Origin of the sequence: Streptomyces sp. BE303 (genome assembly GCF_036290945.1) — a bacterium.
Lineage (GTDB): Bacteria > Actinomycetota > Actinomycetes > Streptomycetales > Streptomycetaceae > Kitasatospora.
Genome location: NZ_JAQYWZ010000478.1, coordinates 1 through 48558, shown reverse-complemented (window position 1 = coordinate 48558; position 48558 = coordinate 1). Strand labels below are relative to the sequence as shown.

At 72.4% G+C, this 48558-nt stretch carries 45 protein-coding genes, 1 tRNA gene and 1 pseudogene; 37 read left to right on the top strand and 10 right to left on the bottom strand.

What is annotated here, in order from left to right; all coding sequences use genetic code 11:
* Positions 1 to 85 precede the first annotated feature (85 nt).
* Positions 86 to 358 (top strand): hypothetical protein, encoded by a 273-nt coding sequence (locus PUR56_RS09640; protein WP_329883035.1) that lies wholly within the window; start codon positions 86 to 88, stop codon positions 356 to 358.
* A 48-nt stretch (positions 359 to 406) separates the two neighbouring features.
* Here PUR56_RS09640 and PUR56_RS09635 read toward each other — a convergent pair whose 3' ends face one another.
* Positions 407 to 2101, bottom strand: coding sequence for an FUSC family protein (locus tag PUR56_RS09635; protein ID WP_329948556.1), 1695 nt, complete (start codon positions 2099 to 2101; stop codon positions 407 to 409).
* Between the two features lie 89 nt (positions 2102 to 2190).
* On the opposite strand from PUR56_RS09635, the gene PUR56_RS09630 reads away from it, so the two are divergent.
* Positions 2191 to 2634 (top strand): MarR family winged helix-turn-helix transcriptional regulator, encoded by a 444-nt coding sequence (locus PUR56_RS09630; RefSeq protein WP_329948555.1) that lies wholly within the window; start codon positions 2191 to 2193, stop codon positions 2632 to 2634.
* 50 nt (positions 2635 to 2684) lie between these two features.
* On the opposite strand, the gene PUR56_RS09625 is transcribed toward PUR56_RS09630, so the two are convergent.
* Entirely contained in the window at positions 2685 to 2873 is a 189-nt protein-coding gene (locus PUR56_RS09625) for a hypothetical protein (RefSeq protein ID WP_329948554.1), read from the bottom strand.
* A 96-nt stretch (positions 2874 to 2969) separates the two neighbouring features.
* A tRNA-Arg gene (locus tag PUR56_RS09620) sits at positions 2970 to 3041 on the bottom strand.
* Between the two features lie 243 nt (positions 3042 to 3284).
* Here PUR56_RS09620 and PUR56_RS09615 point away from each other — a divergent pair.
* The 26 genes from PUR56_RS09615 (at position 3285) to PUR56_RS09490 (ending at position 31298) form a co-directional block, all read left to right on the top strand.
* On the top strand, positions 3285 to 3713 hold the full coding sequence (locus PUR56_RS09615) for a response regulator (protein ID WP_380358329.1): 429 nt from the start codon (positions 3285 to 3287) through the stop codon (positions 3711 to 3713).
* 73 nt (positions 3714 to 3786) lie between these two features.
* Complete coding sequence (gene argS / locus PUR56_RS09610; protein ID WP_329948553.1) at positions 3787 to 5448, top strand: arginine--tRNA ligase; 1662 nt, start codon at positions 3787 to 3789, stop codon at positions 5446 to 5448.
* 86 nt (positions 5449 to 5534) lie between these two features.
* Complete coding sequence (gene lysA / locus PUR56_RS09605) at positions 5535 to 6929, top strand: diaminopimelate decarboxylase (RefSeq protein ID WP_329883029.1); 1395 nt, start codon at positions 5535 to 5537, stop codon at positions 6927 to 6929.
* Between the two features lie 138 nt (positions 6930 to 7067).
* On the top strand, positions 7068 to 8360 hold the full coding sequence (locus PUR56_RS09600) for a homoserine dehydrogenase (RefSeq protein ID WP_329948552.1): 1293 nt from the start codon (positions 7068 to 7070) through the stop codon (positions 8358 to 8360).
* A gap of 9 nt (positions 8361 to 8369) precedes the next feature.
* Positions 8370 to 9467, top strand: coding sequence for a threonine synthase (gene thrC / locus PUR56_RS09595; RefSeq protein WP_329883207.1), 1098 nt, complete (start codon positions 8370 to 8372; stop codon positions 9465 to 9467).
* A gap of 340 nt (positions 9468 to 9807) precedes the next feature.
* Complete coding sequence (gene thrB, locus PUR56_RS09590; RefSeq protein WP_329883027.1) at positions 9808 to 10743, top strand: homoserine kinase; 936 nt, start codon at positions 9808 to 9810, stop codon at positions 10741 to 10743.
* A 632-nt stretch (positions 10744 to 11375) separates the two neighbouring features.
* Positions 11376 to 13502 carry a transcription termination factor Rho gene (gene rho, locus PUR56_RS09585; protein WP_329948551.1) on the top strand — a complete coding sequence of 709 codons (2127 nt, stop codon included), beginning with the start codon at positions 11376 to 11378 and terminating at the stop codon, positions 13500 to 13502.
* A 181-nt stretch (positions 13503 to 13683) separates the two neighbouring features.
* Positions 13684 to 14949: an LCP family protein gene (locus PUR56_RS09580; protein ID WP_329948550.1), complete on the top strand. Its 1266-nt coding sequence runs from the start codon at positions 13684 to 13686 to the stop codon at positions 14947 to 14949.
* Positions 14950 to 15097: 148 nt separating this feature from the next.
* Positions 15098 to 15319, top strand: coding sequence for a 50S ribosomal protein L31 (rpmE, locus tag PUR56_RS09575; RefSeq protein ID WP_030057539.1), 222 nt, complete (start codon positions 15098 to 15100; stop codon positions 15317 to 15319).
* 127 nt (positions 15320 to 15446) lie between these two features.
* The gene (gene prfA / locus PUR56_RS09570) at positions 15447 to 16523 is read left to right on the top strand and encodes a peptide chain release factor 1 (protein WP_329948549.1); all 1077 of its coding nucleotides are present in this window, start codon (positions 15447 to 15449) and stop codon (positions 16521 to 16523) included.
* Between the two features lie 58 nt (positions 16524 to 16581).
* Positions 16582 to 17448 (top strand): peptide chain release factor N(5)-glutamine methyltransferase, encoded by an 867-nt coding sequence (gene prmC / locus PUR56_RS09565; protein ID WP_329883023.1) that lies wholly within the window; start codon positions 16582 to 16584, stop codon positions 17446 to 17448.
* A 46-nt stretch (positions 17449 to 17494) separates the two neighbouring features.
* Positions 17495 to 18142, top strand: coding sequence for an L-threonylcarbamoyladenylate synthase (locus PUR56_RS09560; protein WP_329948548.1), 648 nt, complete (start codon positions 17495 to 17497; stop codon positions 18140 to 18142).
* 29 nt (positions 18143 to 18171) lie between these two features.
* The gene (locus tag PUR56_RS09555; protein WP_329883206.1) at positions 18172 to 18813 is read left to right on the top strand and encodes an arsenate reductase/protein-tyrosine-phosphatase family protein; all 642 of its coding nucleotides are present in this window, start codon (positions 18172 to 18174) and stop codon (positions 18811 to 18813) included.
* Positions 18814 to 18974: 161 nt separating this feature from the next.
* Entirely contained in the window at positions 18975 to 20267 is a 1293-nt protein-coding gene (glyA, locus tag PUR56_RS09550) for a serine hydroxymethyltransferase (protein WP_329948547.1), read from the top strand.
* A 160-nt stretch (positions 20268 to 20427) separates the two neighbouring features.
* Positions 20428 to 21789: an MraY family glycosyltransferase gene (locus tag PUR56_RS09545; protein WP_329883020.1), complete on the top strand. Its 1362-nt coding sequence runs from the start codon at positions 20428 to 20430 to the stop codon at positions 21787 to 21789.
* 291 nt (positions 21790 to 22080) lie between these two features.
* Positions 22081 to 22524: a hypothetical protein gene (locus PUR56_RS09540; protein WP_329883019.1), complete on the top strand. Its 444-nt coding sequence runs from the start codon at positions 22081 to 22083 to the stop codon at positions 22522 to 22524.
* A 285-nt stretch (positions 22525 to 22809) separates the two neighbouring features.
* Entirely contained in the window at positions 22810 to 23622 is an 813-nt protein-coding gene (atpB, locus tag PUR56_RS09535) for a F0F1 ATP synthase subunit A (protein ID WP_329883018.1), read from the top strand.
* A gap of 95 nt (positions 23623 to 23717) precedes the next feature.
* Entirely contained in the window at positions 23718 to 23954 is a 237-nt protein-coding gene (atpE, locus tag PUR56_RS09530) for an ATP synthase F0 subunit C (RefSeq protein ID WP_329883017.1), read from the top strand.
* Between the two features lie 34 nt (positions 23955 to 23988).
* Entirely contained in the window at positions 23989 to 24546 is a 558-nt protein-coding gene (locus PUR56_RS09525; protein ID WP_329883016.1) for a F0F1 ATP synthase subunit B, read from the top strand.
* Positions 24543 to 25358 carry a F0F1 ATP synthase subunit delta gene (locus PUR56_RS09520; RefSeq protein ID WP_329883015.1) on the top strand — a complete coding sequence of 272 codons (816 nt, stop codon included), beginning with the start codon at positions 24543 to 24545 and terminating at the stop codon, positions 25356 to 25358. Before PUR56_RS09525 ends, PUR56_RS09520 begins: the two co-directional genes overlap by 4 nt.
* A 156-nt stretch (positions 25359 to 25514) precedes the next feature.
* Positions 25515 to 27089, top strand: coding sequence for a F0F1 ATP synthase subunit alpha (gene atpA, locus PUR56_RS09515; RefSeq protein ID WP_329883014.1), 1575 nt, complete (start codon positions 25515 to 25517; stop codon positions 27087 to 27089).
* Between the two features lie 32 nt (positions 27090 to 27121).
* Positions 27122 to 28036, top strand: coding sequence for a F0F1 ATP synthase subunit gamma (locus PUR56_RS09510; RefSeq protein ID WP_329883013.1), 915 nt, complete (start codon positions 27122 to 27124; stop codon positions 28034 to 28036).
* A 2-nt stretch (positions 28037 to 28038) separates the two neighbouring features.
* Positions 28039 to 29484, top strand: a complete 1446-nt coding sequence (gene atpD, locus PUR56_RS09505; protein WP_329883012.1) for a F0F1 ATP synthase subunit beta — start codon at positions 28039 to 28041, stop codon at positions 29482 to 29484.
* 186 nt (positions 29485 to 29670) lie between these two features.
* The gene (locus PUR56_RS09500) at positions 29671 to 30054 is read left to right on the top strand and encodes a F0F1 ATP synthase subunit epsilon (RefSeq protein ID WP_329883011.1); all 384 of its coding nucleotides are present in this window, start codon (positions 29671 to 29673) and stop codon (positions 30052 to 30054) included.
* 148 nt (positions 30055 to 30202) lie between these two features.
* Complete coding sequence (locus tag PUR56_RS09495) at positions 30203 to 30703, top strand: DUF2550 domain-containing protein (RefSeq protein WP_030302766.1); 501 nt, start codon at positions 30203 to 30205, stop codon at positions 30701 to 30703.
* 22 nt (positions 30704 to 30725) lie between these two features.
* A complete protein-coding gene (locus PUR56_RS09490; RefSeq protein ID WP_329883010.1) occupies positions 30726 to 31298 on the top strand; it encodes a cob(I)yrinic acid a,c-diamide adenosyltransferase in 573 nt (190 codons plus the stop codon).
* A gap of 25 nt (positions 31299 to 31323) precedes the next feature.
* Here the strand turns inward: PUR56_RS09490 and PUR56_RS09485 are convergent, their stop codons facing one another.
* A complete protein-coding gene (locus PUR56_RS09485; protein WP_329883009.1) occupies positions 31324 to 31923 on the bottom strand; it encodes a hypothetical protein in 600 nt (199 codons plus the stop codon).
* A 158-nt stretch (positions 31924 to 32081) separates the two neighbouring features.
* Between PUR56_RS09485 and PUR56_RS09480 the strand changes: the two genes are divergently transcribed.
* The 5 genes from PUR56_RS09480 (at position 32082) to PUR56_RS09460 (ending at position 38344) form a co-directional block, all read left to right on the top strand.
* The gene (locus tag PUR56_RS09480) at positions 32082 to 33293 is read left to right on the top strand and encodes a sensor histidine kinase (protein ID WP_329948546.1); all 1212 of its coding nucleotides are present in this window, start codon (positions 32082 to 32084) and stop codon (positions 33291 to 33293) included.
* A complete protein-coding gene (locus PUR56_RS09475; RefSeq protein ID WP_329883007.1) occupies positions 33290 to 33940 on the top strand; it encodes a response regulator transcription factor in 651 nt (216 codons plus the stop codon). The genes PUR56_RS09480 and PUR56_RS09475 overlap by 4 nt, the downstream gene beginning before the upstream one ends.
* Before the next feature lie 181 nt (positions 33941 to 34121).
* Entirely contained in the window at positions 34122 to 34991 is an 870-nt protein-coding gene (locus tag PUR56_RS09470; protein WP_329883006.1) for a 3-hydroxyacyl-CoA dehydrogenase family protein, read from the top strand.
* A 416-nt stretch (positions 34992 to 35407) separates the two neighbouring features.
* Positions 35408 to 35740, top strand: coding sequence for an STAS domain-containing protein (locus PUR56_RS09465; protein ID WP_329883005.1), 333 nt, complete (start codon positions 35408 to 35410; stop codon positions 35738 to 35740).
* A 192-nt stretch (positions 35741 to 35932) separates the two neighbouring features.
* Entirely contained in the window at positions 35933 to 38344 is a 2412-nt protein-coding gene (locus tag PUR56_RS09460) for an ATP-binding protein (RefSeq protein WP_329948545.1), read from the top strand.
* A 51-nt stretch (positions 38345 to 38395) separates the two neighbouring features.
* Here PUR56_RS09460 and nucS read toward each other — a convergent pair whose 3' ends face one another.
* Complete coding sequence (gene nucS / locus PUR56_RS09455; RefSeq protein WP_329948544.1) at positions 38396 to 39055, bottom strand: endonuclease NucS; 660 nt, start codon at positions 39053 to 39055, stop codon at positions 38396 to 38398.
* 514 nt (positions 39056 to 39569) lie between these two features.
* Between nucS and PUR56_RS09450 the strand changes: the two genes are divergently transcribed.
* Positions 39570 to 39962 (top strand): SCO5389 family protein, encoded by a 393-nt coding sequence (locus tag PUR56_RS09450; protein WP_329883002.1) that lies wholly within the window; start codon positions 39570 to 39572, stop codon positions 39960 to 39962.
* A gap of 243 nt (positions 39963 to 40205) precedes the next feature.
* On the opposite strand, the gene PUR56_RS09445 is transcribed toward PUR56_RS09450, so the two are convergent.
* The gene (locus tag PUR56_RS09445; RefSeq protein WP_329948557.1) at positions 40206 to 41354 is read right to left on the bottom strand and encodes an LLM class flavin-dependent oxidoreductase; all 1149 of its coding nucleotides are present in this window, start codon (positions 41352 to 41354) and stop codon (positions 40206 to 40208) included.
* 387 nt (positions 41355 to 41741) lie between these two features.
* Here PUR56_RS09445 and PUR56_RS09440 point away from each other — a divergent pair, with 387 nt between their 5' ends.
* Positions 41742 to 42065: an ATP/GTP-binding protein gene (locus tag PUR56_RS09440; RefSeq protein ID WP_380361044.1), complete on the top strand. Its 324-nt coding sequence runs from the start codon at positions 41742 to 41744 to the stop codon at positions 42063 to 42065.
* 91 nt (positions 42066 to 42156) lie between these two features.
* Here PUR56_RS09440 and PUR56_RS09435 read toward each other — a convergent pair whose 3' ends face one another.
* Entirely contained in the window at positions 42157 to 42921 is a 765-nt protein-coding gene (locus PUR56_RS09435) for an ABC transporter permease subunit (RefSeq protein ID WP_329883001.1), read from the bottom strand.
* 1 nt (position 42922) lies between these two features.
* On the bottom strand, positions 42923 to 43927 hold the full coding sequence (locus PUR56_RS09430; protein WP_329948543.1) for an ABC transporter ATP-binding protein: 1005 nt from the start codon (positions 43925 to 43927) through the stop codon (positions 42923 to 42925).
* Positions 43928 to 44019: 92 nt separating this feature from the next.
* Between PUR56_RS09430 and PUR56_RS09425 the strand changes: the two genes are divergently transcribed.
* Entirely contained in the window at positions 44020 to 44817 is a 798-nt protein-coding gene (locus PUR56_RS09425) for an alpha/beta fold hydrolase (protein WP_329882999.1), read from the top strand.
* Positions 44814 to 45125 (top strand): hypothetical protein, encoded by a 312-nt coding sequence (locus PUR56_RS09420; RefSeq protein WP_329948542.1) that lies wholly within the window; start codon positions 44814 to 44816, stop codon positions 45123 to 45125. The genes PUR56_RS09425 and PUR56_RS09420 overlap by 4 nt, the downstream gene beginning before the upstream one ends.
* Before the next feature lie 194 nt (positions 45126 to 45319).
* Here PUR56_RS09420 and PUR56_RS09415 read toward each other — a convergent pair whose 3' ends face one another.
* Positions 45320 to 46249 (bottom strand): cellulose-binding protein, encoded by a 930-nt coding sequence (locus PUR56_RS09415; protein ID WP_327680760.1) that lies wholly within the window; start codon positions 46247 to 46249, stop codon positions 45320 to 45322.
* A gap of 107 nt (positions 46250 to 46356) precedes the next feature.
* Positions 46357 to 48558: pseudogene (locus PUR56_RS09410) on the bottom strand (hypothetical protein); the annotation flags it as partial.

The following is a 48558-nucleotide window of genomic DNA, read 5'->3' as shown; positions in this document are numbered from 1 at the left end:
CCGGCGACCACCTCGCCGTCCCCCTCACCCGCGCCCAGGCCCGCGACCTCCTCGAAAGCCTCGCCCACCACCTCGGATACCTCCGATGACCGACTACCTCGTCGCCACCGCCTTCGCCGTCCTCCTCGCCCTCGCCCTCGCGACCGTCGTCGTCGGCGTGGTCACGAGCCTGCGGATCGAGGACACCCCACCCCCACCCCCCATCACCCGCCACGGCCGCTGGGAACTGCGCCACCACCCCGACGGCACCACCGAATACGCCTGGATCGCCCGCCAGGCCGGCCACTTCAGCCCCGAGAGCAATCCGATCCCCGACCAGCGACAGAACCCCCGGGGCCGCCACCGCATACCCCGCTGACCGAACCGCCCTCCTCGCCCCGTCGGAGTCCTCCGGCGGGGTGGAGCGTCAGGAGGCCCCCGGCTCGCCGCCGCCCCCGTCCTCGGGCGGAGCCGGAGGCGGGTCGCCGAACACGCCGGCCATGGTGCCGAGCGCGTCGTCGACGGTGAGCAGCGCCGCCAGCATCCGCAGCTGCTCGGGAGTGCCCGTCGGCGCCGCCCCGGCCTGCCGGGGGATCCGTGCGCGGACCGCCTGGTAGCCCGGTCCGGGACGGCGTCCGATCGACCGCCGGACCGCCGCGGTGTTCGCCGCCACCGCCCGGTTGAGCCGGGCCACCCGGGGATCCGACCAGAGCGCCGGGTCGGCTACCGCCCCGTCCACCAGCACGCGCAGCGGGGCCTCGCAGGCGCTGACGGCGTCCACCACGTCCGCCCGGTAGGGCCGGTCGGCCGGCGACCCGCCCCCACGCCCGCCCCCACGCCCGGTCAGCCGCCGTGTCAGCCGGCCTGCGCTCCGCTCGGCCCGCAGCGGGCGGGCCATCAGCCCGAGTTGCTCGACGCCGTACGCGAACCGCGCCCGGCCGCGCAGCAGGGCGGGCCGGTCGGTACCGGCGACACCCAGCAGGTCGGTCAGCGCGGCCAGCGCGTCGGCGGTGCGCCGCCGCAGCACGTCCCGGGTCCGGAGCGGGAGGATCAGCCAGGCCGCCGCGATGCCGACGGCCGCGCCGAGGCCGATCGCCGCCAGCCGGGTGCGCAGCAGGTCGTCCGAGCCCTGGCCGAACCACCCGTACAGCAGCGAGAGCACGGCGGTGACGCACCCGGCCCAGTAGGCGTAGCTGAGTTCGCGCAGCCAGGTGGCGAGCGCCAGGACCGCGAAGATGAGCACGACGGCGGCGTCCTCGTGCGGGCCGAAGGAGCCCGCGACGGCCGTGGCGACGACCGTGCCCGCAGCCGCGCCGACCGCCCGCAGCAGTCCCTTGAAGAGGACGTCGGCCCGGCCGCGCGCGCCGCTGCACACGATGAACGCGGTGAGCACCACCCAGGCCCAGTGGTCCGGCCAGACGGCCCGCCCGGCGAGGAACGCCCCGCCCACGGCGCCCGCCATCTGGAGGGCCATCCGGGTGTGGACGAGTGGCCGCCACCGGGCCGCCGGTCGGGGTTCCGGTGCCGTGCCGCCCGGGTCGGCCGGTTCCGGGGCCGGTGCGGGCGGCCGGACGGGGGCGGGCACCAGCCCGGTCCGGACGGCGACGGCCTGGGCCGTGGCCACCCAGGCGCCGGAGACCAGCGCGATCAACGCGACCCACAGGGTGTGGTCGTGGCCGGGGAGCGGCCCGGCGTCCGGCGGCATGACCAGCAGGGCGATCAGCGGCAGCACCAGCAGGCCGCCCGCCCGCCCGGCTCGCGGGCCGAACCGGCGGACCCAGATCGGCAGCGCCGTCCCGAGGGTGAAGTGGACGTCGCCGAGGTTCGGGTGGAGGGTCATCAGCCGCCCGACCTCGGCGGCGCCCGCGGCGGCGGCCGGCAGGACGGCGAGCCCCAGCAGCCGGTCGTACCGGTCGGCGGTGAGCTGGACCCGTGCGGCGGTGGCCGCCAGCACCACGGCCTGGACGACCACGTCGACCCGCAGGTGCGCGAGGTGCTCGATCAGGAGCGCGGAGCCGTAGGCGGCCAGCATGGCGGCCGTGGTGACGGCGGTCTCGCGGAGCAGCAGCAGCCCCGGGTCGAAGCGGACGGCCCGGCGTAACCCGGAGAAATACTTACTCATCACGTACGGATTTCTCCCTTGCCTGCTGACGCTGACCGAGGAACCGACGGAGTTCTCCCACGCAAAGTGGTAAGTGTTAGCGTAGCAATATGGAGATCGACCAGCCATGGCTCAGCGAGGCGGCGGAGATCCGCCAGGGCACCACCCGACTGGCCCGCCGACTGCGGTCCGAGCGTGCGGGGGAGGGCCTCAGCCTGAACAAGCTGAGCGTGCTCGGGCACCTGCTCCGGTACGGCCCGATGTCGCCGGGGGCACTCGCCGCGGCCGACCACCAGCAGCCGCAGTCGCTCACCCGGGTGTTCGCCGAACTGGAGCGCGACGGCCTGCTCCGCCGGGTCCCGGACGAGCGGGACCGCCGCCAGTCCGTCCTCCACCTCACCGCGGACGGCCGTACCGCGCTGGCCCACGACATGGCGGGCCGGGACGCCTGGCTGGCGGACGCCCTGGAGGCCCTCACCGAGACCGAACGCGAGGTCCTCCGCCTCGCCGCGCGTCTGATGGACCGCCTCGCCGACACCGCCGACCGGCCCTGACAGGCCCCGACCGCCCACCCGGATCCGCACCCCACCCGGAGCGGCCCCGACTAGCGCTTCAGGGACCGGTACCGCTTGAGCAGGGCGGTGAGCCGGGCCGGGTCCGCCGCGCCGTTCAGCTCGACGAGCAGGTCGTCCGGGCAGAGCTCGTAGTGGTCACCCCACCACCGCTGCACCTTGTTGTCCCGGATCCGGTAGCCGCCCGGCACGCCCCTGGCCACGTAGCGGCGCCTGCCCATGAAGCCCCCGCCCCACCGCGCGTCCTGAAAACGAATCAGGCCCAGTCCTGCGGTAACTTACCGCTGGCCTGGGCCTGTTCAGCACTTCTTGCGAAGTGCCCCCGGCAGGATTCGAACCTGCGCACCCGCCTCCGGAGGGCGGTGCTCTATCCCCTGAGCTACGGGGGCCTGCTTGTTGTCGTCGCCTTCGCTCCGACGTGGAGAACATTACCAGGCTCCGGCCGTGCTCCGTGCACGGGTTTCGCAGGAGGTCGGACGGGGGGTCGGGCGGGAGGCGGGGTGACGGGTCGGGGGACCGGTGGGGTCGGCGGGGCGGGAGGGGGCGGACAGGGGGCGGCCAGGGGGGAGCGGAAGTGCGGAAAGGCCGGACGGGGCGGCGGGCCCGCCGATACCCTCGGTGAGGTGTCGGGAGTGTCCGGGCGGGTCCTCGTGGTGGACGACAGCGAGGTGATCCGTCAGCTGATCAGGGTCAACCTGGAGCTTGAGGGCTTCGAGGTGGTGACCGCCGCCGACGGTGCCGAGTGCCTGGAGGTGGTCCGCCGGGTGAAGCCCGACGTGGTGACGCTGGACGTGGTGATGCCGCGGCTGGACGGCCTGCGGACGGCGGCCAGGCTGCGGGCGGCGCCGGGCACGCGGCGGCTGCCGATCGCGATCGTGAGCGCCTGCACGCCGGCGGACCTGGACCTGGGGGAGTCGGTCGGGGTGGACGGCTACCTGGGCAAGCCCTTCGATCCGGCGGACCTGGTCGCGCTGGTGCGGCGGTTGAGGGAGCTGGGCGACGGCGCCGGGGAGGCGGCTGGATTTCGCCCTCAGCGAACAGACGGTATCGATCGGGGCTGAGCACGGCGCCCGGGCGTCTCGACCGGCAAACCGAGTGGCGGACGCCCCTCCCACCTCGCCTACGCTTGGCGTCGTGACCCCCGCAGAGCTTTCCCAGGCAGTCCAGGCCGCAGTGAGCGCCGCCGTCGAGGCGGGCGAGCTGGCCGTCGCCGTGCCCGAGCACGTGACGGTCGAGCGGCCCAAGAACAGGGACCACGGCGACTACGCGACCAACGTGGCCCTCCAGCTCGCGAAGTCGGCCGGCCGGCCGCCGCGAGCCGTGGCCGACCTGGTGGCCGCCCGCCTGCGAGAGCTGCCCGGGGTCGCCAAGGTCGACATCGCCGGGCCGGGCTTCCTGAACATCACCTTCGACGCCGCCACCCAGGGCGAGCTGGCCCGCACCATCGTCGAGGCCGGCGCCACGTACGGGCACAACGACGCCCACAAGGGCCTGAAGATCAACCTGGAGTTCGTCTCCGCCAACCCGACCGGCCCGATCCACATCGGCGGCGTCCGCTGGGCCGCCGTCGGCGACTCGCTGGCCCGGGTGCTGCGCGCCACCGGCGCCGACGTCACCACCGAGTACTACCTCAACGACGCCGGCGTGCAGATCTCCAAGTTCGCCGGCTCGCTGAAGGCCGCCGCCAACGGGCTGCCGGTGCCGGAGGACGGCTACGTCGGCGAGTACGTCGCGGACATCGCCAAGGCGATCGTGGACGGCGTCCCGGGCGTGCTCGACCTGCCCGACGCCGAGCAGCTCCAGGCCTTCCGCGTCGAGGGCCTCAAGCTCATGGTGGCCGAGATCCAGCGCTCGATGGAGGAGTTCGGGACCCACTTCGACGTCTGGTTCTCGGAGAAGTCGCTGCACGACTCCGGCGCCGTAGAGAAGGCCATCGAGCGGCTGCGCGAGCAGGGCCACGTCTTCGACCAGGACGGCGCGATCTGGCTGCGCACCACCGACTTCGGTGACGACAAGGACCGCGTCCTGGTCAAGGCCGACGGCGAGACCACCTACTTCGCCGCCGACGCCGCGTACTACCTCTCCAAGCGGGACCGCGGCTCCGAGGTCTCGGTCTACATGCTGGGTGCGGACCACCACGGCTACGTCAACCGCCTCAAGGCCATCGCGGCCTGCGCGGGCGACGACATGGACCGCAACATCGAGGTCAAGATCGGCCAGTTCGTGAAGATGATTCGCGACGGCGAGGAGGTCCGCATGTCCAAGCGGGCCGGCAACATCATCACGATCGACGACGTCGTCGACTGGATCGGCGTGGACGCGGCCCGCTACACCCTCGGCCGTACCCCCACCGACTCCACCATCACGCTCGACATCAACGTGCTGACCAGCCAGACCAACGAGAACCCGGTCTACTACGTCCAGTACGCCCACACGCGGATGTGCGGTGTCGCGCGCAAGGCCGTCGAGCTCGGCGTCGACAAGGGCGCGGCCGCCGACTTCAAACCCGAGCTGCTCGCCACCCAGTGGGAGAACGACATCCTCGGCGTCCTCGGCGAGTTCCCGAAGGTCCTGGCCACGGCGGGCGAGCTGCGCGAGCCGCACCGGGTCGCGCGGTACCTGGAGGTCCTCGCGGGCAAGTACCACCGCCTGTACGAGAACTGCATGTTCCTGCCCAAGGGCGACGAGGAGCTCAACGACACGCACCGGGCCCGGCTCTGGCTGGTCGAGGCCACCCGCACGGTCATGGCCAACGGCCTCACGCTCCTGGGCGTGACGGCGCCCGAGCGGATGTAGCACCACCCCCAAGCGCACAGCGGGGGCGGCGGACGGTCAACGGGGACCGTCGCCGCCCCTCGCCATAGGTCAAGGACACAAGGGACATGAGTCGCTCCGCACACCCCGCAGGCCCCCGGCACGGTGACGTGCTCCCCGAGGGCCACTACCAGGCCCCGCCGGCCGACCTGAACGCGCTCGACCCCAAGGTCTGGTCGGAGACGGTCGCCCGCGGCGCCGACGGCGTCGTCACCGTCGCCGGCCTCGACGTCAACCGGATCGCGGCCGAGTTCGGCACCCCGGCCTACGTCCTGGACGAGGCCGACTTCCGCTCCCGGGCGCGCGCCTGGCGGGACGCCTTCGGCGACGACGCGGACGTGTACTACGCCGGCAAGGCGTTCCTCTCCAAGGCGGTCGTGCGCTGGCTGCACGAGGAGGGGCTGAACCTCGACGTCTGCAGCCCGGGCGAGCTGGCGGTGGCGCTGGGCGCCGGGATGCCCGCCGAGCGGATCGCGCTGCACGGCAACAACAAGTCCGTCCACGAGCTGGAGCAGGCCGTGAAGGCGGGCGTCGGCCACGTCGTGGTCGACTCCTACGAGGAGATCGAGCGCCTCGCCGCGATCGCCGCCCGCCAGGGCGTGCGCCAGCAGGTGCTGATCCGGGTCACGGTCGGCGTCGAGGCGCACACCCACGAGTTCATCGCCACCGCGCACGAGGACCAGAAGTTCGGCCTCTCGCTCACCGGCGGCGCGGCCGCCGAGGCGGTCCGCCGGGTCCTCGCCCACGGCGGGAGCCTGGAGCTGCGCGGCATCCACTCGCACATCGGCTCGCAGATCTTCGACACCGCGGGCTTCGAGGTGGCCGCCCGCCGGGTGGTGGGCCTGCTGGCGGAGATCCGCGACGAGCACGGTGTCGAGCTGCCCGAGATCGACCTCGGCGGCGGCCTCGGCATCGCCTACACCAGCGACGACGACCCGCGCGAGCCGGCCGAGATCGCGGCCGCGCTGGCCGGCATCGTCCGCCGCGAGTGCGACGCCTCCGGCCTGCGGGTGCCGCGGCTGTCGGTCGAGCCGGGCCGGGCGATCGTCGGCCCGACCGCCTTCACGCTGTACGAGGTGGGAACCGTCAAGCCGCTGGAGGGCCTGCGGACCTACGTCAGCGTGGACGGCGGAATGTCCGACAACATCCGGACCGCGCTCTACGACGCCGAGTACTCGGTGGCCCTGGTGTCGCGCACCAGCGACGCGGAGCCGATGCTGGTCCGGGTGGTCGGCAAGCACTGCGAGTCCGGCGACATCGTCGTCCGGGACGCCTTCCTGCCGGCCGACCTGGCCCCGGGCGACCTGATCGCGGTGCCCGCCACCGGCGCCTACTGCCGTTCGATGGCGAGCAACTACAACCACGCCCTGAAGCCTCCCGTGCTGGCCGTCAAGGACGGTGCGGCCCGGGTGATCGTCCGGCGCGAGACGGAGGAGGATCTCCTGCGTCTCGATATCGGATGACGAAATCCTTGTCTCAGATCATGGAACGACCGTAGATCCGTACGGAAAGTCCCGGAGACTGGTACGGACCGAAGGTCCGGCGGGGGCATGAAATCCCGCCGGACGAACCGAAGCACGATGAATGCAGAGCGGAGTCGGATGATGCGTACGCGGCCGCTGAAGGTGGCGTTGCTGGGCTGTGGTGTGGTGGGCTCCGAGGTGGCGCGCATCATGACGACAGACGCCGCCGACCTCGCCGCGCGCATCGGCGCGCCGGTCGAGCTCGTCGGTGTCGCGGTCCGCCGGGCGGGCCGTCCCCGGCCGGGCGTGCCCGACCACCTGATCACCACCGACGCCGAGGCCCTGGTCAACCGGGGCGACATCGACGTGGTGATCGAGGTGGTGGGCGGCATCGAGCCGTCCAAACACCTCATCCTGTCGGCGTTCCGGCAGGGCGCCTCGGTGGTCAGCGCCAACAAAGCGCTGCTCGCCAAGGACGGCACCGAACTGCACGCGGCGGCGGCCGAGGCCGGCGTGGACCTCTACTACGAGGCCGCGGTGGCCGGTGCGATCCCGCTGATCCGCCCGCTGCGCGAGTCGCTGGCCGGTGACCGGGTGAACCGGGTGCTGGGCATCGTCAACGGCACCACCAACTTCATCCTCGACAAGATGGACAGCACCGGCGCCGGCTACTCGGAGGCGCTGGAGGAGGCCACCGCGCTCGGCTACGCCGAGGCCGACCCGACGGCCGACGTGGAGGGCTTCGACGCCGCCGCCAAGGCCGCGATCCTGGCCGGCATCGCCTTCCACACCAAGGTGACCGCGGCGGACGTCTACCGCGAGGGCCTGACCGAGGTGACCGCCGCCGACATCGCCTCCGCCAAGAAGATGGGCTGCGTGGTCAAGCTGCTGGCGATCTGCGAGCGGGCGGCCGACGGCGAGTCGGTCACCGCGCGCGTCCACCCGGCGATGATCCCGCTGTCGCACCCGCTGGCGTCCGTCCGCGAGGCGTACAACGCGGTGTTCGTCGAGGCCGAGGCGGCCGGACGGCTGATGTTCTACGGCCCGGGCGCGGGCGGCGCGCCGACCGCCTCGGCGGTCCTCGGCGACCTGGTCGCGGTCTGTCGCAACAAGCTCGCCGGTGCCACCGGCCCCGGCAACTCGGTGTACACGCAGCTGCCGGCCAAGCCGATGGACGAGGTGGTCACCCGCTACCACGTCAGCCTGGACGTCGACGACCGCGCGGGCGTGCTCGCCCAGGTCGCGTCGGTCTTCGCCGAGCACGGGGTCTCCATCGACACCGTGCGCCAGCAGGGCCGCGACGGCGACGCCTCGCTCGTCGTGGTCACCCACCGGGCCACCGACGCCGCCCTGTCGGCGACGGTGGACAAGCTCCGCGCACTGGACAGCGTGCGCGACGTGGCCAGCATCATGCGGGTCGAAGGGGAGTAGGAACAGATGATGAGCGGCGTTGCCGAGAACGCGGCCAGAGGCACCCACACCCACCAGTGGCGCGGCCTGATCGAGGAGTACCGGGACCGCCTGCCGGTCAGCGAGGCCACCCCGGTGGTCACGCTGCTGGAGGGCGGCACCCCGCTGGTTCCCGCCCAGGTGCTCTCCGAGCGCACCGGCTGCGAGGTCTACCTCAAGGTCGAGGGCGCCAACCCGACCGGGTCCTTCAAGGACCGCGGCATGACGATGGCCATCTCCAAGGCGAAGGAGGACGGCGCCCAGGCCGTCATCTGCGCCTCCACCGGCAACACCTCGGCCTCCGCCGCCGCCTACGCGGTGCGGGCCGGGATGGTGTCGGCGGTGCTGGTCCCGCAGGGCAAGATCGCCCTCGGCAAGATGGGCCAGGCGCTGGTCCACGGCGCCAAGATCCTTCAGGTGGACGGGAACTTCGACGACTGCCTCACCCTTGCGCGTGAACTGTCCGAGAAGTATCCGGTGGCGCTGGTCAACTCGGTGAACCCGGTTCGCATTGAGGGCCAGAAGACCGCGGCCTTCGAGATCGTCGACATGCTCGGCGACGCGCCGGACATCCACGTCCTGCCGGTCGGCAACGCGGGCAACATCACCGCGTACTGGAAGGGCTACCGCGAGTACGCGGCGGACGGCCTGGCCGCCCGCACCCCGCGGATGTGGGGCTTCCAGGCCGCCGGCTCCGCCCCGATCGTGGACGGCGCCCCGGTGCTCAAGCCGCAGACCATCGCCACCGCGATCCGGATCGGCAACCCGGCATCCTGGGACTACGCGCTCGCCGCGCGGGACGAGTCGGGCGGCCTGATCGACAAGGTGACCGACCGTCAGATCCTGTCCGCCTACCGGCTCCTGGCCTCGCAGGAGGGCGTCTTCGTGGAGCCCGCGTCGGCCGCCTCGGTGGCCGGTCTGCTGGCCAAGGCGGAGGCCGGCCTGGTCGACCCGGGCCAGCGGATCGTCTGCACGGTGACCGGCAACGGCCTCAAGGACCCGGACTGGGCGGTGGCCGGCGCGCCGCAGCCGCAGATCGTCCCGATCGACCCGGAGACCGCCGCGCAGCGCCTCGGCCTGCTCGACTGACCCGCGACCGAACGCCGGGCCGACCCTTTCGGGGGTCGGCCCTGCGTCGTTCTCGACTGACACTTTTGTGTCAATTCCACGGCGCATTCCGATCCGATTCCGGCATGGATTCCGGCCAGAACCGGCAACACACCAGACGGAAGGCCCACGGGGTGTACCGCTGTGGAACCTCTCTTCGATACTCTGGGTCCGGCCGTGTGGCACATGCCCCGGGTCCGGCCCCACCGCGGGAGCCGCACCATCGACTGTGACCGACCGCCCCGGCCGGGGCCCGCGGCCCCCTCCCACCCTCGCACCGACGCGCTTCGCGCCGCCCGATTTCCCCAGGAGAGTCCACCGCATGGCCGGTCCTGCGTTCCGTGCCGCCGCCGTCCGGGTCCGGGTCCCCGCGACCAGTGCCAACCTCGGCCCCGGCTTCGACGCCTTCGGACTCGCGCTGGGTCTGTACGACGACGTGGTCGTCCGGGTCTCCGACTCCGGGCTCTCCGTCGACATCGCCGGTGAGGGTGCCGACAGCCTGGCCCGCGACGAGCGCCACCTCGTGGTCCGCTCGATGCGCGCCGCCTTCGACCGTCTCGGCGGCCAGCCGCGCGGCCTCGAAGTGGTCTGCGCCAACCGCATACCGCACGGCCGCGGCCTGGGCTCGTCGTCCGCCGCGATCTGCGCCGGCATCGTGGCGGCCCGCGCCGTCACCATCGGCGGCCCGTCCGCGCTGGACGACGACGCCCTGCTCGCCCTCGCCTCCGAGCTGGAGGGCCACCCGGACAACGTCGCGGCCTGCCTGCGCGGCAACTTCACGGTGGCCTGGACCGAGGAGGACACCGCCCGGGCGGTCGCCCTGGAGCCCTCCGACCAGGTCGTCCCGGTGGTCTTCGTACCGGCCACCGAGGTGCTCACCGAGACCGCCCGCGGCCTGCTGCCGAAGACCGTCCCGCTGGCCGACGCCGCCGTCAACGCGGGTCGCGCCGCGCTGCTGGTCGAGGCCCTGACCCGGCGGCCCGAGCTGCTGCTCGCCGCCACCGAGGACCGGCTGCACCAGGACTACCGGGCCTCCGCGATGCCGGACAGCGCCGCCCTGGTGGGCGCACTCCGCGCGGAGGGCGTCGCCGCGGTGATCTCCGGCGCGGGTCCGACCGTGCTCGCGCTCACCGACGAGGCGGGCGTGCAGAAGGTCCTGTCCTTCGCCGAGGGCCACGGTTCCGGCGGCCCGGTGTTCGCCGCGCACCGGCTGGAGCTCGACCGGACCGGGGCCACGGTGCTCCCGCTCGACGTCTGAGCACCCGTTCGGAGCGGGCCCGGACCGGTGCGCCGGAGCCGGGCCGTCCGGACACGATTGGCAAGCGCAAGGCTGGGGAATGTCTGAGGGGGTCGGTAGTGTTAACCTCATTGCTGCACCAGGTGCCCTCCGGGGCTAGGTGCGCCGCGTCCCGATCCCAGCACTCCGCACCAGCGGAGTCCCGGCGATATACGGGGCGACGATTCTCCGGGAGCCCACCGCAGCGCGTACGCAGCCTGCCTGCGCGACTTGCGGCCGCATCCCGAAGCCGTGACGGCACCTGACTCCCACCCGCGGCCTCCCACCTTGAGGCACAGGACGGGCGGAGCACGGGCCACCGTCACGCGACGGGGGCCCGGGATTCGCAGGCAGCGTGGGGATATCTCCCCGCCGAAAGCTGGGGTGGGGGTACCACCCGGCCGAAGGCTGGGGGCGGGTCGACGTTCGACCGTTCCACCACGCCACTCAGCACCACCGTGCTTCATGCACCGCACCTCGCAGCTCTCCCCCGACCGGCACACCGCCATCCGGGGGATCACCGCCTCGGACCGACGCAGACGAGCGTTGGTCAGGACAGCACAACCGGTCGCCGAGCCAGACAGGCCGACGTCCGCTCCAGGGAAGGACCCTTAGTGAGCGACACCACCGATCTGATGGGCGCGCGCCCGGACGCCGAGGCGTCGGACGCAGCCGCCGCCCCCGCGGCTCCGGCGCGACGCCGTCGTACCGCTGCCGCGGGCCTGGACGGCATGGTCCTGGCCGAGCTGCAGAAGCTCGCCGCGGACCTTGGCATCACCGGTACCGGACGCATGCGCAAGAGCCAGCTGATCGAGACCATCAAGGAGAAGAGCGGCGGAGACCCGCTGCTCGCCGGCGCCGGCGCCGGGACCGCCGCCGCGGCCGCTCCGGCCGCCAAGCGCGCCGCCAAGGCCGAGGCCGCCGAGCCGGCCGAGAAGCCCGCCCGCCGCACCAAGGCCGCCGCCGCTGCTGCGGCCGAGGCCCCCGCCGCCGCCGCCGAGGCGCAGGCCCAGATCGAGATCCCGGTCCAGGCCGCCGCCGAGACCGCCGCGCCCGCCCGGACCGAGCGGACCCGCCGCCGGGCCACCTCGGCCGCCGGCGCCCCGGTGGCCGAGGCCGCCGAGGCGCCCGCCGCCGTGGCGACCGAGGCCAAGCAGGCCGAGGCCCGCCCCGAGGGCGCCCGCGCCTTCGAGAACCGCGAGGAGGGTCGCAGCGAGACCCGCCGCGACCGTCGTGACCGCCGCGGTGGCCGCGAGGCCGGCGAGCGCGAGGGCCGCCAGGAGGCCGGCGAGGCCCAGGCCGGCCAGGACGGCGACGGGCGCGAGTCGCGCCGCGACCGCCGCAACCGCCGGGACCGTACCGAGCGCCCCCAGCAGCAGGGTGCCCAGAGCACCCAGGGCGACAGCCAGCAGAGCCGCCCGAGCGGCGGCCAGCAGGCCCAGCCGCAGCAGGTGCAGCAGGCGCAGCCGCAGGGCGGCTTCGACGACGACGAGTTCGGCGACGGGCGCCGTGGCCGGCGCGGCCGCTACCGCGACCGCCGTGGCCGTGGCAGCAGCCGCCGCGAGGGCTTCGAGGCCGGCCCGGCCGAGCCGCAGGTCGGCGAGGACGACGTCCTGATCCCGGTCGCGGGCATCCTGGACATCCTCGACAACTACGCGTTCGTGCGGACCTCCGGCTACCTGCCGGGCCAGAACGACGTCTACGTCTCGCTCGCCCAGGTCCGCAAGAACGGCCTGCGCAAGGGCGACGCCATCACCGGTGCGGTGCGTCAGCCGCGCGACGGCGAGCGCCGCGAGAAGTTCAACGCCATGGTGCGGCTGGACTCCGTCAACGGGATGGACCCGGAGAGCGGCCGCGGCCGCCCCGAGTTCAACAAGCTCACCCCGCTGTACCCGCAGGACCGGCTCCGTCTGGAGACCGACCCGGGCGTGCTGACCACCCGGATCATCGACCTCGTGTCGCCGATCGGCAAGGGCCAGCGCGGTCTGATCGTCGCGCCGCCGAAGACCGGTAAGACGATGGTGCTGCAGGCGGTCGCCAACGCGATCACCCACAACAACCCCGAGTGCCACCTGATGGTCGTCCTGGTCGACGAGCGTCCGGAAGAGGTCACCGACATGCAGCGGTCGGTGAAGGGCGAGGTCATCTCCTCGACCTTCGACCGCCCGGCGGAGGACCACACCACGGTGGCGGAGCTGGCCATCGAGCGCGCCAAGCGCCTGGTGGAGCTGGGCCACGACGTGGTGATCCTGCTGGACTCGATCACCCGTCTGGGCCGTGCCTACAACCTGGCGGCGCCGGCCTCCGGCCGCATCCTGTCCGGTGGTGTCGACTCGACCGCGCTGTACCCGCCGAAGAAGTTCTTCGGCGCCGCGCGCAACATCGAGAACGGCGGCTCGCTGACCATCCTGGCCACCGCGCTGGTCGAGACCGGCTCGCGGATGGACGAGGTGATCTTCGAGGAGTTCAAGGGCACCGGCAACATGGAGCTCAAGCTCGACCGGAAGCTCTCGGACAAGCGCATCTTCCCGGCCGTCGACGTGGACGCCTCCAGCACCCGCAAGGAGGAGATCCTGCTCGGCAGCGAGGAGTTGGCGATCGTCTGGAAGCTGCGCCGGGTGCTGCACGCGCTCGACTCGCAGCAGGCGATCGAGCTGCTGCTGGACAAGATGAAGCAGACCAAGTCCAACGCCGAGTTCCTGATGCAGATCGCCAAGACGACCCCCGGGTCCGGCGACTGACCGTCGCGAGACGGTTTCTCGACACGGAACCCCGGCCCGCGCGAGCGGGCCGGGGTTCGTCGTGTTCCGGGGGCTGCGGGGTCTCCGGAGGTTTGTCGGGAAGATCCATTTCGGTGGTTTGTTCCAGAGTCGGGACATCTTGAGGTCTTTACGGCATCTTGTCCGATTTATTCTGGATCGTATGGCCGAGCACAAGAGGGTTCCGAACCGCCGCCGCAGGCTCCTGCGCGTGGCCGCGTGTGCGTTCGCCGCGCTCGTCGTCCTCGGGGCCGGAGCGGCCGGCTACGCGTACCACCGGCTGAACGCCAACATCAGGAGCGTCGACATCGACGCCCGGCTGGGCACCTCCCGGCCGCCCACGGCCACCGACGGGTCGTTCAACCTGCTGGTGCTGGGCTCGGACTCGCGCGCCGGCGGCAACGGCGGCCTGGCCGGCGGCGACGCCGACGGCACGGCGCGCTCGGACACCGCGATGGTCGTGCACGTCAACCAGGACCACTCGCGCGCCGACGTGGTCTCGATACCCCGCGACACCCTCGTCCCGCGCCCCGAGTGCACCGACGCCGGGGGGCGGACCGCCCCGGCGGCGAAACGCGCGATGTTCAACAGCGCGTACGAGACCGGGGGCGCGGCGTGCGCGGTGAAGACCGCGGAGCAGATCAGCGGGCTGCGGATGGACCACTACGTCGAGGTGGACTTCGAGGGCTTCGCCCGGGTCGTGGACGCGATCGGCGGGGTCACCGTGACCACCGCGGTGGCCATCCGCGACAAGGACAGCGGGCTGGACCTCCCGCCCGGTGAGCACCGCCTCGACGGCGAGCAGGCGCTGGCCTTCGTCCGCACCCGGCACGGCGTCGGGGACGGCAGCGACCTCGGCCGGATCGAGCTGCAGAAGCAGATGGTGCGCTCACTGCTCGACCAGGCCGGCGGGGCGGGGCTGCTGACCAACCCGGCCAAGCTCTGGTCGACCGGCGACACCCTGACCCGCAGCATCACCACCGACTCCGCGCTCGCCTCGGTCAACTCCCTCGTCGGGCTCGCCGAGGAGCTCAAGGGCATCGGGCCGGACCGGCTCACCATGGTCACCCTGCCCGTGGTGACCGCGCCGAGCGACCCGGACCGGGTGGTCCAGCAGCAGCCGCAGGCCGACCAGGTCTGGGCTGCCCTGAAGGGCGACCGGCCGCTGCCGTCGGCGGTCGTCGTGGCGCAGCCGCAGAACCCGGCGCAGGCCACGCCCACGGCCACCCCCACCGGCGCCCCCAAGGCCCCCGTCAAGGGCCCCACCGGTGCCACCGGCCCCACCGGCCCCACCGGCCGCGCCAAGGCGCCCGGTGCCACGGCCACCGCCCCTGCGACGGCTCCCGCCGGTGCCCCCGCGGGGACCGCGACCGGGACCGCCACCGGGGCCGCCACCGGGACCGTCCCGACGGCTCCCGCACGGCGGTGAACGCGCCCGGCCGGGGGCCCGGAATATCCCGGAACGCGCCCCGGTTTGGGAAGAAGCGACCCGTCCTGGCAGACTGGTCCGTCGGTCCCGGTTCACGTGCGGCGTCCCAGCCGCCGACCCGGTGCCCTCCCGAACCTAGGAGAACCCCTTGAAGCCCAACGTTCACCCCGAGTACGTGGTCACCCGTGTGACCTGCACCTGCGGCGCCGAGTTCACCACCCGCTCGACCGAGACCAGTGGCGAGATCCGCGCCGAGGTCTGCTCGCAGTGCCACCCGTTCTACACCGGCAAGCAGAAGATCCTCGACACCGGTGGCCGCGTGGCCCGCTTCGAGGCCCGCTTCGGCAAGCAGCACAGCGCGAAGGCCTAGCGCTCCCTCGGCGCCGGTTCCCGGCGCCCCCGTACTCGTTCCGGGGGCGCTGGGGACCGGCGCCGTTCGCGTCCCCCCGCAGCCTCAGCGATCCCACCCACCCACACCCCGGGAAGAAGGCCACCCCATGTTCGAGGCAGTCGAAGAGCTCCTCGTCGAGCACGCCGCCCTCGAGACGAGGCTGGCCGACCCGTCCGTCCACGCCGACCAGGCCAACGCGCGCAAGCTGGCCAAGCGGTACGCCGAGCTGACCCCGATCACCCGGGTCTTCCGGGAGTGGAAGCAGGCCGGTGAGGACATCCAGGCCGCCCGTGAACTCGCGGCCGAGGAGCCGGAGTTCCTGGCCGAGGTGAAGGACTCCGAGGCCCGCCGGGAGCAACTGACCGAGGAACTGCGGCTGCTGCTGGTCCCGCGCGACCCGAACGACGACAAGGACGTCATCCTGGAGATCAAGGCGGGTGAGGGCGGCGAGGAGTCGGCGCTCTTCGCCGGTGACCTGCTCCGGATGTACCTGCGCTTCGCCGAGCGGATCGGCTGGAAGGCCGAGATCATCGACTCCAACGAGTCCGACCTCGGCGGCTACAAGGACGTCTCCGTCGCCGTCAAGACCAAGGGCAGCACCGAGCCCGGTCAGGGCGTCTGGGCCCGGCTGAAGTACGAGGGCGGCGTGCACCGCGTGCAGCGCGTGCCGGCCACCGAGTCGCAGGGCCGCATCCACACCTCGGCGGCCGGCGTGCTGGTCACCCCCGAGGCGGAGGAGGTCGAGGTCGAGATCGTGGCCAACGACCTGCGGATCGACGTCTACCGTTCGTCCGGCCCCGGCGGGCAGTCGGTCAACACCACCGACTCCGCGGTCCGGATCACCCACCTGCCGACCGGTATCGTGGCCTCCTGCCAGAACGAGAAGAGCCAGCTCCAGAACAAGGAGCAGGCGATGCGCATCCTGCGTTCGCGGCTGCTGGCCGCCGCGCAGGAGGAGGCCGAGCGGGAGGCTTCGGACGCCCGTCGCAGCCAGGTCCGCACGGTGGACCGTTCCGAGCGGATCCGGACGTACAACTACCCGGAGAACCGCATCTCGGACCACCGCACGGGCTTCAAGTCGTACAACCTGGACCAGGTCCTGGACGGCGACCTGAACGCGGTGATCCAGTCCTGCGTCGACACGGACGCGGCGGCCAAGCTGGCCGCGGCCCAACAGAACTGACACCTGCGGCAGCGAGACCGACGTCGAGGCCGGAGAGCGGAAGCAAGAGGTCGTACGGATGAACCTGCTACTCGCCGAGGTGGCCCAGGCCACCCAGCGGTTGGCCGCGGCCGGCGTGCCGTCGCCGCGCTTCGACGCGGAGGAGCTCGCCGCACACGTCCACAGCGTCAAGCGCAGCCAACTGCACACGGTCAAGGACGCGGACTTCGACGCCCGCTACTGGGAGGCCGTCTCCCGGCGGGAGGCGCGCGAGCCGCTCCAGCACATCACCGGGCGGGCGTTCTTCCGCTACCTGGAGCTGGCGGTCGGCCCCGGTGTCTTCGTACCCCGGCCGGAGACCGAGTCCGTGGTCGAGTGGGCCATAGACGCGGTCCGCGACATGGACGTGGCCGAGCCGCTGGTGGTCGACCTCTGCTCCGGATCCGGCGCCATCGCGCTCGCCCTGGCGCAGGAGCTGCCGCGCTCCACCGTGCACGCCTTCGAGCTCGACGAGGGCGCACTGCCGTATACCCGGCGCAACATCGGGGCCTCGCCCGACCGCGCCCGGATCACCCTGCACGAGGGTGACGCCACCCGCGCCTTCGAGGGCGACCACGGCTGGGACGGCCGCTTCGACCTGGTCATCTCCAACCCGCCGTACATCCCGCTCACCGAGTGGGAGTACGTCGCGCCGGAGGCCCGCGACCACGATCCGCAGATGTCGCTCTTCTCCGGCGAGGACGGCCTGGACACCATCCGGGGCATCCAGCGGGTCGCCGCCAGGCTCCTGCGCCCGGGCGGCGCCGTGGTGATCGAGCACGCCGACACCCAGGGCGGCCAGGTCCCGTGGATCTTCAACGAGGAAGCCGGCTGGACCGACACCGCCGACCACCGCGATCTGAACAACCGGCCGCGATTCACCACGGCGCGCAAGGCGTCGCTGTGACCGCGTCCGTCCACGTGATGAGTTGTCTCGGAAGGGGACCGCACCGATGAGCCGCCGCTACGACTGTGCCGACGCAGGGGACCGCGCGACGGGCCTGCGCGAGGCCGCCTCTGCCATCCGCCGGGGCGAACTCGTCGTGCTGCCCACCGACACCCTCTACGGGGTCGGTGCGGACGCCTTCTCGCCGGAGGCCGTCGCCGCCCTGCTCGCCGCCAAGGGCCGCGGCCGCAACATGCCCTCACCCGTCCTGGTCGGCTCGCCGACCACCCTGCACGGGCTGGTCACCGACTTCTCCGAGCAGGCCTGGGAGCTGGTCGACGCGTTCTGGCCGGGCGGGCTCACCCTGGTCGCCAAGCACCAGCCCTCGCTGCGCTGGGACCTCGGCGAGACCCGGGGCACGGTCGCCGTCCGGATGCCGCTGCACCCGGTCGCCATCGAGCTGCTGAACACCACCGGCCCGCTGGCGGTCTCCAGCGCCAACCGGACCGGCGGGCCGTCGCCGTCCACCTGTGGCGAGGCCGAGCAGCAGCTCGGCGACGCCATCTCGGTCTACCTGGACGGCGGCACGGCCGACCACGCGCAGGCCTCGTCGATCGTCGATGTCACGGGCAAGGTCCCGGTGCTGCTGCGGGCCGGCGCGATCACCGCCGAGCAGCTGAGGGAGGTCGTCCCCGACCTGGAGGCCGGCAGTTGACGGCCGCCTCCCTCCATGCCGGGCCCGGCATATCGCCGTACCTGGCCGTGGGCCCCAGGCCGCTGGACCACTTCCGGATCCTGTACGTGTGCACCGGCAACATCTGCCGCTCGCCGATCGCCGAGCGGCTCACCAGGCGTGAGCTGGACACCCGGCTGAACCCGCGGGTGGCCGGCCGCATCCTGGTGGAGTCGGCCGGCACCTGGGGCCACGAGGGCGCACCGATGGAGGACCACGCCGCCACGGTGCTGGACGAGTACGGCGCCGACAGCGGCGGCTTCACCGGCCGTGAGCTGCTGGACGAACACGTGGTCGAGGCCGACCTGGTGCTCACCGCGACCCTGGACCACCGGGCCCAGGTCATCTCGATGGGGCACGAGGCCGGCCTGCGCACCTTCACCATGAAGGAGTTCACCCGCCTGGTCCGGACGATCGACCCCGGCACCCTCCCGGACCCGCGACGCGGCGCCGACGTGACCGAGCGCGCCCGCGCGCTGGTCCGGGCCGCCGCCTCGCTGCGCGGCTGGTTGCTCGCCGCCACCCCCGAGTCGGACGAGGTGCACGACCCGTACGGCGCGCCGATCGGCATGTTCCGCAACTGCGGCGAGGAGATATTCCACGCGGTCGACCCGGTGGTCACCGCGCTCACCGGGGTTCCCGCGCGCTACTGAGCAGGGCGGCCCCGTAGGCCGTGACCGTCCGGGCGCCCGGGCGGGTGCATCCCGGCCCGCGCCGCCGCGCCGCTCCCGGGGGCCGGTCCTACGCTGGAGGAACCCTCACCCTCTCCCGGCCTCCGACCGGGAGGTGGCCCCATGCGCCCGGGAGCCCCGCCATGACCGTCACCGATGCCGCGACCGGTTCCACCGAGACGACGGGGCGCCGGTGGGCGTCCGGGGCGCCCGACGAGGTCCTCCACCGGGCCGACCCCCAGATCGCCGACCTGCTCGCCGCCGAGGCCGAGCGGCGGGCCGAGACGATCCAGCTGCTGGCCGGGGAGAACCTCACCAGCCCGGCCGTGCTGGCCGCGCTCGCCGGCCCGCTGATCGACAAGTACGCCGAGGGCTACCCGGGCCGGCGCCACCACACCGGCTGCGCGCTGGCCGACGCCGCCGAACTGCTGGCCGTCGACCGGGCCCGCGCGCTGTTCACGGCGCCGCACGCCAACGTCCAGCCGCGTTCGGCCACCTCGGCGATCCTGGCCGCCTACGCGGCGCTGCTGCGGCCGGGGGACGCGGTGCTGGCGATGTCGCTGGAGCACGGCGGCCACCTCAGCTGCGGCTCGCGGGCCAACTTCTCCGGCCGGTGGTTCGAGTTCGTCGGCTACGGGGTGCGCCGCGAGGACGGGCTGGTCGACCTCGACCAGGTCCGCGAACTGGCCCGCCTGCACCGCCCCAAGGCCATCGTGGCCGGCTCCATCTCGCACCCCCGGCACCCGGACTGGGCCGCCTTCCGGGAGATCGCCGACGAGGTGGACGCCTACCTGGTCGCCACCGTCGCGCAGACCACCGGCCTGATCGCGGCGGGCCTGGCGCCCTCCCCGGTGCCGTACGCGGACGTCACCGTGGCCGCCACCCACAAGCTGCTCCGGGGGCCGCGCGGGGGCCTGCTGCTCTCCACCGCCGAGCTGGCCGACCGGATCGACCGGGCGGTCTTCCCGTTCACCCAGGGCGGCGCCGCGATGAACGAGGTGGCCGGCAAGGCCGTCGCCCTGGCCGAGGCCGCCACGCCCGCCTACCGCGCGTACGCGCACCGCACCGTCGCGGGGGCGCGGGTGCTGGCGGCGGGGCTCGAAGCGGCGGGGGCGCGTCCACTGACCGGCGGGACCGACACCCACCTGGTGACGGTCGACGTCGGCCCGCTCGGGGTGAGCGGCGCCGAGGCGGAGCGGCGCTGCGCCGTCGCCGGGCTGCTGCTCGGCAAGTGCGCGCTGCCGTACGACCCGGCGCCGCCGTCCGAGGCCTCCGGCATCCGCCTGGGCACCGGCACGGTGACCTCCCAGGGCATGGGCGAGAGCGAGCTGACGGAGATCGCCGGGCTGATCGGACGGCTGCTCGCCGGGGGCACGGACGTCCGGGTGGGGGAGCGGGTCCGGGAGCTGGCGGGGGCGTTCGCGGGCCGTCGCTGACCGGATGAACCGATCTCCTACCCGGTAGGGCGAACCGCGATGCACGCACCCGGCGTCCGACTCAATAAGGTGTGTGCCGTGGCGACGCACCTCGAACCCCGGACAGGCACGGGCGTACCTTCGGTACCCACCCGTCGGACAGTGCAGCAGGAGGCCAGTGGTGCGTGAGTATCTGCTGGTGCTGTTCTGCACCGCGGCCGTCACCTACCTGCTGACCGGCCCGGTGCGGAAGTTCGCCATCGCGGCGGGGGCGATGCCCCCGGTCCGCGCCCGCGACGTGCACCGCGAACCCACCCCGCGGCTCGGCGGCATCGCGATGTTCGGCGGCCTCTGCGCCGGCATCCTGGTCGCCTCCCAGCTGGACAACCTGAGCAAGGTGTTCTCGCAGGGCACCGACATCCGCGCGCTGCTCTCCGGCGCCGGGATCATGTGGCTGCTCGGCGTGCTGGACGACAAGTGGGGCGTGGACGCGCTGGTGAAGCTGGGCGGCCAGATGATCGCCGCCGGCGTGATGGTGTGGCAGGGCGTCACGGTGATCACCCTGCCGGTGCCCGGCTCCGGCCCGGTCGCGGTCAGCCCCACCCAGGGCATGGTCATCTCGGTCACCCTGGTCGTCGTCATGGTCAACGCGGTGAACTTCATCGACGGCCTGGACGGCCTGGCCGGCGGCATGGTCTGCATCGCCGCGATGGCCTTCTTCCTGTACTCCTACCGGCTCTGGTACGGCTACACGATCAGTGACGCCGCCCCCGCCGTGCTCTTCAGCGTGCTGCTGATCGGCATGTGCCTGGGCTTCCTGGCGCACAACATGCACCCGGCCCGGATCTTCATGGGCGACTCCGGTTCGATGATGCTGGGCCTGATGCTGGCCGTCGCGGCGATCTCGATCACCGGCCGGGTCGACCCCGACCTGATCACCAGCGAGACGGGTTCGCAGACCCTCACCGTGCACGCCCTGGTGCCGATCTACATCCCGCTGCTGCTGCCGCTGACGGTCATCGCGCTGCCGCTGGCGGATCTGCTGCTCGCCGTGGTCCGCCGCACCTGGGCCGGCCAGTCGCCGTTCGCCGCGGACAAGCGGCACCTGCACCACCGACTGCTCCAGGTCGGCCACTCGCACAGCCGCGCCGTGCTGATCATGTACTTCTGGGCCGCGCTGATCGCCTTCGGGACCGTCGCCTTCTCGGTCACCAACACCGGCCGCACCCTGGTGCTGATGCTGGCCGGGCTCTGCCTGGTCGGCCTGGTGGTGCTGCTGACCCCGCGGTTCCGGCCGCGGGCCCCGCGCGCGGTGCAGGCCTTCGTCCCGCCGCGCTACCGCCGCCGTCCGGCGGGCCGGAAGCCCGCCCCGGCGGCGGTGCGCGAGGAGGAGGGCACGGCCCTGACCGCCGAGTCCGCCTCGGAGTCCGCCACCGAACCGATGGCCGAGCTGTCCGCCGAGGACAAGCGTCTGCTCGGGGGGCTGCCGAAGGGCTCCTCCGCGACCGGAAGCCGTGGTCACGGCCACGGGCGCGGCCGGTAGGGCGAAGTGACGTCCTGTCAAGCCGCCTCACCCGTTCGGCGGCACTGTTGGGTCATCAGTGTGACAGGTACCACACATTCATGGTAAAGCTCTCATCAAATAGTTTGTGATACCGTTCACGAGTACCGAGAACACGCCGAAAGACCTCACAGGTGGATGACTTCCGTCCCTGGCCGGTCTCCCTCGACGGACTCGCCGCAGAGCGGCCGGTCCGCGGCGGTTCCGGTCCGGTGTCACCATCACGTTCTGTGCCCGTCCCCCCGCCATCGACATGCCGCCGGAGTTGCCGACATGCCGTCCAACGACGCCCGGATCCTCCGAGGCGCCGCGATCCCCACTGCGGTCGCCGGAGTCCTCGCCATGGCGATCTCCTTTGCAGTCGCGGGTGGCAAGGGCTTGCTCGGCGCCCTCTTCGGAACGCTGCTGGTGATGGCCTTCTTCACCTCGGGTCAGGTCGCGCTCGACCGGCTGACCAGGTCGAACCCGCACATCATGATGGCCGCGGCGCTGCTCGTGTACACGACGCAGATCCTGCTGGTCGGCATCGTGCTGGCCGTGTTCAAGGACACCGAGCTCTTCAACCGGCAGGCCTTCGCGTTCACGCTGCTCGGCTGCGCACTCATCTGGACGGGTTTCCAGGTGCGCGGCGCACTGAAGGCGAAGATGTTCTACGTCGACCCCAACGCCTCTGAAAACAAGGGCAACAAGCCGTCCGACAAGGGGCGTCAACAGTGACGGCGCCCCTCTGTCCCCCCAACGAGGGGGGCGGTGTTTATGCCGCGCTGACGGGCTGCTATCGTCCGTCGCAACAACGGAGTACGGGAAGAGGCCAGGTCTGTCCGCACGGCGGACCGATCGCCCCCCGGATCCGCGCAGTCTTCGATGATCCCGCGGCGGTGCAGCGCACTGCCGGGCGGGGTCGGCGAGAAACCCATCAAGTTCCAGTGCCGCTCCGTGGTCGCAGGCCACGCCGACACACCGAGGTTGCCGTAACCATGCGTCACGACGAAGGAGTCCGTGGTGAGTGCTGAACTCACGTCCCTCGCCTCAGGCAGTTGCCACTTCGGGGACGCTGGCTGCGGCTTCCCGGCCCCGGGTCTGAACGAGTTCCAGTTCGAGCCGATTTTCACGATCGGCAGCTTCGAGTTCAACAAGCCGATGCTGCTGTCGATGATCGTTGCGGTACTGGTCGTTCTGTTCTTCTGGGCCGCCTTCGCGAAGCCGCGGCTCGTTCCCGGCAAGCTGCAGCTGGTCGGTGAGATCGGCTACGACTTCGTCAAGCGCTCCATCGTTCTGGAGACGATCGGCAAGAAGGGCGAGAAGTACGTCCCGATGCTCGTCTCGATGTTCTTCTTCATCTGGTTGATGAACATCATGTCGATCATCCCGTTCGCCCAGTTCCCGGTGACCGCGGCGATCGCCTTCCCGGCCGGCCTCGCAGCCGTCGTGTGGCTCACCTACATGACGCTGACCTTCAAGAAGCACGGCTTCGTCGGCGGCTTCAAGAACCTCTGCTGGCCGTCGGGCATCCCCGGCTGGGTCATGTTCATCCTGGTGCCGATCGAGTTCTTCTCGAACATCTTCGTGCGCCCCTTCACGCTCGCGGTCCGAGCCTTCGCGAACATGTTCGCCGGCCACCTGCTGATCGTGATGTTCTCCATCGCCTCCTGGTACCTGCTCAGCCCGACCCTGGGCGCGCTGTACGGCACGGCCTCCTTCGTCGTGACCATCGCGCTGACCGCCTTCGAGCTGCTGGTCCAGTTCCTGCAGGCCTACATCTTCGTGATGCTGGCCAGCAGCTACATCGCCGGTGCCCTCGAAGAGGCGCACTGAGCCTGGGGCCCCCGGCCCCACCCCCGAACCACACCTCCCGGAATGCCCGGTGGCCAATCACCACCGGTTCACCACCCCTGCAAAGGACAACTGCAATGAGCTTCCTCGCTGAGGGCACTGTCTACGGTTCCGTCGCCTCGATCGGCTACGGCCTCGCCGCCATCGGCCCCGGCATCGGCGTCGGTCTGATCTTCGGTAACGGTGTCCAGGCCATGGCCCGCCAGCCCGAGGCGGCCGGTCTCATCCGCGCCAACATGTTCATCGGCTTCGCGCTCACCGAGGCCCTCGCTCTGATCGGCATCGTCATGCCGTTCGTCTTCGGCAACAAGTAATCCCGCCGAAGACCCTTTCGAGGAAGGTCCAGATATGAGCATCGCGGCGCAGCTCGCGGCCGAGGAGAAGATGAATCCTCTCCTCCCCGCGTGGCCCGAGATCATCATCGGCCTGATCTGCTTCTTCATCGTCTTCGGTCTGCTCGGCAAGAAGCTCCTCCCCAGCATCGAGAAGGTGCTGTCGGAGCGCCGGGACGCCATCGAGGGCGGCATGGAGCGCGCCGAGGCCGCCCAGGCCGAGGCCCAGGCCCTGCTTGAGCAGTACCGCGCCGAGCTCGCCGACGCGCGTCACGAGGCTGCCCGCATCGTCGAGCAGGCTCGCGAGCAGGGCGCGGCCCAGCTCACCGAGATGCGCGAGGAGGGCCAGCGTCAGCGCGAGGCCATCGTCGCTGCCGGCCACGCCCAGATCGAGGCCGACAAGAAGCAGGCGTCCGCCGCCCTGCGCCAGGACGTGGGCTCGCTGGCCTCCCAGCTGGCGTCCCGCATCGTGGGCGAGTCCCTTGAGGACTCCGCCCGGCAGAGCGGTGTCATCGACCGCTTCCTGGACGAGCTGGAGTCCAAGGCCGCCGTTGCTCAGGGCGCGGCCAAGTGATCGGCGCCAGCCGCGAGGCCCTCGTCGCCGGGCGGCAGAACCTGGAGAGCCTGACCGATTCCACCTCGGTGGACGCGGCCAAGCTCGCCGAGGAGCTCACCGCCGTCACGGCCCTGCTGGACCGTGAGGTGTCGTTCCGCCGCGTGCTGACCGACCCGTCCCGGTCGGGTCAGGACAAGGCGCAGCTGGTCACCTCGCTGCTGTCCGGCCAGGTTTCCGGCGAGGCTGTCGACCTGGTCTCCGGCCTGGTCCGCTCCCGCTGGTCGGGCGCGCGTGACCTGGTCGACGCGGTCGAGGAGCTGTCCTCGTACGCCGAGGTCATCGCCGCCGAGAAGGCCGGTGCCCTGGACGACGTCGAGGACGAGCTGTTCCGGTTCGGCCGGGTGGTGAGCGGCTCCAACGAGCTGCGCTCCGCGCTGACCGAGCCGAAGGCCGGCGCCGCCGCCAAGGCTGCGCTGATCAGGAAGCTGCTCGGCGGCCGCGCCAACGCGGGCACCGTCCGGCTGGTCACCAGCCTGGTCAACAACCCGCGTGGCCGTAGCCTGGAGCAGGGCCTCGAGTCCTACTCGAAGCTCGCCGCCGCGCGGCGCGGCCGAGTGGTGGCCCTGGTCACCACCGCGGTGCCGCTGTCGGACAGCCAGAAGGAGCGCCTGTCGGGTGCTCTCGGCCGGCTGTACGGCCGCCAGGTCCACCTGAACATCGACGTCGACCCCGAGGTCGTCGGCGGTGTCCGGGTGCAGATCGGTGACGAGATCATCGAGGGCACCGTGTCGAGCCGCCTTGAGGGCGCTCGCCAGTCGCTCGAAGGCTGAACACACCCAAGCAGCACATCCGACCCTCGGTCGGGAACCGGCTCCACCGGAGTCGGCAAATCGTACGGCCGGTTCATACGACCCGGCCGAGAGTCGAGTACTTGCGGCCCTCAATGGCGGGCCGAGGATCGCAAACTAGGAGAGCAGGGAAGCCTGATGGCGGAGCTTACGATCCGTCCGGAGGAGATCCGGGACGCGCTGGCCGACTTTGTCCAGTCGTACCAGCCGGACGCCGCCTCTGTGGAAGAGGTCGGCACGGTCACTGACGCAGCGGACGGTATCGCCCATGTCGAGGGCCTGCCCTCGGTCATGGCCAACGAGCTGCTGAAGTTCGAGGACGGCACGCTCGGCCTCGCGCTGAACCTCGACACCCGCGAGATCGGTGTCGTCATCCTCGGTGAGTTCGGCGGCATCGAGGAGGGTCAGACGGTGCGCCGCACCGGCGAGGTCCTCTCGGTTCCGGTCGGCGACGGCTACCTCGGCCGCGTCGTGGACCCGCTGGGCAACGCGATCGACGGTCTGGGCGACATCGCTTCCACCGGCCGCCGTGCCCTGGAGCTGCAGGCCCCCGGCGTCATGGCCCGCAAGTCGGTCAAGCAGCCGCTGCAGACCGGCATCAAGGCCATCGACGCGATGACCCCGATCGGCCGCGGCCAGCGTCAGCTGATCATCGGCGACCGCCAGACCGGCAAGACCGCGGTGGCCGTCGACACGATCATCAACCAGCGCGACAACTGGCGCTCGGGCGACCCGGAGAAGCAGGTCCGCTGCATCTACGTCGCCGTGGGCCAGAAGGGCTCCACCATCGCGTCCGTCCGTGGCGCCCTGGAGGAGGCCGGCGCGCTGGAGTACACCACCATCGTGGCCGCTCCCGCCTCCGACCCGGCCGGCTTCAAGTACCTCGCTCCGTACACCGGCTCCGCCATCGGCCAGGAGTGGATGTACGACGGCAAGCACGTCCTGATCATCTTCGACGACCTGTCGAAGCAGGCCGAGGCCTACCGTTCCGTTTCCCTGCTGCTGCGCCGCCCGCCGGGCCGCGAGGCGTACCCGGGCGACGTCTTCTACCTGCACTCCCGCCTGCTGGAGCGCTGCGCGAAGCTGAACGACGAGCTCGGCGGCGGCTCGATGACCGGTCTTCCGATCATCGAGACCAAGGCCAACGACGTGTCGGCGTACATCCCGACCAACGTCATCTCCATCACCGACGGCCAGTGCTTCCTGGAGTCCGACCTGTTCAACGCCGGCATCCGCCCGGCCGTGAACGTCGGTATCTCGGTCTCCCGCGTCGGTGGCTCCGCCCAGATCAAGGCCATGCGCTCGGTCGCCGGCCGTCTGCGCCTGGACCTCGCCCAGTACCGTGAGCTGGAGGCCTTCGCCGGCTTCGGCTCCGACCTGGACGCGGCCTCCAAGGCCCAGCTGGAGCGCGGTGCGCGCATGGTCGAGCTGCTGAAGCAGGGCCAGTACCAGCCGTTCCCGGTCGAGGAGCAGGTCGTCTCCATCTGGGCCGGCACCACCGGTCAGCTGGACGACGTCCCGGTCGCCGAGATCCGCCGCTTCGAGCGCGAGTTCCTGGACCACGTGCGTCTGCAGCACAAGGACCTGCTCGCCGGCATCGTCGAGACCGGCCTGCTGGCCGACGGCACCGTCGACGCGCTGGCCACCGCGATCGGTGCCTTCAAGCAGGGCTACCAGACCGCTGACGGCAAGCTGCTCTCCGAGCAGGCCTGAGTCCGGTAGCGAGGGAAAGGACGTAACGACCCATGGGAGCACAGCTTCGGGTCTACAAGCGCCGGATCCGCTCTGTCACCGCGACGAAGAAGATCACCAAGGCGATGGAGATGATCTCCGCAGCGCGCATCGGCAAGGCGCAGCGCTCGGTGGCCGCCTCCACCCCGTACGCCGACGAGCTCACCCGGGCGGTGACGGCGGTGGCCACCCGGTCCAACGCCAAGCACCCGCTCACCAGCGAGAACCCGAACGCCACGCGTGCCGCAGTCCTGCTGATCACGGCGGACCGCGGTCTGGCGGGCGGCTACTCGTCCAACGCCATCAAGGCCTCGCTGGCGCTCTCCGAGCGTCTGCGGTCCGAGGGCAAGGACGTGGTGACGTACGTCGTCGGCCGCAAGGGCGTCTCGTTCTACGGCTTCCGTGACCTCGCCGTCGCGGAGACCTGGACGGGCTTCTCGGACAAGCCGACCTACGGGGACGCCAAGGCCGTCTCGGCCGCGCTGATCGAGGCCTTCACGGCCGAGACCGGTGGCGTGGACGAGGTCCACGTGATCTCGACCCGGTTCGAGTCGATGCTGACGCAGACCGCGGTCGACGCCCGGCTGCTGCCGCTGAAGCTCGACGAGGTCCAGCTCAGCGACGAGTCGTCCGCCAAGGCGGAGATCTTCCCGCTCTACGACTTCGAGCCGTCGGCGGAGGGCGTCCTGGACGCTCTGCTGCCGCGGTACGTGGAGAGCCGGATCTACAACGCGCTGCTGCAGTCGGCTGCCTCCGAGCACGCCGCCCGCCGCCGCGCGATGAAGAGCGCGACGGACAACGCCGGCGAGCTCATCAAGTCGCTCACGCGGCTTGCCAACTCGGCCCGTCAGGCCGAGATCACCCAGGAAATCAGCGAGATCGTCGGTGGCGCGAACGCGCTCGCTGACGCGAGCCGCGGGAGCGAATGAGTATGACTACCACTGTTGAGCCGACCACGGCGACGGGCCGCGTCGCGCGGGTCATCGGCCCGGTCGTCGACGTGGAGTTCCCCGTCGACGCGATCCCGAACATGTTCAACGCCCTGCGCGTCGAGGTGGACAACCCCGACGGCACGGGCAAGAAGGTCCTCACCCTTGAGGTCGCCCAGCACCTCGGCGACGGCCTGATCCGCGGCATCTCGATGCAGCCGACCGACGGCCTGGTCCGCGGTTCGCAGGTCACCGACACCGGTGCCGCGATCTCGGTGCCGGTCGGCCAGATCACCAAGGGCAAGGTGTTCAACGCCCTCGGTGAGGTGCTGAACGTCGACAAGGACGAGTTCGAGTCGCAGGTCCAGGTCCGGTGGCCGATCCACCGCAAGGCCCCGGAGTTCAAGGACCTCGAGTCCAAGACCGAGATGTTCGAGACCGGCATCAAGGTCATCGACCTCCTCACCCCGTACGTGACCGGTGGCAAGATCGGTCTGTTCGGTGGTGCCGGTGTCGGCAAGACCGTTCTGATCCAGGAGATGATCTACCGCGTCGCCGAGAACTTCGGTGGTGTGTCGGTCTTCGCCGGCGTCGGCGAGCGTACCCGTGAGGGCAACGACCTCATCGACGAGATGGTCGACTCGGGCGTTCTGGACAAGACCGCGCTGGTCTTCGGCCAGATGGACGAGCCGCCGGGCACCCGTCTGCGCGTCGCGCTCTCCGCGCTGACCATGGCGGAGTACTTCCGTGACGTCGAGAAGCAGGACGTGCTCCTCTTCATCGACAACATCTTCCGGTTCACCCAGGCCGGTTCCGAGGTGTCGACCCTGCTCGGCCGTATGCCCTCCGCGGTGGGTTACCAGCCGAACCTGGCCGACGAGATGGGCCTCCTCCAGGAGCGCATCACCTCGACCCGCGGTCACTCGATCACCTCGATGCAGGCGATCTACGTCCCCGCGGACGACCTGACCGACCCGGCCCCGGCCACCACCTTCGCCCACCTGGACGCGACGACCGTTCTGTCGCGCCCGATCTCGGAGAAGGGCATCTACCCGGCCGTCGACCCGCTGGACTCCACGTCCCGCATCCTCGACCCGCGGTACATCGCGCAGACCCACTACGAGACGGCCATCCGTATCAAGGGGATCCTGCAGAAGTACAAGGACCTCCAGGACATCATCGCCATCCTCGGTATGGACGAGCTGTCGGAGGAGGACAAGATCACGGTCCACCGTGCCCGTCGCATCGAGCGCTTCCTCTCGCAGAACACCTACGTGGCGAAGCAGTTCACCGGCATCGAGGGTTCGACCGTGCCGCTGTCCGAGACCATCGAGGCCTTCAACTCGATCGCGGACGGCAAGTACGACTCCGTCCCGGAGCAGGCCTTCTTCATGTGCGGTGGCATCGAGGACCTGGAGCGCAACGCCGCTCAGCTGGCGAAGAAGTAATCGCGGCCGGTAGCAGTCGAGCGTGATCGTGAGGGGTGGGCCCCAGCCCTGGGACCCACCCCTCACGTCGCACCGGCTGTGATTCCGGTCAAATCCGTGCCGCCGGTTTCATGCCGGGGGCGCGGGCCCGTTATTCTTACCGAAACTCCCGAGTAATCGGGGGTTGCATGAGCCTAGGAGCCCACGTTGGCTGAGCTGCACGTCGAGCTGGTCGCAGCCGACCGCAAGGTGTGGTCCGGTGCGGCCACCATCGTCGTCGCCCGTACGGCCTCCGGTGACACCGGCATCATGCCGGGTCACACCCCGGTGCTGAGCGTGCTGGAGACCGGTCCGGTCACCATCCGGACCACGGACGGCGGCACCGTGATCGCCGCGGTGCACGGCGGCTTCATCTCCTTCGCCGACAACAAGGTGTCCCTCCTCGCGGAGATCGCCGAGCTGGCGGACGAGATCGACGTCGCGCGTGCCGAGCGCGCACTGGACAAGGCCAAGTCGGACCTCGACGCGCACGCCGAGCGTCGCGCCGAGGTGCGTCTGTTCGCGGCGCGCGGCCTCAAGGCCCACGCCTGAGTGCGCCGGACCCCGCCTGAGCGGGGTCGACCGACGGTCCCGGGGACGCCTGAGCGTGACCCCGGGACTGTCGTCTCAGTTGGTAGGTCAACGCGGTCGCCTGGTACGACCGAAACGGGGAACGCGGGTAGCGAGGAGGTAGGTGAGCATGGTCCTCGCCCTTGTGGTGTGTGCGGCGGTCGTGGCGCTCGGTGTGATCGGGTTGGTCGCGTTCGCGGTACGCCGCCGTGTGATCCAGCGGGTCGGCGGAACGTTCGACTGCAGTTACCGGCTCAAAATGCCCGCCGACGCCTCGACTCAGCCCGACCTCGACGAGAACGGCAAACCCACCTCAGCCCCGGTCCCCCAGACCGACGGCAAGGGGTGGGTTTTTGGTATCGGCCGGTACAGCGGCGACTCCATCGAGTGGTTCCGGGTCTTCTCGTACGCTCCGCGCCCCCGCAAGGTCCTGCCGCGCCGGGAGATCGAGGTGCTGGGCCGGCGCTACCCCGAGGGGCAGGAGGAGCTGGCCCTGCTCTCCGGCTCGGTCGTGCTGCGCTGCCTCCACAACGGCGCGCCGCTGGAGCTCGCGATGAGCGACGACGCGCTGACCGGCTTCCTCGCCTGGCTCGAAGCCGCACCCCCCGGGCAGAGGGTCAACGTCGCCTAACCCCGCGGCTAGTCTTGGCGCCATGGTCAATCTGACGCGTATCTACACCAGGACCGGCGACGACGGCACCACGGCGCTGGGCGACATGAGCCGTACGACCAAGACCGATCCGCGCCTGGTCGCGTACGCGGACGCCAACGAGGCCAACGCCGCGATCGGTGTGGCGATCGCGGCGGGTGCGCTGCCGGAGGACGTCGTCACGGTGCTCACCCGGATCCAGAACGACCTCTTCGACGTGGGCGCCGACCTGGCGACCCCGGTGGTGGAGGACCCGAAGTACCCGCCGCTGCGGGTGCTCCAGTCCTACATCGACAAGCTGGAGGGGGACTGCGACCACTACCTGGAGTCGCTGGAGAAGCTGCGCAGCTTCATCCTCCCCGGCGGCGCCGCGGGCGCTGCGTACCTGCACCTGGCCTGCACGGTGGTCCGCCGGGCCGAGCGAGCCACCTGGGCGGCGATCGAGGCACACGGGGAGAGCGTCAACCCGCTGACCGCCAAGTACCTGAACCGCCTCTCCGACCTGCTGTTCATCCTGGCCCGGGCGGCCAACAAGGAGCGCGGCGACGTGCTCTGGGTGCCGGGCGACAACCGCTGACCCGCGGTCGCCGGTACGGCTGCCGCTACAGCTGCTGGTGCTGCCGCGGGATCTCCCAGCCGACCACGTGGCCGTCCTCGACGATCGCGCCGGCCGGCGGCTCCTTCGGCCAGATCGCGTAGCAGGCGGCCACGATCAGGTTGATCCCGGCCACCATGCTCAGCCGCAGGTACCAGGCGGTGAAGGTGGAGAAGGCGGCGGCGCCGGCGGAGAGCGGCACCATGAGGGTGATCAGGCCGAGCGTGACGCCCGCCGAGACCGTGGTGCGGCCGGCGACCTGCCACTCGTAGCGGGTCCGCGCCGGCCCGTACTTGGGAGGGCGCGCGGGCTTGGGGCCGCCGGCGAAGCGGTACTGGAAGTGCCGGTCGGCCCAGCGGACCAGGGACGGCCCGAACCCGAGGGAGAAGCCCGCGTAGCTCGCCGCCAGCGCGTGCGTCCAGCTCGCGGTGGCGCCGCCGCGCAGGTCGAGCACGGCGAGGGTGAACAGGGCGAGGTCCAGGACCGGCAGGCCGATCAGCAGGGCCGTGCTCACCGTGCGCAGCCGCAGCACGTAGCGGGCGGTCAGGGCCAGCCCGAGGACGACCCAGAAGGCGACCTCGGCGGCGAGGATGAGGGTGACGATCATGGCGGGCCTCCGGGTTGTTCGGTGGTGCTACCAGCCTTCCGCGCGCCGGTCCGCGCGTCGTCGTCGCCGGAGCCGAGTCCGGGCTGCACCTTTCGATGTACGCGCACTCCTCCCCGGACCCGAGCCGCCGGTCCGGCCGGGGATGATCTGATGGGGCTGTGCGCAGACCCACTCTCACTCCGCGGCAGGAAGACCGGGCGATCGCGGTCTTCGGGCTGCTCGGCGGGCTGTTCCTGATCTCCGTCAAGGTCTACGACGGCTCCGAGCACGTCGCCCGCTGGGCGGTCGTCCCACCGCTGGTGGTGATGGCCTCGCTGGAGCTGGTCCGCCGGAGCAGGCCGGTCCTCATCGCGACGGTCGGCGGGATCGTCTTCGCGGTCAGCATCTTCAACGGCGCGCTCCTGGCGACCACCCTGATGTACACCGACCTGCTGTACGCCGCGGTGCTCTACGGCAACCCGAAGATGTCGCGGGTGCTGCACCTGACCGGTGCGGCCTCGGTGCTGGTGCTGTCCACCCTGGTGCTGATCTACAGCGACGCGCCGACGGCCGTGGCCGTCGTGGTGCTGACCACGCTGGTCTACCTGGCGCCGGTCTGGACCGGCGACATCGTGCGCAAGCACCGCGAGGAGGCGGAGTCCCAGCGGCTGCGGGCCGAGCAGACCGCGCTGCTCTCCGAGATGGACCGGCGGGAGGCCGTCGTCGTCGAACGGGCCCGGATGGCGCGGGAGTTGCACGACGTGGTGGCGAACCACCTGTCGGCCATCGCGATCCACGCCACCGGCGCGCAGTCGGTCGCCCGGCGCCAGCGGCGTCCGGAGGACGATCCGCTGGTGGAGGTGCTGGGTGTGATCCGGGAGAACAGCGTCCAGGGATTGACCGAAATGCGCCGCATCATCGGCCTGTTGCGGGACAGCGGCGGGGGAGAGGCCGACGCGTCGTACGCCGCGCCCGACCTGGACGCGGTGGACGCGCTGCTGGCGAAGGCCCGGGCGGCCGGGCAGGACGTCGGGCTGGGCTTCGAGCTCACCGAGCGTGGCGACCGCGGCTCGCTGCCGGTGCCGGTGGGTCTGGCCGCTTACCGGATCGTCCAGGAGTCGCTGACCAACGCGCTCAAGCACGCGGGGCCGGGCGAGGTCCGGGTGCTGCTGGAGTTCCTGCCGGAGGAGCTGCGGATCGTGGTGTCGAGCCCGTTCCGCCGCGGCGCGGGGCAGTCGCTGCCGGGTGCGCGGGCCGGGCTGGTCGGCATGGCCGAGCGGGCCTCGCTGCTGGGAGGCGGCTTCGAGGCCGGTCCGGAGGGCGAGTGCTGGACCGTCCGGGCGGTGCTGCCGCGGGCGCTGGTGACCGAGGGAGAGGGAGGGCGGGCATGACGATCCGGGTGCTGGTGGCGGAGGACCAGGCGGCCGTGCGGGCGGCGCTGGTGATGATCCTGCGGGCGGAGCCGGACCTGGAGGTGGTCGGGCAGGCCGCGGACGGCGAGGAGGCCGTCCGGCTGGCGCTGGAGCTGCGGCCGGACGTGGTCCTGATGGACGTCCAGATGCCCCGGCTGGACGGCGTGTCGGCGACCCGCGAGGTGGTGGCGGCCGGAGCGGCCCAGGTGCTGGTGCTGACCACCTTCGACCTCGACGAGTACGTCTACGGGGCGCTGCGGGCCGGGGCGGCCGGGTTCCTGCTGAAGGACCTGGAGGCGGACACCCTGGTCGAGGGGATCCGGACGGTGGCGCGCGGGGACGGCATGCTGGCCCCCTCGGTGACCCGGCGGCTGATCGGCACCTTCGCCCGTCCGGAGCGTCAGGTGGGGCCGGCGGTCCGGGCGGCGGTGACGGGGCTGACCCCGCGGGAGCGGGAGGTGCTCACCCTGATCGGTGCGGGCCTGCCGAACGGTGAGATCGCCCGGCGGCTGGAGATGGCGGAGGCGACCACCAAGACGCACGTCAGCCGGATCCTGGCGAAGCTGGGTCTGCGCAGCCGGGTGCAGGCGGCGATCCTCGCCCAGGACCTTGGGCTGACGATCTGATCAGCTGACCTTCTCGCCCGCTCGGGTCCGGCGCAGATCACACCTTCGGATCGCCCCATGCCGACCGTTCGGGCACTAAAGTCCGGCCCATGAGCGACGCGGCTCGGCGCCGGTGATCCCTGCCCTGAGCCGCCTTCAGGGCCCGCCCGCCAGGGCGGCGACGGCATCGGGAGACCAAGCCATGAGCAATGTGTCCAGTAAGCGGATCGCCGTGATCGGTGCCGGCCTGATGGGCGCCGGCATCGCCCAGGTCTCCGCGCAGGCAGGGCACCCCGTGGTCCTGCGCGACGTCACCGAGGAGGCGCTCCTGCGCGGCCTCGCGGGCATCCGCGCCTCGTACGACAAATTCGTCTCCAAGGGGCGGCTGACCGCCGAGGACGCCGAGGCGGCGCTCGGCCGGATCACCACCACCACCGACCTGGACGCGGTCTCCGAGGCCGACATCGTGGTCGAGGCGGTCTTCGAGCGGCTGGACGTCAAGGAAGGCGTCTTCAAGGAGCTCGACAAGCTCGCCAAGCCGGGTGCGGTGCTCGCCTCCAACACCTCCGCCATCCCGATCACCCGCATCGCCGCCGCCACCGGCCGCCCGGAGTCGGTCGTCGGCGTGCACTTCTTCTCGCCCGTGCCGCTGATGAAGCTGGTCGAGCTGGTCCGCGGCTACAAGACCAGCGACGAGACGCTGGCCACCGCCCGGGCCTTCGCCGAGGGCGTCGGCAAGGACGTCGTGGTGGTCAACCGCGACGTGGCCGGCTTCGTCACGACCCGTCTGATCACCGCGCTGGTCGTCGAGGCCGCCAAGCTGTACGAGTCGGGCGTCGCCAGCGCCGAGGACATCGACGCCGCCTGCCGGCTCGGCTTCGGCCACCCGATGGGCCCGCTGGAGACCGCCGACCTGACCGGCGTGGACATCCTGCTGCACGCCGCGCGGAACATCTACGAGGAGACCCAGGACGAGAAGTTCGCCGCCCCCGAGATCATGGCCCGCATGGTCACCGCCGGCGACCTGGGCCGCAAGAGCGGCCGCGGCTTCTACCCGTACCCGGCCAAGTGACCGGTCGGCGCCGCTGAGCCCGCGGGCCGTGCGGTCGGAGCACCGCACGGCCCCGCTCCGGGGTGGGTGAGTTTCCTCACGCCGGTGTCGCAGACGGGTGATTTGGGCGGTAATCGAGCGTAGGTGTGGAGAGTTCCTGCGTATATTCCCTCGGACGAGTGAAGTTGCTTCAGATCTGGCCGGAACCAGCAACCCGCGGGGCTGGTTCGCCGTCAGATGAGGGGGAACCCGGGATTCCGGCCGGGGCCGGGCGTGGGGCCGAAGGCCCGCCCGAATCGACACCGTCATCGATACCGACATCGACCACCGACCGACACCGACACCCCCGCATCCTGACCCGGCACGGCCGGGGCGGACGCAGCGGGACGACCCCGACCAGATCCGCCACGCAGGTCCGCCACGCGGAGGAGGAGAGCATGCGCATCACCGGCAACCACGTGGCGCTGGCCATCGAAGGCCGCCTCGACGTGCGCACCGCCGCCGACGCGCGGGCCCGGCTGCACCAGGCCGTCGACGGCGGCCTGGGCGACCTCGTGCTCGACCTCGCCCGGCTGGAGTTCTGGGACGCCACCGGCCTCGGCGTGATCATGGGCACCCACCGCCGGGCCGGCCGGATCGGCCGCCGCCTGGTGCTCCGCTCCGTCCCGGCCCAGCTCCAGCGGCTGCTGGTGGCCACCCGGCTGCACCGGATCCTCGCCGTCGAGGGCATGATCGCCGAACCCCGCGGTGCCACCCTGCCGGTGCTCTGACCGGCGGTCGCGCGGCCGCGGACGCCCGGTGCCGGGAGGCCGCTGTGCGGGCGGGCGCGGATGTGCGAGAGTCTGGCGTCAGGAAACGGCCGCCGGGGCCGAGCCCGGCCCCCCGGCCTTCGACCGGGAGGTGCCCCCGGTCCGCGGGCGGCCGGACGAAGTCGTCGGCGCGAGCGTGGGGCGGAGCAGATCGTGGGACAGCCATCCGGTGAGTTCCGGCAGGAGGCCGTACGGGCCCGGAGCGGTGAGCTGGTCACCGGCGGGCTGCTGGTGACCGTCGGCACCCCGGAGGGATCCGAGGTGCGCCCCTGCCCCGACGAGTGGCGCCCCAGCCCCCGCCGGACCGAGCGCAGCGGCCCCGCCCGCGGCCCGTCCGGTGACGCCGGCCGCCAGGTCGGTCCGCTCGCCCTCGGCGCCGGGCCCGCCGACCTGCCGCTGCTCGACCGCGAGGCCGACGTCGCCCAGCTGCTCGGCCTGCTCGCCGAGGGCCGCTCCATACGCCTGGTCGGCCAGGCCGGATCCGGCCGCAGCGCCCTGCTGTCGGCCGTCGCCGAGTCGGCCGGCGACCTCGCCCCCGGCGGCGTCGTCCAGCTCTGCGGCCACCGCCGCACCGCCGCCGACCTGCTCCAGGACCTCTTCGCGGCCACCCACCACGCCCCCGGCTTCCGCCCCGACCCGGCCCAGCTCGCCGAGCACCTCGCCCGGGTCGGCGCGATCGTCGTCGTCGACGAGGTGGAGCCCTCCGGGCCGGAGCTGGAGCAGTTCCTCGCCGCCGCGCCCGACTGCGCCTTCCTGATCTCCGTCGCCCCCGACAGCCCGCAGCTGACGCCGGACTCCCGGCTCCGCGACCACCTGGTCGCCGGCCTCTCCCGGCCCGCCTGCCTGGCACTCGCCGCCCGGCTGGCCGGGCGGCCCCTGGACGCGGCCGAGAAGGCCTGGGCGGTGGACCTCTGGTTCGAGTCCGAGGGCCTGCCGCTGCGGTTCGTCCAGGCCGCCGCGCTGCTGCGGCAGCGGGACGTCGCGGTGGACGCCCTGGTCGCCGCCGAGGACGACCGCATGGACGTCTTCGGAGCCGTCCGGGAGCCGGTCCACGACCCCGACCCGGCGGTCCGTGAAGCCGCGCTGCGCGGGAACGTCCCACTGCCCTCGGTCGCCGAGTCCACGCTCCCCGCCGTCCGGCTCGCCGAGGGCCTCGGGGAGACCGCCCAGGCCGTACTGCGGCTCGCCGTGGCGCTCGGCGGCGAGTGCCCGACCGCCCCGCACCTGCCCGCGCTGATCGACGTCGGCCAGGGCGAGAACGCGCTCGCCGAGCTCGCCGACGCGGGGCTCGCCGTCTCCATCGGCGGCCACCACCGGCTCACCGCCGGGGCGCTGGAGCTGCTCGCCCCGCACTGGCCCGCCCGCGGCAGCGTCGACGGCGCCGCGCAGCACTTCGCCTGGTGGGTCGGCCACTCCTCGGTCTCGCTGGCGCAGATCGCCGCCGAGGCCGAGGTGGTGATCGGCGTACTCCTGGCCGACCGGGCCGCGGGACGGCACGCCTCCGTACTGCGGCTGGCCCGGGCGGCCGCCCCGGCGCTGGCGCTGGCGCTGCGCTGGGGGGCCTGGGAACGCGCCCTGCAACTGGGTCTGGAAGCCGCCCGGAAGACCGGCGCGCGGGTCGACGAGGCGTGGTTCCACCACGAGTTGGGCGTCTACGCGATCTGCGTGCGGGAACCCGGCCGGGCCACGGCCGAGTTGGAGGCCGCACTCGCCCTGCGGGCCGCCCTCGGCGAGCAGCGCGGGGCGCCCGGCGCCCGGCGGATGCTCGACCTGCTGCGCGCCGACGGCCGGCAGCTGCCGCCCGCCGCGCCGGCCGGCTCCGGGTCCGCCCGCCGGCCCGTCATCCGGGCCATCGCCCAGGTGCCCCTGCGGCTCAGGGCCACCACCACGGGCCCCGGCCGCACCAGGCGCACGGTGATCGCCGCCTCGGCGGCCGTGCTCGCGCTGGGCGTCCTCGGTACGGCGGTCGCGATGACGGCCGACGGGGAGCCGAAGGGAACGGATCCGCACAGCAGCAGCGACGACGGCTCCCTGCCGACCGGCACCCGGCCGTCGCCCCGCTCCGGCAGCCCCCGGCCGACCGCCTCGGGGCCCTCCTCCACGGCCGCGCCCGAGACCTCCGCCCCGACGGCCCCGCCCACGGCCGAGGAGCCCGAGGACGGGCCCTCGACGGGCGCCGTCGCCTCGCGGTCACGGTCGGCCTCGCCGTCGGCGTCGAAGCGGCCGAGCCGGTCGCCGAGCACGGGGACGACGAGCACCGCCCCGCAGTCCACGGCCCCGGGCCAGTCGCAGTCGGCGGGCGGCGCGGGGGGAACGGGCGGCAACCCGCCGCCCCCGGGCGGCGGCACGGGCGGCGGAGGCGGCACCGGCGGGAACGGCACCACGAACGGGGGAACGGCGGGCGGAGGGTCCACGCAGCCCCCCGGAGGCGGCACGCCGCCGACCACCCAGCCCCCGGCGACCCCGACGACCGTCCCGACGACAACGGTCCCCTCGACCACGACGACGCCGCCGGACTCGGGGAGTCCGACGGCGTCCACGACGTCCGCGTCGCCGACCGGCTGACGGTCGGCGACGCCGGGTCGGGTCTGCGGGTGGGGTCAGGTCAGGTGCGGGTCAGAACAGCTTCAGCTTGTCGTCGTCGATGCCGCGCAGCGCGTCGTAGTCCAGGACCACGCAGCCGATGCCCCGGTCGGTGGCCAGCACACGGGCCTGCGGCTTGATCTCCTGCGCGGCGAAGACGCCCTTCACCGGGGCCAGCAGGGGGTCCCGGTTGAGCAGTTCCAGATAGCGGGTGAGCTGTTCCACACCGTCGATCTCGCCGCGCCGCTTGATCTCGATGGCGACGGTCGCGCCGTCCGAGTCGCGGCAGAGGATGTCGACCGGTCCGATCGCGGTGGGGTACTCGCGGCGGATCAGGGACCAGCCGGCGCCGAGCACCTCCATCCGGTCCGCGAGCAGCTCCTGGAGGTGTGCCTCGACACCGTCCTTGATCAGACCCGGGTCCACTCCGAGTTCGTGGGACGAGTCGTGCAGCACCTCCTCCAGCGTGATGATGAGCTTCTCGCCGGCCTTGTTCTCCACCGTCCAGACCCCGTCGGCGACCTTGAGGGCGCACGGCGGGGACATCCAGTTGAGCGGCTTGTAGGCGCGGTCGTCGGCGTGGATGCTGACGCTGCCGTCGGCCTTGACCAGGATGAGCCTGGTGGCGGAGGGCAGATGGGCGGAGAGCCGACCGGCATAGTCGACTGAGCAGCGGGCAATTACGAGACGCACGGTCGACCACGCTAGCCCACCGGGGCCAGTTGATGCGATTCCGCGACGGCCGGGTGAAGAATCCGCGAACCCCGCGAACATGGATGCCCTGCGATCCCTCGAAAGCCTGTCGGCACCCTGGCGGCCACCACCATTGGCAGCTACGGTGTGTGACGGCTTGCTTGCGGGATCGCTGTCAACGGGGATGGAGACTTCAGATGAACGATCCGACGGGATCCGGCCAATCTGGTGCACCGGGGCTCATTCCCGGAGCAATCAGCCGGAACCACCGGTCCGGTCCGCCGTTGACTGCCACGCTGTTCTGAGCGGTTGGCGCCCCCGACCACGTCCCTCAACGGGTCCTCGGCGCCCCCGCCTCGGCGCGGTGCCGGAAACAAGGCCGTCCGACGGCGTCACACCCGTCCGACGGTGTTCCGGACATCCCGCGCTTCACCCTCACCCTCACCCTCAGCTCGGACTTGGACTACGCACCACCACCCGTGCGCCGCGCGGGTGGACCGCGAGAGGAGAATCCATGTCGCTCGACGTCTCACCGGCCCTGCTGGAGAAGGCCGAGCGGGACGAGGTCGACGAGCGGGAGTTCGTCGACTGCGTCCGCGTCTCCCTGCCGTACGCCTGGGACCTGATCAGCTCGCTGGTCGCCCAGGCGAAGGTCGACGGCACCGACTTCGCCGACAACCAGGTACCTCCGCCCAGCGAGCAGGCCCGCGGCCAGCTCCTTCGGGCGCTCGCCAGTGACGCCATCCGGGGTGCCCTGCAGCGGCATTTCGGTGTCCAGCTGGCCTTCCAGAACTGTCACCGGGTGGCGGTCTTCGTGCCGTCGTCCGCCAACAAGAAGCGGTACGAGCGGTTCACCTCCGTTCGGGCGCAGCTGCTCAACCAGTCCGAGGAACTGCGGGACTGCTGAGCACCGGTCGGCTCGCGCCGGATACGCCACCGGGCCGCCCGCCCCCACGAAGGGGGACGGGCGGCCCGGGCCGTGTTGTCGCCCGCTCGCCTCGGGCCTGCTCGGGGCGGGTGTCGCCCGCTCGCCTCCGGGCCTGCTCGGGGCGGGTGTCGCCCGCTCGCCTCCGGGCCTGCTCGGGGCGGGTGTCGCCCGCTCGCCTCCGGGTTGCTTCGGTTCGGTGCGCGCGGCCGGGTCCGACCGGCTTCAGCTCAGTTGCGGCAGCACCTCGGAGCCCAGCCGGGCGATGTTGTGCAGGGTGGCCTCGTGGTCGCCGCTTCCCTCGGCGAGCAGCGCGAAGCGGCGGATGCCGGTCCTTTCGGCGGTGGCCAGCAGCCGGTCCGCGCACTGCCTCGGCGTGCCCACCGCGTGCAGGTCGCAGAGGAGTTCGGTGTACTCGCGGGGGTCGCGCATCTTGCGTTCCCGGCCGTCCACCGTGCGGTGGGCGCCGAGCCCGTACTCGAACCACCCGGGCATCGCGCGCAGCAGGGTGGCCCGGGCCGCCGAGGTCCGGTCGTCCACCTGGGCCACGCCGGCCGCGACGTGCTGGCGGCCGACCCGCCGCAGCTGCTCCTCGCTGCGCCCGGCGGCCAGCCAGGCGGAACGATACAGCTCCAGCATGTGCAGCTTGTCGTCGTCGCCGGAGTGCATGCCGAGCAGCATCGGCAGGCCGCGTTCGGCGGCGTTCCGCACCCCGCCCGGCGAGGTGCAGGCGACCACCACCGGCGGGCCGGCGACCGGTCGGCCGACGGCGGTGAGCTCCTCGCCGGGGCCGTCGGCGTCCTGACGCTGGCGGGGGAACCGGAGCAGCCCGCTGCGTTCGTCGACGCCGAGCCAGGCGCCAAGGTCGGGGCGGCGGGGCGGCTCGGTGGCCCGGGGCACCACGGCCACTTCGGGGAACTCGAACTGCGGTCCGGACGCGCCCACCCGGGAGCCGCGCAGCCAGCGCAGCAGCAGGTCGAGCCGTTCCGGGAACCCCTGCTCGAAGGCCTCCACGCCGCCACCGAACACGTCCAGGTCGATCCAGGGCCCGCCGCGCCCCACGCCGAGCGTGAACCGCCCGCCGGACGTGAGGTGGAGCAGCGCGGCCTGTTCGCCGAGGGCCACCGGGTGGGCGGTGGAGAGCACGCTGACCGCCGTCCCGATGCCGATCCGCCGGGTGCGGCCGAGCAGCAGCGCGGCCAGGGTGGCGGCGTTCGGGCAGACCCCGTACGGGACGAAGTGGTGTTCGGCGAGCCAGACGCTGTCCAGCCCCGCGCGTTCGGCCTCGACGGCGGCGCGGACGGTGCGGTCCAGCGCCTCGCCGTGGGTCTGGCCCGGGAACTGTGCGGAGAGCAGGAAGGCGCCGACGAGCACGGGAGCGGTGTCCGCGGGTGCGGCACCGGCCCGTTGGACGGTCGGCAGGGGAGTGCCGGCGGTGCCCGTCGCGGCGGTGGTGGTCAGCGCCGGGCCGGGTGCCGGCGGGCGGACCCCGACGGGTCGGCGGGTCTCGGCGCGGGCGCTGGTTCTGGTCATACTGAGAGCCTCCTCGGGTGCGCGCAGGGTCTGCGGGCCCCGCCTGTCCCCTCGTGAGTAGCCCATGTCATGTGCCAATGGCACGCCGAACCACCAATTTCCCAGAAGAACGGGTGGATATCACGGGAAACACCGGAGCACGGTCCGATGCCGTGATAGAGACCCGGCGGGCGGCCCCCGGCCGTAGGCTTGAACGGTTCCGCGACCACCGTAGAGAGGTAGCCCGCCGTGTCGCCCCGCCGTAACCGGATCAAGATCGCAGCCGACCGCGAGCCGGCCGAGCAGGCCGCCCCGCCGGGGGGTGCGCTGCGCCGCACCGACAACTACCAGGGCGAGGACTGGGTGGTGCAGACGGTGGCGGGTACGGCGGGCCGGCACTACCGCTGCCCGGGGTGCGACCAGGAGATCCCGCCCGGTGTCGGCCATGTGGTGGCCTGGCCGATGCACGGCGCGGGGGTGGACGACCGCCGGCACTGGCACCGGGCGTGCTGGGGCGCCAGGGAGCGCCGGGCCTCGAACCTGCTCCGCGGCCGCGGCGCGCCCCGGTACTGACGGCGACGCCCCTTCCCCCCGGCCGGCCGCGGCTCGGGAGGGGGAAGGGGCGTGGACCGTGCGGGGGCGGCGGTGGAGGCGGCGCGCGCCGTCAGGCGTCCCGCCGCTTCAGCACCAGCGCGCCGCCGGCCAGGGCGGCGACCGTCCAGGCCAGGCAGATGAGGAAGCCGGTCCACGGCCCGTACGGCTGGCCGTTCTGCTCGTACACCAGCATCATCCGGGAGCCCGCGTAGTCGGGGAAGTAGTGGGCCAGCGTCTTGACCTTCGGCACCGCCGACAGGATCGGCGAGAGCAGGAAGAAGAACGGGACCAGCACGCCCAGCGCCAGCGTCTGGTTGTGCAGCATCGCGGTGACGCCGGCCGAGAAGAGGCAGAGCATCGTCAGGTAGAGCGCGGCCCCGAACACCGCGCGCAGGACGTTCGGTTCGCCGAGGTCGGTGGAGTGGTCGCCGAGCAGGGCCTGGCCGACGAAGAAGGTGAGGAACGCCGTCACCAGCGAGACCGCCAGGGCGAGTCCGCCGAGCACCACCGCCTTGCCGGTGAGGAGCGTGCCGCGCTGGGGGACGGCGGCCAGGGTGACCCGGATCATCCCGGTGCTGTACTCGTTGCCGACCGCCAGCACCCCGAAGACGATGATGGCCAGCTCGCCGAGGATGATGCCGGAGAAGGCGGTGCCGGTGGCGTCGAAGGGGCTGTCGTCGCTCCGGAACTCCTCGAAGTTGTTGCGGGTGAGCAGCGACAGCAGGGCGCCGATGCCGAGCGTGATCACGAAGGTCAGGGCGAGCGTCCAGATCGTCGAGCGGACGCTGCGGATCTTGGTCCACTCGGACTGCAGGATCGCGGGGAAGGACGCCATCTCAGTTCTCCTCGGTACGGGGGGCCGCCGGCTGCGCCGCCTTGCCTCCCTGCCAGTCGGCGCCCCAGACGCCGGGTGCGCCGGCCGCGTCGCGGCCCGGGCCGTCCCCGGCGTGGTACTCCACCGAGTCGGCCGTCATCTGCATGAAGGCCTCCTCCAGGGAGGCCTGCTGCGGGCTGAGTTCGTGCAGCACCACGCCCTGTGCGGCGGCCAGCTCGCCGAGTGCGGCGAGGCTGCCGTCGACGACCTCGTACGAGCCGTCCGGGCCCGGTTCGTGCCGCACTCCGGCGCCGGCCAGGGCGTCGAGCAGCCGTTCGGGCTGGGGGGTGCGCAGCCGGACGGCGGAGCGGGAGTTGCGGCGGATGAACTCGGCCATCGACAGGTCGGCGAGGAGCCGGCCCCTGCCGATGACCACCAGGTGGTCGGCGGTGACGGCCATCTCGCTCATCAGGTGGGAGGAGACGAAGACGGTCCGGCCCTCGGCGGCGAGTCGCTTCATCAGGTTGCGGATCCAGAGGATGCCCTCCGGGTCGAGTCCGTTGACCGGTTCGTCGAACATGACGATCTCCGGGTCGCCGAGCAGGGCGGAGGCGATGCCGAGCCGCTGGCCCATGCCGAGCGAGAAGCCCCGGGCTCGCTTGCGGGCGACCGGGGTGAGACCGACGAGGGCGAGCGCCTCGTCGACCCGGCGGGTGGGGATGCGGTTGCTCTGGGCGAGCCAGAGCAGGTGGTCCCGGGCCGTGCGCCCCGGGTGGACGGCCTTGGCCTCCAGCAGCGCGCCGATGTACTTGAGCGGTTCGCTGAGCTGCCCGTACCGTCTGCCGTCGATGGTGACGCGGCCGCCGGTGGGCCGGTCCAGGTCGAGGATCATGCGCATGGTGGTGGACTTGCCGGCGCCGTTGGGGCCGAGGAACCCGGTGACCACGCCCTGGGGGACCTTGAAGCTCAGCCGGTCCACGGCGAGGGTCTTGCCGTAACGTTTTGTCAGCTCGTGCAACTCGATCATTCGCGCTCCCTTACTCTCCGTCAGGCTATGACAAAGGGGACAATGCGGCCCGCTGAGTGGGCCCGCCGGGCGCACCGGAATACGGTGTGCCCATGACCCAGCTCCCCTCCGCAGTGTCGGTCCGCGAGAGCGGTACCGGAACTCCCCTCGTGCTGCTGCACGCCTTTCCGCTCAACGCCGCCATGTGGTCCTCCCAACTGGACGAGCTGCCCGGACCGACCGGGGACGAGGCCCGGGTGATCGCCCCCGACCAGCGCGGCTTCGGAGGCACCGTGCTGGGCACCGACGAGCCCTCGCTGGACGCGGTCGCCGACGACGTCGCCCTGCTGCTGGACGCGGCCGGGGTCGACCGGGCGGTGCTCGGGGGCCTCTCGATGGGCGGGTACGTGGCGCTGGCCTTCGCCCGCCGCCACCCCGACCGGCTGGCGGGCCTGCTGCTGGCGAACACCAAGGCCACCGCCGACACGGAGGCCGCCCGGGCCAACCGGGAACGGATCGCCTCCGCGGTGCTGGCCCGCAACAGCGTCCGGCTGCTGCTCGACGAACGGATGGCGGCCGGCCAGCTCGGCCCGGACTCGCAGCACCTGGCCGACCGGGTGCAGACGCTGATCGCCGCCGCGCCGCCGGCCGCCGTCGCGTGGGCGCAGCGGGCCATGGCGGCCCGGCCGGAGACGCTGGACGTCCTGGCCGGGCTGCGGGTGCCGACCACGGTGGTGGCGGGTGCGGAGGACGGCCTCGTGCCGCTCGCCGAGGCGGAGCTGATGGCGCGGGCCCGGCCGGACGCGGAGCTGACGGTGCTCCCCGGGGTGGGTCACCTGAGCGCGATCGAGGCGCCGGAGGCGTTCAACGCGGCCGTGCGCCGGCTGCTGGTCCGGGTGGCCGCCGGATGAAGGACGAGCGGGAGCGCTGGGACTTCTCGGCGCTGGAGGTGACCGGCCGGATGCCGGTGACCAACCGGGGCGAGGGACTGCTCGAACTGACCCTGGAGCCACTGGGAGAGGACTACTGGATGCGTCCGGGGGAGACGTTCATCGTCTCCTCGTACGGGGACTTCGGCTCGGGTCACCCGTTCGAGGTGCAGTACTGGCCCGATTCGGTGTCGGTCTGGTGCACCTCGTGGTTCGGCACCGTCTCGGACGACGACGGCAACCAACTGAGCTGCGGGCACCAGCGGCCGGACGGCGCGTACCCGCGCTGAACGCGCCCCGGGGCGGCCCGGGAAGCCCCCGGCCGTCTCCCGGGCTTCCTGGGGGCCTCCGGGGCCCCTGTGACGCCGGCGGTCACGCCGGTCCCGGAGGCGGCCCCCGGAGGCGGCCCCGGAAACGGGGGAGCCGGTCCCGGACAGCACGACGGGCCCCCACCCCGGAGGGTGGGGGCCCGTCGGTCAGGGCGTCAGCGCGACTGCTGGGCGGGCACGCCCAGGGAGTCGTCGCCTGGCAGCGAGGCGGCGGCCACGGCCGCGCCGGTCAGCGTCGCCAGCATCTCGCGGACGTTGGTCAGCTGGGCGTTGATGCTGTCGCGGCGGTTGGTGAGCGCCGCCAGCTCGCGCTCGGACTCGCTGCGGATCCGGTCGGCCTTGGCGTTCGCGTCGGCCACGATGTCCTCGGACTGGCGCTGGGCCGTCTCGACGGTCTGACGGGCACGGCGCTCGGCGTCGGTCCGCAGCTTCTCGGCCTCCAGGCGGAGCTGCTCGGCCCGGTGCTCGATCTCGGCCAGACGCTTCTCGGCCTTGGCCTGACGGGCGGCGAGGTCGCGCTCGGACTGCTCGCGGCGCTTGGCCAGGTTGGTCTCGAACTCCAGCGCGGCCTGGGCGGCCTTGGTGCGGGTCTCCTCGAAGAGGGCGTCCGCCTCCTCGCGCTTGTTCTGGGCGTCCTTGTTGGCCTCGGCCCGCAGCTGGGCGCTGTCGCTCTTGGCCTTGTCGACGATCCGCAGACCCTCGTCCTCCGCCTTGGCCTTGCGGTCCTTGGCGTAGTTCTCGGCCTCCGTGCGGACCTGCTGGGCGGCCGCCTCGGCCAGCTCGCGGTGCTGCTCGGCGGCGCGGTGCGCCTCGTCGCGCAGGTCCTTGGCCTCCTCCTCGGCGAGCCGCAGGATCTTCTCGACCCGGGCGCCGAGACCCGCGTACGAGGGCTCCGCCTCGGCGACCGCCGCCTGGGCGGTCTGGGTCTCCAGGTGGAGCTCCTCGATGCGCTTCTCGAGTGCGCTGATCCGGGTCAAGGCACTGTCACGGTCGGCCACCAGCTTGGTGATCCGCTCGTCGACCTGGGCGCGCTCGTACCCACGGCGCACCAGGTCGAAGCCGTGAGGGGAGTGACTGTCGCTCATGGGGTTCTGGGCTTCCTGTCGTCAAACCGCTGAGGTGGTTGAGGGAATCCTGACACGGTACCGGAGTGTCGACGGCGAAACGCCGTTGTCTCGCGGACAATGTCCGCTCAATCGGGTGGTGCGCTCTTGGAGCGATTGCCACTCGACCGGGGAGCGCCAACTCCGGCACCGGCCTTGGCACCCCCGTCCTTCTTGGTGGTGCTTCCCCCGTTTGCCTGCGCGACCGGCGACGGCGCCTCGAAGGCCTCCAGCGCGGACAGCACGTCCTGCACGCGGGAGATCTCCGTGTTGATGTCCTTGCGGCGGCGCACCAGCTCGTCCAACTCGCGACGGCCCTCGTCGGTGACCCGCTTCGCCTCGGCCCGTGCCTCGGCGAGCAGCCGCTCGGCCTCCGCCTTCGCCAGCTCGACCTGCTCGTCCGCGGCCTCGTCGGCGGCCCGCAGCCGCTTCTCCACCTCGGCCGCCGCCGAGTCGAGCCGCTCCTCCGCCTCGTCCTGGGAGGACTTCAGCTTCGCCTCGGCCTTGATGATCAGCGCCTCGGCGCGGCTGGTCGAGTCGGAGAGCTTGGTCTCGGCCTCCTTGAGCAGGCCCTCGGCCTTGCGCACGGCCGAGATCCGGACCTTGCTGGCCTCCGCGGACGCCACCGAGGTCAGCTCGTTGGCGCGGTCCTCGGCGCCCGTGACCAGCGCCGCCGCCCGCTCCTCGGCCTCGGCGACGGTGGCGACCGCCTGCTCCTCGGCCTCGGTCAGCTGCTCCTGGGCGGCCGTCACCAGCGCGTCCACCCGCTCGCCGGCCGACTTCATGGCCTGCGCGTTCTCCTTGCGGGCGCGCTCGTGCAGGGCCTCGACCTCGGCGTCGGTGCGCTCGCGGAGCTCCTCGGCACGCTCACGGATCGCCGTGGCGTCCCGGCGGGCCTCGGAGAGCAGCGCGTCGGCGTCGGCCCGGCCCTTCTCGACCGCGTCCTGACCGGCCGCCTCGCCGGCCCCGACCAGCCGGTCGGCCTCCTTGCGGGCGGCCGCGACCATCGCGTCCGCCTGCTCCTCGGCGGCGGCCGTGGTGGCCAGCGCGGTGGTCTGGGCGTCCTCACCGAGCGACTCGGCGTCCGCGAAGGCCTTCTCCAGGACCGACTTCGCCTGGTCGCGGGTGGCCTTGTCGAAGTGCTCGGCGGCCTCGCGGATCTCGGCGTCGAAGGCGTCGGCACGGGCGTGGGTCGCCGTGTCGTAGTCGTCCGCGAGGCTGCGGGTGGCGAACGCGTACTCCTCGGCCTCGGCACGCAGCTGGGCGGCGAAGTCCTCCGCCTCGGCGACCAGCGCGGCCGACCGGTCCCCGGCGGCGGCCACCGTCCGGGCGGCCAGTGCCTCGGCCTCGGCGCGCTGCTGCTCGGCGGCCTCCTGGGCGGCGTGCAGCTCGGCCTCGGCGTCGGCCCGCACCTGCTGGTCGTAGGCGTGCGCCTCGGCGTGGCGGCGGGACAGTTCGGCGTCGGCGGCCTCCCGCTCGGCGGTCAGCTCAAGCTCGGTCTGCTCACGCAGGGCTGCCGTCTCGGCGGCGGTCCGGGCGCGCAGGTCGGCGGTCTCGCGGTCGGCCAGGGCCCGCTGTTCGGTGGTCTCGCGGTCGGCGGCGTCGTGCAGCTCGGCCACCGCGCGGTCGGTGCGCTCGCGCAGCTCGGTCGTCTCGCGGTCGGCGAGCGCCCGCTGTTCGGTGGTCTCCCGGTCGGCGGTGTCGCGCAGGTCCGCGGCGGCCTGCTCGGCCCGCTCCCTGACCTCGGCGGCCTCCCGCTCGGCGGCGGCCCGCAGATCGGCGATCTGCTGCGAGGCGGTCGCGTGCAGGCCGGCCACCGACTGGCGGACCTCGGCGGCCTCCTCCTCGGCGGCCTCGATCAGCGCGGCGGCCTCCAGATCGGCGGCGGCGATCAGGTCCTCGCCGTCCAGACGGGCCTGCTCCAGCACCTCGCCCGCCTCGGCGCGGATCGAATCGGCGGTGGCGCGGGCCTCGGACAGCTCCCGGCCGGCCTCGGCGCGGACCGTCCCGGCCTGCTCGTCGGCCAGCGCCAGCTCGGCCTCGGCCCGCTCGCGCATCTCCTTGGCGGCCTTCTCGGCCTCGGCCCGGCGCCGCTCGGCGGCGGCCCGGGCGGCCTCCAGCGTCTGCTCGGCCTCGGCCCGCAGCCGGGCGGTTTCGGCGGTGGTGCGGTCGGTGAGTTCGGTGGCGGCTTGTTCGGCTTCGGTGCGGACGCGGGTGGCGTGTGCCTCGGCGGCTTCGCGCAGTGCCGTGGTTTCGGCGGTGGTGCGGTCGGTGAGTTCGGTGGCGGCTTG

Coding starts and splice junctions, on each gene's coding strand:
- PUR56_RS09490 (WP_329883010.1), top strand. CDS start 30,726: ATGGTCAATCTGACGCGTATCTACACCAGGACCGGCGACGACGGCACC.
- atpE (WP_329883017.1), top strand. CDS start 23,718: ATGAGCTTCCTCGCTGAGGGCACTGTCTACGGTTCCGTCGCCTCGATC.
- PUR56_RS09470 (WP_329883006.1), top strand. CDS start 34,122: ATGAGCAATGTGTCCAGTAAGCGGATCGCCGTGATCGGTGCCGGCCTG.
- PUR56_RS09420 (WP_329948542.1), top strand. CDS start 44,814: ATGAAGGACGAGCGGGAGCGCTGGGACTTCTCGGCGCTGGAGGTGACC.
- PUR56_RS09495 (WP_030302766.1), top strand. CDS start 30,203: ATGGTCCTCGCCCTTGTGGTGTGTGCGGCGGTCGTGGCGCTCGGTGTG.
- thrB (WP_329883027.1), top strand. CDS start 9,808: ATGGCCGGTCCTGCGTTCCGTGCCGCCGCCGTCCGGGTCCGGGTCCCC.
- PUR56_RS09415 (WP_327680760.1), bottom strand. CDS start 46,249: ATGAGCGACAGTCACTCCCCTCACGGCTTCGACCTGGTGCGCCGTGGG.
- PUR56_RS09475 (WP_329883007.1), top strand. CDS start 33,290: ATGACGATCCGGGTGCTGGTGGCGGAGGACCAGGCGGCCGTGCGGGCG.
- PUR56_RS09450 (WP_329883002.1), top strand. CDS start 39,570: ATGTCGCTCGACGTCTCACCGGCCCTGCTGGAGAAGGCCGAGCGGGAC.
- PUR56_RS09540 (WP_329883019.1), top strand. CDS start 22,081: ATGCCGTCCAACGACGCCCGGATCCTCCGAGGCGCCGCGATCCCCACT.
- PUR56_RS09635 (WP_329948556.1), bottom strand. CDS start 2,101: ATGAGTAAGTATTTCTCCGGGTTACGCCGGGCCGTCCGCTTCGACCCG.
- PUR56_RS09510 (WP_329883013.1), top strand. CDS start 27,122: ATGGGAGCACAGCTTCGGGTCTACAAGCGCCGGATCCGCTCTGTCACC.
- lysA (WP_329883029.1), top strand. CDS start 5,535: ATGAGTCGCTCCGCACACCCCGCAGGCCCCCGGCACGGTGACGTGCTC.
- PUR56_RS09625 (WP_329948554.1), bottom strand. CDS start 2,873: ATGGGCAGGCGCCGCTACGTGGCCAGGGGCGTGCCGGGCGGCTACCGG.
- prmC (WP_329883023.1), top strand. CDS start 16,582: ATGAACCTGCTACTCGCCGAGGTGGCCCAGGCCACCCAGCGGTTGGCC.
- PUR56_RS09525 (WP_329883016.1), top strand. CDS start 23,989: ATGAGCATCGCGGCGCAGCTCGCGGCCGAGGAGAAGATGAATCCTCTC.
- atpA (WP_329883014.1), top strand. CDS start 25,515: ATGGCGGAGCTTACGATCCGTCCGGAGGAGATCCGGGACGCGCTGGCC.
- PUR56_RS09435 (WP_329883001.1), bottom strand. CDS start 42,921: ATGGCGTCCTTCCCCGCGATCCTGCAGTCCGAGTGGACCAAGATCCGC.
- PUR56_RS09580 (WP_329948550.1), top strand. CDS start 13,684: ATGGCCGAGCACAAGAGGGTTCCGAACCGCCGCCGCAGGCTCCTGCGC.
- atpD (WP_329883012.1), top strand. CDS start 28,039: ATGACTACCACTGTTGAGCCGACCACGGCGACGGGCCGCGTCGCGCGG.
- PUR56_RS09560 (WP_329948548.1), top strand. CDS start 17,495: ATGAGCCGCCGCTACGACTGTGCCGACGCAGGGGACCGCGCGACGGGC.
- PUR56_RS09630 (WP_329948555.1), top strand. CDS start 2,191: ATGGAGATCGACCAGCCATGGCTCAGCGAGGCGGCGGAGATCCGCCAG.
- thrC (WP_329883207.1), top strand. CDS start 8,370: ATGAGCGGCGTTGCCGAGAACGCGGCCAGAGGCACCCACACCCACCAG.
- PUR56_RS09640 (WP_329883035.1), top strand. CDS start 86: ATGACCGACTACCTCGTCGCCACCGCCTTCGCCGTCCTCCTCGCCCTC.
- PUR56_RS09485 (WP_329883009.1), bottom strand. CDS start 31,923: ATGATCGTCACCCTCATCCTCGCCGCCGAGGTCGCCTTCTGGGTCGTC.
- prfA (WP_329948549.1), top strand. CDS start 15,447: ATGTTCGAGGCAGTCGAAGAGCTCCTCGTCGAGCACGCCGCCCTCGAG.
- PUR56_RS09425 (WP_329882999.1), top strand. CDS start 44,020: ATGACCCAGCTCCCCTCCGCAGTGTCGGTCCGCGAGAGCGGTACCGGA.
- PUR56_RS09430 (WP_329948543.1), bottom strand. CDS start 43,927: ATGATCGAGTTGCACGAGCTGACAAAACGTTACGGCAAGACCCTCGCC.
- glyA (WP_329948547.1), top strand. CDS start 18,975: ATGACCGTCACCGATGCCGCGACCGGTTCCACCGAGACGACGGGGCGC.
- PUR56_RS09465 (WP_329883005.1), top strand. CDS start 35,408: ATGCGCATCACCGGCAACCACGTGGCGCTGGCCATCGAAGGCCGCCTC.
- PUR56_RS09600 (WP_329948552.1), top strand. CDS start 7,068: ATGATGCGTACGCGGCCGCTGAAGGTGGCGTTGCTGGGCTGTGGTGTG.